The following is a 55,764-nucleotide window of genomic DNA, read 5'->3' as shown; positions in this document are numbered from 1 at the left end:
GCGATGCTGGCGCTTTATCTCGCCATGTCCATCGGCCTGCCGCGTCCGTTCTGGGCGATGCTGACCGCCTACGTGGTGTCCAACCCGCTGTCGGGCGCGGTGCGCTCGAAGGCGGCGTACCGGGTCGGCGGCACCCTTCTGGGCTCGATGGCGACGGTGCTGCTGGTGCCGCGCCTGTCGAACGCGCCGGAACTGCTGGCGCTGGTGATGGCGCTGTGGGTCGGCGTCTGCCTGTATATATCGCTGCACGACCGCACGCCGCGTTCCTATGTCTTCATGCTGGCCGGCTACACCGCCGCCCTGATCGGCTTTCCCGCGGTGGGTGCGCCTGACACCGTGTTCGATGTGGCGCTGGCGCGGGTCGAGGAAATCACGCTGGGCATCGTCTGCGCCACCGTGATCCATAGCGTGGTGCTGCCGCAGAGCATGGCGCCGGCGCTGCTGGCGCGGCTGGACCGGGCGCTGGACGATGCCCGGCGCTGGCTGCGCGATGCGCTGGGCGCAGGCAGCAATGCGCGCGAGCGGCGCAGCCTGGCGGGCGACATCACCGAACTGCGCCTGATGGCAACCCACCTGCCGTTCGACACGTCGAACCTGCGCTGGACCGGCAACACCATCCACGCGCTGCAGGACCGGCTGGCGCTGATGATGCCGCTGCTGGCCGGCATCGAGGACAGGCTGCATGCGCTGCGCGATGCCGATGCCGATGCCAACGGCGATGCCGGGGCGGCGTCGCGCTGGCGGGACCTGCTGGCGCGCATCGTGGCCTGGAACGAGGCCGGCGCCAGCACGAGCGAGGGCGCACCCGGGCGGCTGCACGCCGAGATCGATGCGCTGCGTCCGGCGCTGACCGCAAGCTCGGGCTGGGCCGACCTGCTGCAGGTCAACCTGGCCGGCCGCCTGCATGCGCTTCTGCGGCTGTGCACCGAATGCGCCAGCCTGCGCGCGGCGCTCGACGACAGCCTGCACGGCAGGCAGCCGGCGACGCCGCGGGTGGCGGGATCGCGGCCGCGGGTGCTGCACCGCGATTCCGGCATGGCCCTGCTGTCGGCGGCGGCCGCGGTCATCGCCATTTTGGCTTGCTGCGCCTTCTGGATACTGACCGCCTGGCCGGCCGGTTCGGCCGCGGCCATGATGGCGGCGGTGTTCTGCTGCTTCTTCGCCACGCAGGACGACCCGGTGCCGGGCATACGGCTGTTCTTCAATTACACGCTGGCGTCGATCCCGGTGTCGGCCGTGTACCTGCTGCTGGTGATGCCGGCGGTGCACAGCTTCGAGATGCTGATGCTGGCGGTGGCGCCCTGCTTCCTGCTGCTGGGCATCTACGTGGCGCGGCCGGCCACCACCGGCGCGGCGATGGCGATGCTGTTCGGCGTGGCCGGCATGCTCAGCATGCAGGACACCGGCACCATGGACCTGGTGTCCTTCATCAACAGCATGCTGGCGCAGCTGGCCGGCATTGGCGCCGCCGCGGTGTTTACGCGGCTGCTGCGCTCGGTCAGCGCAGACTGGACGGCGCGCCGGCTGCTGCGTGCCGGCTGGCGCGAGCTGGCGAGCCTGGCGGGCGAACGCCGGGTGCCGTCGGTGGAAGCGGTATCGGCGCGGATGGTGGACCGGATCGGCATGCTGACGCCGCGGCTGGCGATGGCGGCATCGCGCGGCCAGCACGACGCCGCCAGCCTGGACGCGCTGCATGCCTTCGGCGACCTGCGCATTGGCCTGAACATTGCCCAGTTGCGGCGCCTGGCGCCCCGGCTGCGGCAGCAGCAGGCGGCGCTGGCGCAGCTGCTGCAGGACCTGGCCAGCCATTTCCGCGCCGGCCCGCAGCAAGGCGCCGGGGCCGGGCTGCTGCGGCAACTCGATGCGGCGCTGGCCGCTGTCTGCGCCGCTGCTGGCGGCGCAGACGCCGCACGGCAGGACGCGGCGGCTGCGCTGGTGGGCATACGGCGCGGCCTGTTTCCCGACGCAGCCGGCTACCTGGCCGGCGCGGCGGAACCACGCAACCGGATGACGGAGACAAGACAATGACAGGCGAAGTCAGCCTTTATGGCATTTACATTCCATCGCTGCTCTTGATGGCGCTGCTGGCGCTGATGCTCTCGCGCGGCCTTTCCTGGCTGCTGGCGCGTGCCGGCTTTTACCGGCTGGTATGGCATCCGGCGCTGTTCGACCTGGCGATGTTCATCGTCGTGCTGGGCGCGCTGTGCCGTTTTTTAACGCTTTGAAGTCGAGGTAGATATGCAATTTTCCCTTTCAGGCATGGGCCGCGTGCTGGTTACCCTGGTCGCGGTGGGCGCGGCGGTGGTGGCCGGCGCCGGCTTGTGGCAACGCTACGAAGTCCAGCCCTGGACCCGCGATGGCCGCATCAAGGCCAACGTGATCCAGGTTGCGCCCGACGTCACCGGACAGGTCACGCGCATGCTGGTGCATGACAACCAGCAGGTCGCCAGGGGCGAAACCCTGTTCGAGATCGATCGCGCCCGCTTCGAACTGGCGCTGCGCCAGGCCGAGGCCTCGCTGCAGGCGCAGCGCACCGCGCTGGACCAGGCCGAGAACGAGGCGCGCCGCAACCGCCAGCTCGGCAACCTGGTGTCCCAGGAAAACCGCGAACAGGGCCAGGCCAGGGTCAACCAGCTGCGCGCGGCGCTCGACCAGGCGCTGGTGGCGCGCGACGTCGCCCGGCTCAACCTCGAACGCACCCGGGTGGCGGCCAGCAGCGACGGCATCGTCACCAACCTCGACCTGCAGGCCGGCGCCTATGTCAGCGCCGGCCATCCGGTGCTGGCGCTGGTGGACCGCAATTCCTTCTACGCGGAAGGCTATTTCGAGGAAACCAAGCTGCCCGGCATCAGCCTGGGCGACGCGGTCAGCGTGTCGCTGATGGGCACGAAACAGCAGCTCGCCGGCCACGTCGACAGCTTTGCCCAGGGCATCGCCGACCGCGACCGCAACACCGCCGGCAACCTGCTGCCGAACGTAAACCCGACCTTCAACTGGGTGCGGCTGGCGCAGCGCATCCCGGTGCGCATCGCGCTCGACCGCGTGCCCGAGGGCGTGCGGCTGGTGTCGGGGCAGACGGTGACGGTGGAAGTGCATCATCGCCAGGACGCCCGGGTGGCTGCGCGATGAGGGCCACTTTGCCGGGCCGCGCGGCCGCCGCCTCCCTGCTCGTCCTGCTCGCCGCCTGCGGCACGGTCGGCCCCGACTACCGGGTGCCGGAGCAGGCCGCAGTCAACAAGCCGTCCGCCGCCGCGCCCTTTGCCGGCGCCGCCGAGCCGGCCTACAGCCTCGCGCCGCTGCCGCCGCGCTGGTGGCGGCTGTACCGCGACCCGGCGCTGGAGCGCCTGGTCGAACAGGCGCTGGCCGCCAATGCCGACTTGCGGGTGGCCGACGCCAACCTGCGGCGCGCCCGGGCGCTGGAGCAGGAAGTCGGCGCCGCCGGCCGGCCCGCCCTTGGCGTCAGCGCCGCGCCGGCTTACGGCCGGCCGTCGGCCGCGGCGCGCGGCCTGCCGGAAGCGCTGCCGGATGCCGCTTCCTACGATGCCGGCGTGTCGGTGTCCTACCAGGTCGACCTGTTCGGCAAGATCGCCCGCGCCATCGAGGCGGCCGACGCCGACAGCGGCGCGGCAGCCGCCGCCTACGACCTGGCGCGCATCAACGTCGCCGCCGGCACAGTGCGCGCCTATGCCGATGCCTGCGCCTCCGCCGCCCAGCTCCAGGTAGCGAAGCGCTCGCTCGGGCTGCAGCAGGATTTCCTCGACCTGACCGCACAGCGCATCGCCGCCGGCCGCGGCACCGCGCTCGACGCCAGCCGCGCCCGGGCCCAGGCCGAGCAGTTGCGCGCGGCGCTGCCGCCGCTGCAGGCGGCACAGCGCGGCGCGCTGCTGCGCCTGGCCGCGCTGCTGGGCGACACGCCGGACAAGCTGCCCGACAGCGCCGCCCGCTGCACGGTACCGCCGCGCCTGGCCTTCCCGGTGCCGGTGGGCGACGGCGCGGCGCTGCTGCGGCGCCGGCCCGACATCCGCCAGGCGGAACGCGGCCTGGCCGCCGCCAGCGCGCGCATCGGTGTCGCCACCGCCGACCTGTATCCCAGCATCACGCTGGGCCTGTCGGCCGGCAGCACCGGCGCGCTGGCCGGCTTCGACGCCGGCAATGCCTTGCGCTGGAGCCTGGGGCCGCTGATTTCCTGGTCGCTGCCGGTCAATGGCGCGGCCCGCAGCCGCATTGCCCAGGCCGAGGCGTCCAATGAGGCGGCGCTGGCGCGCTTCGATGGCACGGTGCTCAATGCGCTGCGCGAGGCCGAAACGTCACTGACAGTCTATGCACGCGAGCTGGACCGCAATGCGGCGCTGAAGGCGGCGCGCGAGCAGAGCGCGCTGGCGGCAAGCCAGGCCAGCGAACTGTACCGTTACGGCCGCACCGATTTCCTGACCACGCTGGACACCCAGCGCTCGCTGGCCTCGGCCGAAAGCGCGCTCACGGCCAGCGACGCCCAGCTGGCAAGCGACCAGGTTGCATTGTTCCTGGCGCTCGGCGGCGGCTGGGAAAGCGCCGGGCCCGGGGCCGCGGCGGATTCATCCAATTTCACTGAAACAAGGAAGTAGCATCATGCGAAGTCATCCTGCCGGCAGCACGCTGCCGGGCAATCCCCCTCCCGCCAATTCCCGTGGCACGGTGCTGTTTGCCAGCCTGATCGGCACCACCATCGAGTTCTTCGACTTCTACATCTACGCCACCGCCGCGGTGCTGGTGTTTCCGAAGCTGTTCTTTCCGCCCGGCGACGCCACGGCCGCCACGCTGCAGTCGCTGGCCACGTTTGCCATCGCCTTCTTCGCCCGCCCGGTGGGCTCGGCCGTGTTCGGCCATTATGGCGACCGCATCGGCCGCAAGGCCACGCTGGTGGCGGCGCTGCTGACGATGGGCGTCTCCACGGTGGTGATCGGCCTGCTGCCCACCTACGCCAGCATCGGCGCGACCGCGCCGATGCTGCTGGCCTTGTGCCGCTTCGGCCAGGGCCTGGGGCTGGGCGGGGAATGGGGCGGCGCGGTGCTGCTGGCGACCGAGAACGCGCCGCCGGGCAAGCGCGCCTGGTATGGCATGTTCCCGCAGCTGGGCGCGCCGATCGGCTTCTTCCTGTCGGGCGGCATTTTCCTGCTGCTGTCGGAAGTGCTGAGCGATGCCCAGTTCTTCCAGTACGGCTGGCGCATCCCCTTCCTGGCCAGCGCGCTGCTGGTCGGCGTCGGCCTGTTCGTGCGGCTGAGGATCACCGAGACGCCGGCCTTCCAGAAGGTGCTGGAGAAGAACGAGCGGGTCAAGGTGCCGGTGGTGACGGTGTTTCGCGAGCATGGCCTGACGCTGGTGCTGGGCACGGTGATGGCGCTGGCGACCTTCGTGCTGTTCTACCTGATGACGGTGTTCGCGCTGAGCTGGGGCACCAGCGCGCTGGGCTACAGCCGTCCGCAGTTCCTGCAACTGCAGCTGTTCTCGGTGCTGTTCTTCGCGCTGACCATCCCGGCGTCGGCGGTGCTGGCCGACCGCTACGGCCGGCGCGCCGCGATGATCCTGGTGTCGGCCGCCATCATCGTGTTCGGGCTGGCGCTGGCGCCGCTGTTCGGCTCGGGCAGCATGGTCCAGGTCACGCTGTTCATGTCGCTGGGCATGGCGCTGATGGGCATGACCTACGGTCCGCTGGGCACGCTGCTCTCCGAGCTGTTCCCGGCAGAAGTGCGCTACACCGGCTCGTCGCTGACCTTCAATTTCGCCGGCATCCTCGGCGCCTCGCTCGCGCCCTATATCGCGACCTGGCTGGCCAGCCATTATGGCCTGTCCTATGTCGGCTATTACCTCGCGGCGGCGGCGCTGCTGACGCTGCTGGCGCTGCTGGCGACCGGCCGGGCACGCGCCACCAGGTTCGCCTGACCCGCCTGGCGGCCATGGGGCCCGGCGCCTCGGTTAAGATGCATGTCCAACCCACAAGGAGGAGACGACATGCAGACGACCCAAGGCGCCGACGAACGCTATCCGCTGGCCGAGCTGGACAACCTGCCGGAGGACATCCGGGCGCAGATCCTGGAGGTGCAGCAGAAGTCCGGCTTCGTGCCGAACGTGTTCCTGAAGCTGGCGCGGCGGCCGGATGAATACCGCGCCTTCTTCGCCTACCACGATGCGCTGATGCTGCGCGAAGGCGGGCTGACCAAGGGCGAGAAGGAAATGATCGTGGTGGCCACCAGCGCCCAGAGCCAGTGCCTGTATTGCGTGGTGGCGCATGGCGCGCTGCTGCGCATCTTCGAGAAGAGCCCGCTGCTGGCCGACCATCTGGCAACCAACTACCGCAAGGCGCCGATCACGCCGCGCCAGCGGGCCATGCTGGATTTCGCGCTGAAGGTATCGAATGCTTCCCATGCCATCGAGGATGCCGACTTCGCCGCGCTGCACGCCCACGGCTTTGCCGACGAGGACATCTGGGATATCGGCGCGATCGCCGCGTTCTTTGCCTTGTCGAACCGGATGGCGAACCTGTCGGGCATGATGCCCAATCCGGAGTTTCACCTGCTGGGGCGCGTTCCGCGTGAGAAGAAGCCCGGGTAGAGCGGGTTTTGCCTAGAGCGAATTTGGCCAGACTAGCCTCATGCTGCAGGCTCAGTGCGGCGCACCTGCATCCTGCGCCCTTGGCATGCCCCTGGTGCCGTAGGGTGGAATACCCCAAAGGGGCATTCCACCATGGGTGGACCAGCGAAGGTCCCTGAAATGATCTTTGCGGTATGCGACCACGGTGCAATGCCCTTCGGGTATTGCACACTACCAACCCCTGGGCGGCTCTTCCAAAGGCGATCTTGCTTGATCGGTTGATGCCAGTCAGGCTGGAAATGCGTTAGTAGGCATGTGTGGGGGAGTACGGCACCTTGCGAAGGTGGAGGCGGTGCGGCAGCGGGAATGAACGGCTACGGCAGAACAAACCGCAGCGACAGCAGTGCCTTCAGCCGCCTTTGCAGGATGCAATAATCGAAGGGCATTGCAGCACATCACCGAGCCGCAATCACGGCGCATTCAGGTAGGCATTCTCCAGACGCAGGTAAAGCTGCTCCACATTCTTCCTATGCATGCTGTCATACAGCGCCCAGTCCCGATAGGCCGGCAGCGGCGCGGCAGCTGCTGCCTCTCCCAGGCTGACGCGTTGCAGGAAGGCAGCCTCCACCGCCGGCCTGATCGCGGCCAGATAGCCGGCCAGCTCGGGCAGCCTCGCGGGATCGAACACCGGGCCGGCGCCCGGCACGATGCGCGCCGGCGCAATCCGGCCCAGGCTGCGAAGCGCCGCCTGCCACTGGCCGAGATCGGCGTCCTTCAGGTCCGGGATCCGGTCCATCGTCACCATGCCGCCGCCGAACAGCGTGCCGCTCTCGCGGTCCAGCACGGCGATCGCGCCGGGCGCGGAGGTGGGGCCGTAATACAGCAGGTCCAGCGTGCGGCCGCCCGCCGAAATCGTTGCCGGACCGTCGATGAGCCGGCTGGGCCGCGTGACGACGGTGCCTTCCATCTCCGCCTCGCCCAGCGCCTGCACCAGCTGCCTCAGGCAGCGCTGGCAGCGCGCCGCGATGAAGGCATCGGTGTCGCGGTGCGCCAGCACGGGCACGCCCATGTCGCGCAGGACGCCGTTGCCAAACACATGGGCCGGGTTCTGGTGGGTATTGATGGCCAGCACCACCGGCAGCGGCGTGATGCGCCGTACCTGCGCCAGCAGCTGGCGCAGGTAGCGGGCGCTGGTGCCGGTGTCGATCAGCACCACGCCGCTGTCGCCGACCAGGATGCCGATGTTGCCGACCACGCCATGGTTGGACGGCGCCGCCTCCTCCGGCGCGGCAATCACGGCGTACACCCCCGGCGCAAGCTGTTCCGGTTCTGGAACAGCCGCGGCGCCGGCAACGGCGCACAGCGCAGCGCTGGCGAGGACGGCGCAGAGGCGTGGCAACAATCTTGCTAGAGCAACCTTCATCACGTAGCGGGCCTCGCTGCTGTGGAGCGCCGGCGTGGCACATATCGAAAGGGAGACCAGATGAGAAGCACGTTCACGGTAGCCGGCGCAGCGCTCTGCGCTGCAATCCTCGTGCCCGGCGTCGCCGCGGCCAATGACTTCCCGACCACGGCGCGCATGGAATACGTGCTGGAATGCATGAAGGACCATGGCGGCAAATACGAGTTCCTGTACAAATGCTCCTGCGCGGTCGACAGGATCGCCGACAAGCTGAAGTATGACGATTACCTCGAAGCATCGACTGCGCTGCGGCACCAGTCGATGGCGGGCGAGCGCGGCAGCGAGTTCCGCGACCCGCCCAAGGTGCGCGAGATGGCCAAACGCTACAAGGCGATACAGCAGCAGGCCGGCGATGCCTGCCTGATGAAATGAAGCGCGGCACGCGGTGGTCGAGGCGGCGCCGGCTGCTCGCGCTGGCGGCCTCTCTGCTGCTGTCGCCGCTTGCCGGCGGGGCAGCCGATGCGCCGTTGAAGAGCATCGTGATGCTGGACTTCGAACTGATCGACCCGACCCTGGACCGCGCTTCCGATGAAGCCCAGCGGGAGCGCCTGAAAAGGATTTCCGCCTTGCTGCGGCAGCAGTTCATCGACAAGGGCTTTTACCGGGTGCTCGACACCGCCCCGCAGCAGGCCATGATCGACGACCTGAAGTCGCGCTTCATGCTGTATGACTGCAACGGCTGCGACATCGACATCGGCCGGGCGCTGGGCGCGGACCGGGTGATGACGGCCTGGGTGCAGAAGGTCAGCAACCTGATCCTGAACATCAATATCCAGATCAACGACGTCGCCTCGGGCCAGCCGCTGCTGAACAAGTCGGTCGACATACGCGGCAACACCGACACCAGCTGGGAGCGCGGCATCCGCTACATGGTGCGCAGCATGGAGGAGAAGCGGCAGGGCAACCGCTGAGCCGGCGCGCCGGCAGCCTAATTCGCCTTCACCGCCAGGCTGGTCTTGTAGGAAAGATCCTGGGAATCGATTGCCTCCACGGTCAATGTGCCTTCCTTGTGCGGCACGAAATAGAAACGGAAATTCGGGTTTTCACTAATGGAGATGTCGGTTTCGGCGCTCAGGATGCGCTTGCCGTTGTAAGCCACTTCGAGATGCCGGACAAAATGCGGCGGCGTGTAGAGCCGGGTCACCTGGTCCATGGCCAGCCCGGAGAAATTCGGATGCCTGATCATCAGCTGCACCTGCTGCGGCTGGTCCAGGCTGCCCGACTGTTCCAGCGCCAGCTTCATCCTGCCGATGCCGGCCGCCGCTTCGGCCGGGTCCTTGGCGGCCGGGGCCGAGCAGCCGCCGGATGCCTTCACGTAGTTGCTGCTCATGTGCAGGCTGCCGTCATTCATTTCCACGATCACGCGCACATCGGTATATTCCTCGATCCTGACCCGGGTTTCGATGTCTGCCCTTCCCAGGTCGGGCGTCATGGAGAACACCGCCGCCAGCGGCGCCGGGTTCTTGTCGATCACCAGGTAGAGCTTGCTGATATAGCGCTCGGTGCCTTGCGGCACCCGGGTCCTGATGGTGATCGGCACCACCGCCGCATCCTGCGCCCGCGCTGGCGTGACCAGTTCGACGATCTGCGCGGCATCGGTGGCGATGACGCGGTCCTGGAACAGGCCCGGCCTGATCTTGCTCCAGTTGTCGGATGCAAGCGCCGGTTGCAGCATGGTCGCTGCTGCCAGCGCAATCAGTGCGGCGGTGCACGCCTTGCGCAGCGTGCGTGTCGGCCTGGCCGACGCGGCATGGTGGTAGCGCATCAGTTTTCCCATTCAAGTTCGGTATAGGCGGTGGTGACATTGCGGCGGTGGTAGGCGTCGAACAGCAGCCAGCCGGACGCCGGCGCATTCTCGGCCTGCGCAACGGCCTGGGCCAGCGTCCTGCCGGCCTTGATCGCGGCCCTGGTGTCGTTCAGCAGGCCCAGCAGGTAGCGTTCCTGCGGCTCAAGCACGGCAGGCCACTTGCCACTGACCGGGCCGTGTCCCGGTATCGCGATGCGCACCGGCATCGGGCGCAACGTCTGCATCACCGCCAGCCATCCCTTCAGGCTGCCATCGAGCGAAGGCACACGCTCTTCGAACAGCAGGTCGCCCAGCCACAGGGCGGCGGTGTTGCGGTCCAGCACGGTCAGGTCGGCATCGGTATGCGCGGTGGGCCAGGCACGCAGCAGCAGCTCCCTTGCGCCGAGATCGATCGTCATTTCCCCGGTAACGGAACGCCCGGGCAGGATCATTGCCGTGCGCGCCGCCTGCTGCTCGCCAAGCTCGCGCGCCAGCGCCTTGCGGTAATGCGGCCATCTGGCCTGCAGCGCCGCCGCAAGATGCTGATGCCCGATGAAGACCGGCTCGTCGGCAGCGAAGGCGGCATTGCCGAATACATGGTCGGGATGGGCATGGGTGTTGATCACATAACACACCGGCAGCCGGGTGCGCTGCCGTATCGCCTGCCGCAGCCGGTCGCCCACTTCCGCGCTGCCGCCGGTGTCGACCACGGCGACGCAGCGTTCTCCGACGATGAAACCGATGTTGGCGATGTCGCCCTGGTTGCTGCTGCTGGTTTCCTGGTGCAGGCCCTGGTGCACGAAGATGCCCCGCGCCACTTCCCGCATGGGCAGGGCGGTGCCCTCGGCGCTGGCCGGCACGGCCAGGCAGAGCAAGCACGTCATCAGCAGGCAGGCAAGGCTGCGCATGCCCATCGCCACCATCCTTTCCGGAGCCCGTGCCGGCTGTTGCGCGAGGCCTTCGCCGGCGGCGCAAACCCCGACACACCGGCTGCAAGCGCCATGCCAGTCGACCTGCCGCCGTGCGCCCCGCAGGAAGGCCGGCCGTCAACGCATCCGCTACGAAATTGGAACATTGCTTGCCCGCCTTGTTCATTTAGAGGGACAACCGCCCTCTCTCCCGCCGCATGCGGCCGGCCCGACGCATCGGCTGTCCCCTTTCGTCCCCGTCTTGCCGGACTGGCATGCTAACTGCTACTCCATGCCTGCCGGGATGGACGCGATCGGTAGCCAGGCCGGCGACAGTGATCGCAACGTTGATGCACAAGCTTGAATACAACAGGAGGCAGACATGGTTTCAGCTTTACGGTTAAGGCATTTGCTGTTGCTGGCGGGCGCGGTATCGGCCACGGGGAGCGCTGTTGCCGCGGAGGATCTGCAGCAGGCGGCGAAAAGCCCGAAGAACTGGACAATGCAGGCGGGTAACAACGCCAACCATCGCTACAGTTCGCTCGCCCAGATCAACAAGGGCAACGTGAAGAACCTGCAGGTCGCGTGGACATTCTCGACCGGCGTGCTGCGCGGCCATGAAGGCGGCCCGCTGGTGATCGGCGACACGATGTATGTCCACAGCCCCTTCCCCAACAAGGTCTTTGCGCTGAGCCTGGAGGACCAGAGCATCAAGTGGAAATACGAACCGAAGCAGGATGCGGCCGTGATCCCGGTGATGTGCTGCGACACGGTCAACCGCGGCGTGGCCTATGGCGACGGCAAGATCATCCTGCAGCAGGCCGACACGACGCTGGTGGCGCTGGACGCCAAGACCGGCAAGGAAGTGTGGAAGGTAAAGAATGGCGATCCGAAAATCGGCGAGACCAACACCAATGCGCCGCATATCTTCAAGGACAAGGTGATCACCGGCATCAGCGGCGGCGAATTCGGCGTGCGCGGCCGGCTGGTGGCGTATGACCTCGCCACCGGCAAGGAAGTCTGGAAGGGCTACAGCGTCGGCCCCGACAATGAAATGCTGATCGACCCGGACAAGACCATGACCTGGACCGACGGCAAGATGGCCCCGGTCGGCAAGGACTCCTCGATCAAGACCTGGAAGGGCGACCAGTGGAAGATCGGCGGCGGCACCACCTGGGGCTGGTACAGCTACGACCCCGAAACCAACCTGGTCTATTACGGCACCGGCAACCCCAGCACCTGGAACCCGAGCCAGCGCCCGGGCGACAACAAGTGGTCCATGACCATCTTCGCGCGCGACCTCGACACCGGCATGGCCAAGTGGGTGTACCAGATGACGCCGCACGACGAGTGGGACTATGACGGCGTCAATGAAATGATCCTGGCCGACATCAAGGTCAAGGGCAAGCCGCGCAAGGCCCTGGTGCACTTCGACCGCAACGGCTTCGCCTACACCATGGACCGCGTCAGCGGCGAACTGCTGGTGGCCGAGAAATATGACCCGGTGGTTAACTGGGCCAGCCATGTCGACATGAAGACCGGGCGTCCGGTGGTGCAGGCCAAGTACAGCACCGCGCAAAATGGCCCTGACGTGAACACCAAGGGCGTCTGCCCGTCGGCCCTGGGCACCAAGGACCAGCAGCCCGCTTCCTACTCGCCCAAGACCGGCCTGTTCTACGTGCCGACCAACCACGTCTGCATGGACTATGAGCCGTTCCAGGTCGACTACACCGCAGGCCAGCCGTATGTGGGCGCGACGCTGTCGATGTACCCGGCGCCCAACAGCCATGGCGGCATGGGCAATTTCATCGCCTGGGATGCCGGCACCGGCAAGATCGTCTGGTCCAAGCCCGAGAAATTCTCGGTCTGGAGCGGCGCGCTGGCCACCGCCGGCGACGTGAACTTCTACGGCACGCTGGAAGGCTACATCAAGGCCGTGGACAACCAGGGCAAGGAACTGTGGAAGTTCAAGACGCCGTCCGGCATCATCGGCAACGTCACCACCTGGGAATACAAGGGCAAGCAGTATATCGGCGTGCTCTCCGGCATCGGCGGCTGGGCCGGCATCGGCATGGCGGCCGGGCTGGAGAAGGACAATGAAGGCCTGGGCGCAGTCGGCGGCTACCGCGAGCTGTCCAAGTACACCGAGCTGGGCGGCGTGCTGACCGTGTTCACCCTGCCGGGCAAGTCCTAAGGCAAGACGCCGGCCGCACAGGCCGGCGCTTTACAAGAAACGAGGGAAGTCCGGCGCAGTCCGCTGCCGGTCTTCCCCGACAAGGAGATATTGATGAGGTTGCGTATTACGGCAGTCGCAGCAGTGATCGCGGGCCTGGCCGGCCTGCTTGCTTCCCAGGTCCAGGCGCAAGCCGACGGCGCCAAACAGGCTGACGGGGCCAAGCTCTATACCGTGGTCGACGGCAACAAGGTCGACGCCAATACCCTGAAGGGCTGGCGCACCTGGCGCGCCATGGCATGCGAACGCTGCCACGGCGCCAACCAGGAAGGCATGGTCGGGCCTTCGCTGATCGACAGCCTGAAGGTGCTGTCCAAGGACCAGTTCAAGGAAACCGTGCTGAACGGCCGCGTGGACAAGGGCATGCCCAACTTCGGCGGCTCGGAGCAGGTCAAGCAGAACATCGACAATCTCTACGCGTATCTGAAGGGCCGGTCCGACGGCGCGATCAAGCCGGGACGGGTCGAGAGCATGGAGAAATGAGCCATGCGACGCGATGGCGGTAACAGGCTCCCTGCCTTGCCGGCGCGTGCTGCGGCAGGCGTGCTGCTTGCCCTGGCGCTTGGCAGCGCCGCGGCGCAGGCGACCACTCCTTCAGCAGCAGGCGGCATGGACGAGCGGTACGACAGGGACAAGGTGCTGCGCGTCTGCCAGGACCCCAACAACCTGCCGCTGTCCGACAAGGAAGGGCGCGGCTTCGAGAACCGGATTGCCGAACTGCTCGCCGGCAAGCTGGGCTGGAAGCTGGAACATACCTGGTATCCGCAGCGCATGGGCTTCATCCGCAATACCCTGCGCGCCAAGCTGCCCGACAGCGACCAGTACAAGTGCGACCTCGTGACCGGCGTATCCACGGATTTCGAGATGGGCCTGACGACCAGGCCTTATTATCATTCGACGTATGCGCTGGCTTACGTGAAAGGCCGCGGGCTGGACGATGTGGCTACCCCGGAAGACCTCGCCAGGCTGCCGCCCGAGCGCAGGCAGAAGCTGCGCATCGGCGCCTTCGCCAGGACGCCGGCCGTGGACTGGCTGCTCAACAACGGGCTGATCGACCAGATGGTGTCCTACCAGCACCAGACCGGCGACCCCGACCAGTATCCGGGCCAGGTGATTGACCGCGACCTGGCCAGCGGCGCGCTGGATGTGGCGATCGCCTGGGGCCCCATCGTCGGCTACTTCGCGAAAAAGGCCGATGCCGCGCCGATCGCGGTGGTGCCCTTCATGCCGCCGGACAAGAACGGCGTGCGCTTCGACTTCAGCATCGCCATGGCGGTGCGGCATGGCGACAAGGCGCTGCGCGACCGGATCAATGGCCTGATCGCCAGCAGCGGGCCGGAGATCGAGGCCATACTGAAGGAGTATGGCGTGCCGCTCTTGCCGCTGGACCAGAAATAAGCCGCGTTGACAACGGCGCACAGCCGGGAACGATAGGGAGAACGGCCAATGAACACGCATACCTGCTTGATGCCGCGGCCATTGCCGCGGCCTGCCCGCGCGGCGATGGCCGCCTTCCTGGCCACCGCCGCGATGGCGCTTGCGGCCGGCAGCGCGACGGCGCAGGACATCACCGCCGCGGAAAAGCTGCTGTTCCAGACCAGCCACCTGCAGAACGTCGCCGCGCCCAAGGTGCTGCGATACCGGTATGTGCGACAGGATGCCGAGGGCGCCGGCTTCAGCGACGAGGTGCTGATCGACGTCGCCGCGAAAAACGGCGATGGCAGCGCCAGGGTGTCTTCCGAATTCCTGCATGGCGAACGGCAGCTTCCGATTCCGGCCGTGCAGGAAGCGCAGGGCAACCCGGCCCTGCTGGGATTCCTGGAGCGCGACATCGCCGAAATGAAGCGCCTGACCGGCGGCTCCACCAGCTATTTCCGCAAGCGCATCCGCATGGCGCTGGCTGAACATGCCCGCGTCGAGGACGTGACCGTGGATTACGACGGCCGCCAGGTGCGCGGCCGGAAAGTGGTTATCCAGCCCTACCTGGACGACCCGATGGCCGGGAAGATGCCCAAGTTCCTGGGCAAGCAGTATGTGTTCATCCTGAGCGATGCGGTGCCCGGCTCGGTGTACCGGCTGAGCGCGACGGTGCCTGGCGCTGCGCCCGCCGGAAAGGACGGCGCCGGCGCGGCACTGATCGAAGAAACCATGACCTTCAGCGGCACCAAGAGCTAGGCGCCTGCCGCTCATGCTGCTCGTGTCGCGCGTCCTTTTCTGACGAGGCATTGTGAAGATACTGGCCTACGACCACCAGACTGCGCATTACGGAAACGCGCATGGCCTGCTGTCGGCCGCAGGCTTTTCGGCAGACCGCGCGCTGCAGGCCCTGATCGGCGACCTGTGCCGCCTGCCGCGGGTGGAGGTCACGCTGCTGCGCGACGCCGCGCTTCCCGCGCTGCATCTGCCGGCATCGGCCAACGTGATCTCATGCACATCGGACCAGGCCATGGCTGCGCTGGCGGGCTGCCTGTCCGAGGCCGATGCGGCATGGCCGGTGGCGCCCGAGTCAGCCGGCGCGCTGGGGTTGGCATCGGCCGACATCCTGCGCCATGACCGCCTGCTGATCGGCTGCCGTCCCGACGCGGTCGCCATCTTCGCCAGCAAGCACGAGACCGCGCGCCGCCTGCGCGCGGCCGGCCTGCCGGTGGTCGATACCTTCCGGCTGGACGAGGCGCCGGCATCGACGCAGAGCGATGCCGGCGGCGGCTGGGTCGTCAAGCCGGATGACGGCGCCGGCTGCAGCGACACCCGCATCTTTCCGGACCGCGACGCCGCCCGCGCCTGGATCGCCGAGCACGACCCGGCGCGCTATGTAATGCAGCCATATATACACGGCAAGCCGCGCAGCATCTCGATGGTATGCGCAGACGGCCAGGCCTTGCTGATGAGCGTCAATGAACAGCGCATGGCGGTGTTTGACAACCAGCTGCATTACCTCGGCAGCACGGTCAGCGGCGTCGACGGCATGCAGCGCGAAACCAGGGCGCTGGCGGAACAGGTCATGGCCGCAGTGCCCGGCCTGTGGGGTTATGTGGGCATCGACTTCATCATGAGCACGGAAGGCCCGGTCGTGCTGGAAGTCAATCCGCGCATCACGGTCTCCCATGCCGGGATGCGCCAGTCGGTCGGACACAACCCGGCCCGGCTGGTGCTGGAGCTGCTGCGCGATGGCCAGTGCGCGCCGCTGGAAGCCAAGCGCGTACGTCCTGTCAGCATCGATGCGAATGCCTTTCCGGATCACACGCAGGCGATGCGGTGAGGGAGCCTGGCTTGAGGCGTTGGTGTGCCATTGCATGGCTGGATGGGCCACCGAGGGCAACTGCAACGCCAAACTGCCCGGGTTTCGCTTCGCTCAACCCAGGCTACGCTCGCTGAACCGCAACGTCCGCTTCAAAGGCAACTGTCCCTGCCCTCAGTTGAACGTCCGCTTCGGCGCAGTCTTGATATGCGTCGCATACAGCGTCAACCCGGTAAACGCCAGCCCACCCACCAGATTCCCCAGCACAGTCGGAATCTCGTTCCAGATCAGGTAATCAAGCAGCGAGAAGTTACCCCCCATCAGAAGGCCCGATGGAAACAGGAACATGTTGACCACCGAATGCTCGAAGGCCATGCCGAAGAACAGCATGATGGGCATCCACATCGCGATCACCTTGCCGCCAACGGTGGTGGAGATCATCGCGCCGACCACGCCGGTCGATACCATCCAGTTGCACAGCATGCCGCGCACGAACAGCGTGAGCATGCCGGCGGCGCCGAACTGGGCGTAGCCCAGGGTACGCGACTCGCCGATCACGCCGATCGCATGGCCCACCTTGCTCGGCTCGGTCGAGAAGCCGTTGGTGAAGACGATGGCCATCAATACCGCCACCGTGACCGCGCCCAGGAAATTGCCGAGGAAGACGATGCCCCAGTTCTTCAGCACGCCGCCCAGGGTCACGCCGGGCCGCTTGTCTATCAGGGCCAGCGGGGTCAGCACGAACACGCCGGTCAGCAGGTCGAAGCCAAGCAGGTACAGCATGCAGAAGCCCACCGGGAACAGGATGGCGCCGATGATGGGATAGCCGGTCTGCACCGACACGGTGACGGCGAATACGGCGGCCAGCGCAAGGATGGCGCCGGCCATGTAGGCGCGGATCAGCGCATCGCGGGTGGCCATGAAGATTTTCGATTCGCCGGCATCGACCATTTTGGTCACGAATTCCGAGGGCGCCAGGTAAGCCATGATGATTCCTTAAAAGACTGCAGCAGGTACGGGATGTTGATGGGATGAGTCAGTCCGGGTTACAGCGCGACATGCACCACGCGGTCTTCCACCCGCACCGCGTAGGCATTGACCGAGTTCTCGGGCGCTTCCAGGCATTCGCCGCTCTGCAGGTCGAAATGGTGCTTGTAGATCGGCGAGGCAACCACGATGCGCTCGCCCAGGCTGCCGATCAGGCCGCGCGAGAGCACGCTGGCTTGCGCGTTGGGGTCGTAGTTGTCGATGGCGAACAGGGAGCCGGCCTCGCCGGTGACATGGAACACGGCCACATGGCGGTCGTTGACCAGGGCGCAGATGCCGGTATTGGGCGCGATGTCGTCCAGCGTGCAGACGGGACTCCAGTTCAGTGCTTGGGATGGCGTGGACATGCTTGCTCCTTATGCGGCTTCTATGATGGGAATGACAACCTTGCGCTCGTCGGGCCGGGCCGGGCGGATCTGGCCGCGCTCCTCGACGAACACCACGTTCGGGTCGCGCTGGTCGCTGTTGACGAACTGGCGGAAGCGCTTGCGGGTCTCGGGATCGGTCACCGCGTTCTTCCACTCGCACGCATAGGTGTCGACGATGTGCTGCATGTCGGCTTCCAGCTCGGCGGCGATATTGAGCTTGTCCCTGATGACCACGTCCTTCAAATAGTCCAGGCCGCCTTCGAGGTTGTCGCGCCAGACGCTGGTGCGCTGCAGCCGGTCCGCGGTGCGGACGTAAAACATCAGGAAGCGGTCGATGTATTTCACCAGGTCGGCCTTCGACAGGTCGGAGGCGATCAGCTCGGCATGGCGCGGCTTCATGCCGCCGTTGCCGCAGACGTACAGGTTCCATCCCTTGTCGGTGGCGATGATGCCGACGTCCTTGCCCTGCGCCTCGGCGCATTCGCGGGTGCAGCCGGAGACGCCGAACTTGATCTTGTGCGGCGCCCGCAGGCCCTTGTAGCGATTCTCCAGTTCGATCGCCAGGCCCACGCTGTCGTCGACGCCATAGCGGCACCAGGTCGAGCCGACGCAGGACTTCACGGTGCGCAGCGACTTGCCGTAGGCATGGCCGGACTCGAAGCCGGCGGCGATCAGCTCTTCCCAGATCGCCGGCAGCTGGTCCAGCCGCGCGCCGAACATGTCGACCCGCTGGCCGCCGGTGATCTTGGTATAGAGGCCGTATTTCTTCGCCACCTGGCCCACCGCGATCAGGCCATCCGGCGTGACTTCGCCGCCCGGCATGCGCGGCACCACCGAATAGGTGCCGTCCTTCTGGATATTGCCGAGGAAGTAGTCGTTCGAGTCCTGCAGGCCGGCATGCTCCTTCTTCAGCACGAAGTCATTCCAGCAGGAAGCCAGGATATTGGCCGCCACCGGCTTGCAGATGTCGCAGCCCAGGCCCTGGCCGTGGCTGGCCAGCAGCGCATCGAAGGTCCGGATCTTCTCCACACGCACCAGGTGGTACAGCTCCTGGCGCGAATGGGCAAAGTGCTCGCACAGGTGGTTGTTGACGGCCAGTCCCTGCTTCTTCATCTCGGCCTTCATCACCTGGGTCACCAGCGGCACGCAGCCGCCGCAGGCGGTGCCGGCCCTGGTGCAGGACTTGAGTTCGCCGATGCTGGTGGCGCCGGCGGCAACCGCTGCGCACAGGTCGCCCTTGGAGACGTTGTTGCAGGAGCAGATCTGGGCGCTGTCGGGCAGCGCGTCCACGCCCAGGCCGGGCCTTGCCTTGCCATCGCCCTGCGGCAGGATCAGGAATTCGGGATCCTCGGGCAGTTCGATCCGGTTCAGCGCCATCTGCAGCAGCGTGCCGTATTCGGCGGCATCGCCCACCAGCACCGCGCCCAGCAGATGCTTGCCGCATCCGGACACCACGATCTTCTTGTAGACCTGCTTGCGCTCGTCGGTGAACTGGTAGGCGCGGCTGCCGGCGGTGTTGCCCATCGCGTCGCCGATGCTGGCCACGTCCACGCCCATCAGCTTCAGCTTGGTGCTCATGTCGGCGCCGGCGAACTCGGCGGCTTCGCCTGCCAGCTGCCTGGCGGCGATGCGGGCCATCTCGTAGCCGGGCGCGACCAGTCCGAACAGCTGGCCATTCCACAGCGCGCATTCGCCGATGGCGTAGATGTCGGGGTCGGAAGTGCGGCAGCCATTGTCGATCACGATGCCGCCGCGCGGGCCGACTTCCAGGCCGCACTGGCGCGCCAGTTCGTCGCGCGGCCGGATGCCGGCGGAGAACACGATCATGTCGGTTTCCAGATGGCTGCCATCGGCGAACACCATGCGGTGGGCGGCGCTCTCGCCATCGACGATTTCCAGCGTGTTCTTCTGCGTATGCACCGCCACGCCGAGTTCCTCGATGCGTTTCCTGAGCACGCGGCCGCCGAGCTCGTCGACCTGCACCGCCATCAAACGCGGCGCGAACTCCACTACATGGGTCTGCAGCCGCATGTCGCGCAGCGCCTTGGCGCATTCCAGGCCCAGCAGGCCGCCGCCGACCACCACGCCGCTCCTGGCGCGGCTGCCGCATTCCAGCATCGCTTCCAGGTCCTCGATGGTGCGGTACACGAAGCAGTCGCGACGCTCCCTGCCCGGCACCGGCGGCACGAAGGGCGCCGAGCCAGTGGCGATGATGAGCTTGTCATAGTCCAGCACCTCGCCGCTGGCGACGGCGACGGTGCGCGCGGCGCGGTCGATCGCGGTGGCGCGGGTGTTGAGGTTCAGCAGCAGGTTGTCGCGGTCGAAGAAGCCGGGCGACACCAGCGACAGATCGTCCGCCGACTTGCCGGCAAAGAATTCGGACAGATGCACCCGGTCATAGGCCGCGCGCGGCTCCTCGCACAGCACCGTGACTTCGGCATGGCCGATGCCCGACGCATCCAGGCTCTCGAGAAACTTGTGACCCACCATGCCGTGGCCGATAACGACGATTTTCATAGGTTTTCCTTATGCGCTGGAATGAGGGATCAACGCGGCGTCATGCCGGAGGCAGCGCTGGCATTGGTCGGAACCGGAAAGAGAGGGACGGCCATTGGGCCGCTCGGCAGCGCACGGTGCGCGATTTTTGGCGCCATGAAGAGCGTTGCGCCGCAGGCGCTCGCGCGGTCGATTAATTTGAACATCACACACCCGAACCATTAACGCGCGTCGGTCCGCAGCACTAGGCTGCCGGCGACTGCACGGGACACCATTGTCCAAAGAACCCGCCGTTGGGTTCACGCATTCGTGAAGCAAGACTGCTTTGGCCTTGTTTAGCAAACGGTGTGCCAGCGGATTCGGACTGGTTTTGGCCGGCAGGCCGGCTGGAATGCGTTAAAAGAGGGGAGTCCACATTGATGTGCGGCACCGTGGCGGTGCGGGCGCACTGAGGAGGTGCGATGAGCGACCAATGATCAGAATGACATCAGCGCCGCCGGCCGGGCTTCCATACTGGCCACATCCGGCTCACATCATCCGGTGGCACGCTGCCGGAGGGTCTGTGGGCCAGTGCCGGTCGATGTGCGACCGGCCCGGCGCGTTAGGGAATACCGAACAAGGTGGGCCTGCATTTCAGCCCGGGTGGTGGTCAGGCATGCTGCCGCCTGGAAAAGCAGCAAAAGTTACGCACAAATTCCGTGAACAAGGCTGTGGATATCTTTGCCTTGACCATCGCAAGCCGTTGTTTTTATAAAATATTTTCTTTCTGCTCAAAATCTGTCAGGCGCGCCTGTCCACACACTCTTCCCGCGCACCGTCCACAGGAATCGCCTCCGGCTCATGCACAGGAAGTCCACAAGCCTGGCTTGCTTCGCTTCCGGAACCCGCACCACGCCCAGGCAGGATGAAGCGCGTCAGCAGCAGGATCACCAGCGCGGCAATCCAGACCGACCACAGCGTATGCGTCAGAAAATGGGCGCCGCGCATCTGCTGCACCCAGCCCAGGGCCAGCCCGGGAAGCAGGCCCGCAACGAACACCAGCAGCGCCCGCACCGGTTTCGCAGGAAGCCAGAAGGCGCAGACCGACGCCAGCCAGAGCGCGCTCGACGCATGGCCGGCCGGGAAACAGCGCCCGGCGGAAACGCCTTGCGGCAAGGCATCGAAAATCCGCAGATAAGGCGCGAAGCCGCCGTAGCGGCTGAGACTCCACGGGCAGTGATGGATCGAAAAATACTTGGTGACGCTGATGGCCAGGGGAATGGAGACCGAGGACAGCGCCACTACCCAGATGGCGCGCCTGGCGTGGCGGGACAGCAGCGTGTAGCCGAGTACCCGGTCGGCCAGCAGCGCCAGCGGCGACACCATGGCTACCGCGATCATCAATGCCTTGACCAGGTGGTGCATCACGAATTCGAAGAACCAGTCGGCGCGCCAGGGAAATACGGCATTGGCGGGGTCGTAGTAGTAGTCGGCCAGCATCAGGTCCAGCTCGGTGTAGCGGCCGATCAGGACCAGAACCACGGCGGCGCACAGCAGCATGGCCAGGCAGGCAAGGAAGCGGCGCTGGCTCATGTCAGTCTCCCGCCCGGCCACGGCAGGCACCGGTAAGGTCGAGCGATTTGTCATAGACCGAGGTGGTCACCGACATCAGGCCCAGCAGCGAATGGAACAGGTTGTCATGGCTGGCGGGCTGTTGGGCGCGCTGTGCCAGGCAGTCCGGGTCGACGCCGGCGGTTGCCGCGAAGCCGGGCGTCATCCACATCACCATCGGCACTTCGGTCTGTTCCCGCGGCGCGATCGAATACGGCAGCCCGTGCAGGTAGATGCCGTTTTCTCCCAGCGATTCGCCGTGGTCGGAAAGATAGATCATGGCGGCGTCATGGCTGGTCTGCTCGCGCAGGCGCTGTATCGTCTGGCTCAGGAAATGATCGGTGTACAGCACCGCATTGTCATAACTGTTGACGATCTGCTCGCGGCTGCATTTGCCGAGTTCGGCCTGGTCGCAGGTTGGCTCATAGCGCCTGAAGGCGGCCGGATAACGCTGGGAATAGGCCGGCCCGTGGTTGCCGAGCTGATGCAGCACCAGCACCAGGTCGCGCGGATGGTCCTTCAGCAGGCGCGACAGGTCGTTGAGCAGCACTTCATCGTAGCAATGCTCGCCGTCGCAGAATGCCGCGCCGGGCACCTCGCCCGGCCGTTGCATCTCCAGCCCGTCGCACACGCCCTTGCAGCCGGACTGGTTGTCGCGCCAGACGGTCTTGACGCCCGCATGCTCCAGCACGTGCAGCACGGACTGGTGGCCGCGTATGGCCTTTTCGTCATAGCTATGGCGACCGTAAGGCGAGAACATGCACGGCACGGACACCTCGGTATTGGTGCCGCAGGACTTCATCCGGGGAAAGTTGATCACGCCGGCGGCAGCCAGTTCCGGCGTGGTCTGGCGCGCATAGTCGTTCAGGCCCCAGTTGGCGGCGCGCACCGTCTCGCCCACCACCAGCACCAGCAACCGGGGTTTGGCGCCCCGCGCCGCGGCCGCCTGCACTGCATCCTGCCCCAGCGCCGCACGAACCAGCTTGGCTTCCTGCCCTTCGGTCGCCGCCATCCGCACCGAGGAGACCAGCAGGCTGGCCGGGGTGATCAGATAGCGCAATTCCTTCTGGTTGCGCAACAGCGCGGACAAATCCTGGAACGACAGCAAGGTGCTGGCGCCGGCAACCACCAGCATGGAAAGAAGGAACAGCCCGCGCGAGATCAGCGCCTGGCGCAGCGGACGACGGCGCACCCTGGCGCGCAGCAGGAGCAGCGCCGGCGCCAGTCCGAACACGGCCAGCGCGACCAGCATGCCGGGCGACAGCAATTCACGTGCCTCGCGGACATCCGTGTGGAATATGTTGCGCATCATGCTCACGTCGAAATAGACCGTGTAGCGCTCCATGTAGAAGGCCGCCAGCGCCGTGACAAGCAGCAGCACGGCCAGCACCGGCTTGACGGTGCGGCGGGTCAGGAGCAGCCCGAGCAGGAAACCGTGCAGGGCGGTCAGCAGCAGGCCCAGCGCCGCCGCCAGCAGCCAGTTGCGCGCCTGGCTCCAGTCACGGCCATGCGCCCAGGCCAGCCAGAGCCGGTGATTCGAAAACAGCGTGAAAAACACGCTCGTCAGCAGGATGCACCATTCGCTGCTCAACCGCGACCAGCCGGAATCGGGAGAGCGCAGGGGGGAAACGCCCTCGGGCGCGGACCGGGATGGCGCAAGGCGCCTCCCAAAAGGAAATCTGGACACCGTTGATCTGCAGAAAAATTAAAGGCCGCAGCATAGAAGAACGGCTGTTAAGACGGCGTTAAGCCGGTGTTGCAGATCTGCCGGACCAGCCAGGCGGCCGCCAGGTCAGCGCCAGGTCAGCTTTGTTGCGCCGGCGGCAGTTTCAGCACGAAGCGGCTGCCGCCTTCCGGCGCACGCTCGTAGCGGATGGTCCATCCGAGATGGTCAGCCACCCGCTTCACGATCGACAGCCCCATCCCGTTGCCGTGGGCCGATTCCGCGCCGCCGTGCACGAAGCGCTCGAACAGCCTGGCCACCACCTGGTCAGGCAAGCCCGGGCCGGTGTCGCTGATCACGATGGCGTCCGGCTGCAATGCCACCAGCACCTCTCCCTGCTCGGTATGCTGGCAGGCATTGCGCACCAGGTTGCCGACGGCGATCGCCGCCAGCTCGGGGCGCGCCCTGAGACTGACCTGGGCCTGCTCCTCGAAACGGCAAGTCACCGGCTTGCCGTCCAGCAAAGACTGATAGCGCTCGATTTCCTGCCGGATCAGCGGCCCGAGCATTACCGCCGGCATGCCGAGTTTCTCCGGCGCCCGTGACAGCCACAGCAGCGCGCTGACCCGCTCGGCGGTGTCGCGCGCCACGCGCTGCAGGCGACGGGCGATTTCCTGCTGCTTCGGACGGTCCTCCAGCTGGACTTCGAGCAGTTCGGCCGCGCCCAGCATGATGGTCAGCGGCGTGCGCAGTTCATGGCTGACATCGCCGGCAAACAGCCGCTCGCGTTCCAGGAAGCGCTGCAGCTCGTCGGTGCGCCGCGTCAGTGCCCGCGCCAGCACCCCGATCTCGTCCATCGCCGCGAGGGACGGCAACGGCGCCGGCTGCCCGTTGCCGACCGCCTCGGCCAGCGTCGTCAGCGGAGCCACCATGCGGCGCGCGGTGCCATAGCCTAGCACCACCGCCAGCAGCATGCTGGAAATGAAGCCGATCGCGAGCGCGGAATAAATGACGAATTCGGTATGTTCGAACTCATCCAGTTCCTGCACCACTGCAAAGCGCTCGCTCCCTTCGACCTTGATCAGCGCCTGCACCGGCTGGCGGTTGATCACCAGTTCATGCAGACCGCGCGGCTTGCCGAGCAGCTCCCTGGGAATGTTCTCGTTGACATAGAAGCGCATGTCCGGCGGCGGCTCGGCCGGCTCATGCCGCAGCTGGCGGCCGATCAGGGTGTCGGCAATCCGTTCCATCCTGCCGCCGATGACCTGCGACTCGATCACCTCCACCGCCACGTAGGACGCCAGCAGGTAAAAGCCCGCCAGCACGATCGCCAGCAGCACGAAGGCGCGGGCAATCCGGTGCTTCAGCGTGTATTCAGCCTTCATCGCGGCCCACCAGCCGATAACCCGCGCCGGGGCGCGTGAGCAGCATCGGCCGCCCGAATGGCTTGTCCAGCGCCTGCCGCAACGCATGGATATGGGTGCGCAGCGCATCGCTCTCGGGCGGATGGTCGCCCCAGACCTCACGCTCCAGCGCTTCCCGGCTCAGCAGTTTCGGCGCATGCCGCAGCAGCGCCATCAGGATCTTGTAGCCGGTCGGGGTCAGGGCCAGCGGCTTGCCGGCCCGCGTGGCCTGCCCGGTGCCGGTATCGAGTTCCAGGTCGTCGAAGCGCAGTACATACTGCACCAGCTCGTTGCGCGCCCGGCGCAGCAGCGCCTTCAGGCGCGCATCGAGTTCGCGCAGCGAATAGGGCTTGACGAGGTAGTCGTCGGCGCCGGCCTGGAAGCCGCTCAGCTTGTCCTGTTCCGTGTCGCGCGCGGTCAGCATCAGCACCGGAGTGGCGACGCGATACTGCTCCCTCAGGCGGCGGCACAGCTCCAGTCCGTCCATGCCAGGCAGGGTCAGGTCGAGGATGATCGCGTCATAGGCATGGCGCGACGCGCTTTGCAGCCCGGCATCGCCATTGCGCGCAATGTCCAGTGTGTGCCCGAGCGGCTCGAAATAGGCGAACAGGTTGGCTACGATATCCGGATTGTCTTCGACGATCAGCAGATTCATGCGTCGCTTTCCGTGCCTGGCCGGCGCGGCGCCAGCATGCGCGCCTCTGTCCCTGCCCTGGCCCCTGCCCCGATCGATTCATGCATTTCCATTTGTCCTACAACACCATGTCCGTTTGCCTGATTGACCCCGGCCTGCGCCCCGCCGATAGTGCGGCATGCCTACACCACCAAGGAGACAGCCATGTCGGACCTGAACAATTCCAATCCCACCCCGCCGCCAGAATCCCAGGCCAAGCTGGACAAGGCAGCCGAGGAAAGCAAGAAGCTCGACTCGCCACAGCGTACCAATGATTCCACCATCGACCCGGAGAAACCGGTGGACGATATCCTGAAGGGATTTCACGGCGGCTGAACCGGGCGGCCGGCTCCGGCGGCCGGGCGCATAGCGTAGCCTATCGGGCAGGATGGCGCTACCCGCCAGGCGGGCAGCGCCAACCGGCCGCATGCCCTTGCCACGTATCCGGTCAATGCCGGGGCGTGGCCGCCTGCGGCTCTCCCAGCGCGATATCGAGCATCATCTCGCCCGCCAGAGCGCCGAGCTCGGCCTTCAGCGTGTCCAGCGTCAGGCCGGCCGGCAGCAGCAGGTGGGCGCCGACCTTGAATGTCTGCTTGCCCGAGATACCGCTGCGCAGCAGTTCGGTATGCATGCTTTCGATGCTCACGCCGCGCTCGGCCAGGATGCGCGTGAGCGAGCTGACGATGCCTATCCTGTCCTCGCCGACCAGCTCCAGCTCCACCCCGCGCAGCCCGGCGGCGACCGTGGCGGCATCGCTCCTGGCAATGACGACCTGCAGGCCGCTTGCCGCCAGCGCCCGCAAGGCCTCGGCCAGCGCGTCGGCGCGCTCGCGCGGCACTTCAAGATGCACCGTGCCGGCAAACTCGCCGCCGAAGCGGGTCATGCGGCTGGCGGCCCAGTTGGCGTCGAAGCGCTGCGCGCGGTCGGCCAGCAGGCTGACGATGCCGTGCCGGTCCGGCCCGGTGACGGACACGATCAGCGACGTGATGGCCGGCGAGGCATCCTCGGTCAGCACCACCGACTTGCGCAGCATCGGCGCTCTGGTGGCGTAGCGGGTGTCCTGCTGCTCGGCCGGTATGCTGCCGGTCAGGCGCGCCTGCTGCACCACCCGGCTCAGCAGCGCCAGGCCCATCGGCGCCAGGCTGCGTTCCCACAGCTCGCGCGCGGTTTCCCCCTTTTCGACGAAGCACCAGTCCTGCGCCGCAATCGCGCCGGCATCCCAGCCGTCGGCCAGGTGATAGATCGAGCCGCCTGCGATCGGATCGCCTTCCAGGATGGTCCACTCCACGGCGGCAATGCCGCGGTGCCGCGGCAGCAGTGACGGATGGTAGCCGATGCCGCCCAGGCGCGAACGGGCCAGCGCCTCGTCGCTGACGCGGGCATGGGTATCGGCGGCGATGATCAGGTCGGTGCCGTCCGCTATCGCATGCCCTGGCACGATCTTCGGGTTCTCCAGCACATGGACCTCCAGCCCGGCAGCCCGCGCCGCCAGCGCCAGCCTGTCGTCGGCGGCCGGCGCAACCACGCTGGTGAAGTTGATGCCCTCGTCCTTGCGCAGCGCCTCGAATACCGAGGCGCCAAAGAACCGTGATCCAACCAAAGCGCATTTCATTGTCTGAGTCCTTTCTCGATGGCGGCGCGGCCAGTCGCACCGCCGCGCTTGCCGCGTCATTTATACAATGCATAGCAAAGCGCAATGACGATCCTATCAAGGAATCGCACCGGCAACCCGCGCGTTGTCAGCCCGGGGCCCGCTGCTCCATCTGGTCGCGCATGCTGCCGAAGGGATCGTCGATTACATAGCGCCAGGAACCGTCTGGCTGCCTGCGCACCACTTCCAGCGTGTGCAGCGCGCTCCTGACCGGCCGGCCATCGGGCCGTGTGCCTTCCAGTCTGGCCTTCATGCGGGTAGTGGCAATGCTGCCGTCACCGCTGACGGTGGTGACGATGCGCTCGATATGGAAGGTGGGCTTGAGCGCGATCAGCGCGGCATTGCTGGCGCGAATCGCCTCATGCCCGACCACTGCCTCGCCGGATTTCGCAAACAGCGCCGCGCCGGGCTCGTACAGCGCCACGCTGGCATCGATGTCGCCCGCCTGCAGTGCGGCGAGCAGCAGGCGGTCGCAGTCTTCCGGTTGTCGCGCCGTTCCCTGCTGGCTGGCGCCGCTGGTCTTGTTTTCACTCATGGGTTTCTCCGTTCTGGCAATGGCAATGGCAATGGCTGTTTGACTGTCGCTTTTGCCTATAATTTCCGCCCGGGCGGATGAAGGGATACGGATGTCGACGATGGCGGCAAAGGAGGGTGAACGCGATGCGGCGCAACGGCTGGCGCTGCAGTCGGGCGGGCAGGCCGTGGCCTTTGTCGACTACTACCTGTTCGGCCGGGTGGCCATCGTGACGCATACCGAAGTCGATCCCGCCCATGAAGGCAGAGGTCATGGATCTGCGATGGCACGGCAGGCGCTGGATTATTTCCGCGAGCAGCAATGGCATGTCGTGCCGGTATGCGGCTTCTTCGCCGAGCAGATCCGGCGCCGGCCCGAATACCTGGACCTGCTCACGCCCGACTGCCGGCGCATCTTCGGTTTGTAGGCAGCACCTGAAAGGCATGGCGGGCACGGGGCCGGCGCTGACTGCGCAGCTTGCGCCCCGGCGCCGGAGCCGCTTGCCGGGCGCATTGCTGCAATGTCAGGGCAAATAGCGCCGCCTACTGCAGCCGGCAAGTCGTCAGGCGGTGCGGTGTTCACAGGAGTTCTCACCATGACCTGATTCCTGACGAGACGCTCACACCGACATATCGAGGCGACTCTCGGCCTGGTACAGCGCGCGCAGCGCCTGCAAGGCCTGGCGATGCAGTTGCAAGCGAAGAGATACAGGTCACCGCTGGCCACGCCAGGCCGGCGCCGTACATGAGTGCAGACTGAGGCACGATTGCACGGTATTGCGCTCCCCGACTGCTGAGCATTACCGCTGATGGCAGCTGCAGTGAGTTTTTGTTCAAGACGCCTGACGCCATTTCCACTGCAGCGACGATAGCCTGTACCCATGCTGTTCCGGCCAATCCTGGCAAGAGACGAAAACGGCAATTCGACTCCCCTCTGCCGACGTACAATTGCCGGGCGCACCGCTGATGACAGGCCGACAATATGGCCAGGGCGGCCTGGCGCTTACAACCATTACGGAGACAATCATGAAACTTGCCAAACTCGCTGGCGCAGGAATGACGGCGCTCGTCATGAGCCTGAGCGCCCATGCTGCCTATCCCGATAAACAGGTGCAGTACATCATCCCGTTCACGGCCGGCGGTGAATCCGACTACGTGGCGCGTCTGCAATCGGAAGTCTTCAGGAGCAAATACAAGCAGTCCATGGTCGTGGTCAATCGTCCTGGCGCCGGCGGCGGCCTGGTGTGGGCACAGCTTAACAGCCTGCCGGCCGACGGCTATACGATTGCCGGCGTCAACCTGCCGCATATCGTGCTGCAGCCGCTGGAAGGATCGGTTAGCTACAAGACCGAGGACATCACGCCGGTCTACTTCTACCATTTCACGCCCGACGCCATCGTGGTGCCGGCCAGCAGCCCGATCAAATCGTATGAAGACCTGATCAAGGCAGCCAAGGAAAAGCCAGGCATGGTGAGCTTTGCGGGCTCGGGCAGCATGTCGGCCAACCACATGGCGCATGAACGGCTAGACAAGCTGGCCGGCATCAAGACGACCTATGTCCCTTTCAAGGGCACCGGCGACCTGATCGCCTCGGTGATGGGCGGCCATGTGAATGCCGCCATGACGTATTTGCCCATGGCGGTGCAGCAAAAGGGCAATATGCGGCTGCTCGCAGTGGCGTCGGAAAAGCGCCACCCGGCCTTCCCGGATGCGCCGACGTTCAAGGAACTGGGCCTGAACTGGGTCGACGGCGCTTACCGCGGCATTGCCGTGCCCAAGGGCACGCCGCGGGAAGTGCAGCAGCAGGTATCGAACATGATGGGTGAACTCAACCGCGACCCGGAAAGCCGCAAGAAACTGGTGGACGGCGGCTATGACCTGGTCGACGTCGGCCTGGAAGAGATGCCCGACTTCCTTGCCAGGCGCAGCAAGCAGTATCTGGAAGATGCGAAGAATGCAGGCTTGCTGAAATAGCAGGCTGCGCAATGAATAGAGCACGGCGTCAGCAATGAAGGCGCCGCTTTCTCCCTGCTGAGCACGCGGCACTGCAATTCGTGGCAGCGCCGCGTGAACCGATCGCCTGATTGCTGGATGCCCCGATGCCCCGATGCCCTAATGCCCTGATGGCGACGGCCAACGAAGCCCGGCCGTGGTCGCGCGATGAGCCTGTTACGGCAGACGCAAGAAGCCGCAAGCATGCCGTCTCGGCTCGGCTCGACGCGCCATCGGCGCGCATGAAGTCACATTCCTGCCAGCTTGCCGGATTGCTGCATGCGGGTTGGTGAAGGCCGCCCCTTCCGATTGGCATCGCCCGCAAACGCACATCCGCTGCGCCAAAACCATACTGAACAGTTGCGCAATGTCGGGTTACCTGGTGCCCGATTTGGCATGATGCCCGGCAGCGCTCTACGCAGTGCGACAACGGTGCCATGGTCTGATCCCGAACAAGTTCATGCCTTGCGCTACTGAATCTATCCGGTTCGCAACGCCGAACCTTCACCGGGGGAATGCAGCGTAATGGACACCATCATCGACGTCGTCAACAAGATCTTCTGGAGCTACCTGCTGATCTACGGCCTGCTTGCGTTAGGCCTGTATTTCACGGTGCGCCTTTTCTTCGTTCAATTCGCGCTGTTTCCCGAGATGCTGCGCAACGTGATTGGCAGGAAGGGGAAGGACAGCGCCGGCATCACGCCATTCCAGGCGCTCTGCACCAGCCTGGCTTCACGGGTTGGCACGGGCAATATCGCCGGCGTCGCGGTTGCCCTCTACCTCGGCGGGCCGGGTGCGATCTTCTGGATGTGGATGGTGGCCACGCTCGGCATGGCGACCGCCTACGCGGAGTCGACGCTGGCCCAGCTCTACAAGACCAGAAACGAGGATGGCGACTATCGTGGCGGACCGGCCTTCTACATGGCCCATGGACTGAAGGCGCCGTGGGCCGGCGCGCTCTTTTCGGTATGCCTCATCCTGGCCTTTGGCCTGGTGTTCAACGCGGTGCAGGCCAATTCGATTGCCGAATCCATGGAAGGCGCTTTCGGCTTTTCGCGTCTCTGGGTCGGCATCGGGCTGGCGCTGGCAACCGGGTTCGTGATCTTTGGCGGCATCCGCCAGGTGGCGCGGGTGTCGGAAGTCGTAGTGCCTTTCATGGCCCTGGCCTATCTGCTGGTGACGCTGTACGTGATTGTCGTCCACATCAACGAAGTGCCCCGGGTGTTCGGCATGATCATTGGCAGCGCCTTTGGCCTGGACGCCGCGGCTGGCGGCGTCGCCGGCGCGATGCTCAACGGCGTCAAGCGCGGCCTGTTCTCCAACGAGGCCGGCATGGGCTCGGCGCCCAACATCGCAGCGGTTGCCACGCCCGACCCGCATCATCCCTCTTCCCAGGGACTGGTGCAGGCGCTGGGCGTGTTCATCGACACGCTGCTGATCTGCAGCGCCACTGCCTTCCTGATCCTGCTCTCGGGCACGCTGGCGCCCGGTTCCGGCCTGACTGGCACGCCGCTGACCCAGGCCGCAATGCGCATGCACATCGGCGCCGCCGGCGACGATTTCGTCGCCATTGCGATCTTCTTCTTCGCCTTCACTTCCATCATCGGGAATTACAGCTATGCCGAAAATGCCATGACCTTCCTGCGTGCAGGCGGCCGCACCGGCATTACGCTGTTGCGGCTTGGTGTGCTGGCCATGGTCGTGTGGGGTGCTCTGGAAAGCGTGACCACTGTGTTCAATGCGGCCGATGCGTCGATGGGCCTGATGGCCACGGTCAACATGATTGCCATCGTGCTGCTGTCGGGCACCGTGGCCAAGCTGACGCACGACTACCGGCGGCAGCGCAAGGCGGGCGTGAAGCCAGTGTTCGACATCGCCCATTTTCCGGAACTGGCGAGCAAGGTCGACAAGACTATCTGGTCGCGCCCTGCCGAACCGAAAATCTAGCTGCCTGCCCTGACGATTACTGCCGACACGACATGGGTATCGTTGAACACTGCGCGAGCCGCGTCGCCCGGCCTGACAGGATGAATGCCGGTGGCGGCCCCGGTCGACACCCAGTCGCCTTCGTTCAGGCTGCGCCCGCGCGCGGCCAGATGCCGGGCCAGGAACAGCACCGCGGCCAGCGGGCCGCCCGGCACCCTGGCGGCACCGCCCTCGCCTGCCCTGGCGCCATTGATCTCGGTGACTGCGGTGGCGGATGACGGCTCGGTCAGCACGGTCATCGGCAAACGCGGGCCGAGCACCAGTCCGCTGTTGTTGCCGAAGTCGCTGATCACCGCGCCTGGCCCGAGCGCGCTCAGGGTCGCCAGGGGGCTGGCGGCGATCTCGAATGCGGCGTACACCCCTTCCACATAAGGCAGCAGGCTGGCCGGATCGGCGTCAGCCGGCAGTGGCGGCACGGTCCTGGCGATACGAACCGCGAATTCCGCCTCCACCGCCGCATAACCATTCTCGATCACCGGCACCTCCGCGGCGGTGTCCCCGCCTTGCCGGACGGTGCGCGAAAACACCGGGCCGGCAAGGCGCTCGGCCGGGTATTTCTCGCGGAAGGCCGGCTGCACCGCGGCCACCTTCCATCCGGCGACCCGGTCATCCCAGGCCCCGATCGCGATTTCCTGGATTGCATAGGCGCTCTCCAGGCTGGCCGGCAGTTCATCGGCCGGATAGGCGTCTAGCGCGGTGCTTGCCTGCCTGGCCTGGCGGAAGGCGGCGGCTATCTGTTCTGGTGTCATGTTCATCCTGTAGGGCTTATTGGATCTCGCGCAGGCGCTTTTCCTGGCGGCGGGTCAGCAGTTCGATATCGGCGATGTCCTGGGCAGACAGTTTCGGGCCGGGCTTGCGCACCGCCGACGAGGCAATCACGCCGCGCTGCGCCAGGATGTGCTTGCGCACCGCCAGCCCGACGCCGGTCTGCTGTTCATAGCGCGCCAGCGGCAGGTAGGCGTCAAAGAGGTCATGCGCCCGCTCGACATTGCCGGCGGCATGGGCGCGGCAGACGTCCACCATCATTTCCGGGTAAGCGAAGCCGGTCATGGCGCCATCCGCGCCGCGGCTCAGCTCTTCCGGCAGGAACAGGCCGCCGCCATTGCCGGCCAGGATGGACAGGCGGCGCACCTCGCCGCGGTCGCTGGCGGCGCGAATCGCGCTCAGCTTGGCCAGGCCCGGACTGTCCTCGTGCTTGAGCATCACGCAGCTCGGCGAATTCTTCATGATGCGCAGCACCACCGGCGTGGCCATCTGCACCCCGGTCGATACCGGATGGTCCTGCAATACCCAAGGCACCTGGGCGCCCAGGGTTTCGGTCACCATGTCGAAATAGGCAATGATCTGGTCGTCGGTGCGCAGGGTCGATGCCGGCGCCACCATGACGCCGGCCGCGCCCATGTCCATCACGCTCTTGGCCAGCTCGCCCATGGGCGCAAACCCGGGCGCGGAAGCGCCGACGATGACCGGCACGCGGCCCCGGACCCGGTCCAGCACCCGCCTGGCGAATGTCCGCGATTCCTCGGCGGTCAGCTTGCTGGCCTCGCCCATGATGCCGAGGATGGTCAGGCCGTCGACGCCGCTCTCCAGGCAGAAGTCGACCATGCGGTCGGTGCTGTCGAGGTCGAGCGCGCCGTTATCCGAGAACGGCGTGACGGTGATCAGATAGACGCCTTTGGCGGATTCATCAAACACGGGCATGGCTGCTCCTTGAGTCATTGTGTCGTCGGGATGGACAGGCTTATTTGGCGAATACCTGGCTCATGTCGCCGAACGCCTTGAATTCCAGCGCATTGCCCGACGGATCGAGGAAGAACATGGTGGCCTGCTCGCCGGTCTGGCCCTTGAAGCGGATATGCGGCTCGATGATGAAGCGTATGCCGGCGGCCTCGAGGCGGTCGGCCAGCGACTGCCATTGTTCCATGGACAGGATGGCGCCGAAATGGCGCACCGGCACGTCGTCGCCATCCACCGCGTTGCGCGCGCTGGCGCCGGTTTCCTCAGGCGCCAGGTGGGCGACCACCTGGTGGCCATAGAAATCGAAGTCGACCCAGGCGTCCGAGCTGCGGCCTTCCGGGCAGCCCAGCAGTTCGCCGTAGAAGCCGCGCGCCGCCGCGAGGTCGTGTACGGGGAAGGCGAGATGGAACAGTGGCACAGGCGTGGCTTGCATGATGATCCTTAATGGTTGGCGAGGCGGTTGGCAGGGCATTCCGAAACGAAGACGATTATATAAAGGCTGCGCGCGAAACAGAAATGAGTCTTGCCAAGGCTGAGCATGCGTTATTCTCATGCTTGCTTTCAAAAATGCCGAGGATGTTCACATGCTGCGTTACCTGCGCACGTTCCTGGTGGCCGCTGAAACCGCCTCGTTTTCGGCAGCCGGAGAGCGCCTGGGCCTGACGCAGTCCGCCGTCAGCCTGCAGATGCGCAAGCTGGAGGAAGACCTCGGCTGCCAGCTGTTCGAACGCACCGGCAAGTCGGTGAAGCTGGGGCCGGAAGGCCGCCGCATCCTGGCCGACGCGGCCCGCATGCTGGAACTCTACGAAGGCATGCGCGGACAGCCGGGCGGCACTGGCGAACCGGCGCGGCTGGAGGTCGGCGCCATATCGACCGTGCAGGCCACGCTGCTGCCCAGGGCGCTGCAGCAGTTTCGCAGGCATCATCCGGCCGTGCATATCAACATCGTTCCCGGCATGTCGGTGCAGCTGCTGTCGCAGGTCGACACGCGGGAACTCGACCTGGCGGTGATGATCCGTCCCCGGCTGGGCATACCGGCAGACCTGAAATGGCTGACGGTAATGCGCGAGCGCTACATCGGCATTGCGCCGCCCGGCATGCCGGGCGACCTGAAGAGCCTGCCGGCGCGCCTGCCTTTCATCCGCTACAACCGGCATTCCCATGGCGGCCAGCTGGTGGACCAGTTCCTGAGAGCGCAGCGGATATGGGTCACGGAAGGCATGGAGCTGGATGAGCCGGCGGTCATCCTGCAGATGGTGCGTGAGGGTCTGGGCTGGGCAGTGGTGCCTGGCGACCTGATCCAGGCGACAAGCGACGGCAGCGTCAGCCACTTTGACTTGCCGGGGCCTGCGCTGCTGCGCGAGGTCGGCGTGCTGGTAAGGCGCCCGGCATTGCAGCGGCCGGCGATTGCCATGCTGGTGACCTGCCTGCGGGAACGTGCCGACCAGCTATCGGGCTAGCCAGGCGCTTCCATGGCCGGCACGGTTCTGGTGACCGGCGAACTGGGCAGATAGGGCGAGCGCGTGGTGGCGGCATCCACCATCGTGCGGAAGGCTGATGGCGCATCCGGCGCGCCATCGCAAACGGTGCTGGCATGGCGCGCGCGGCCCAGCGGCAGGGAGTAGCGCAGCTGGACCCGGTTGTCGCTGTACTCCGCGCCCCGGATCTGCAGGAAACCCAGCCGGAACGCGCCCTTCTCGTACGCCAGGTCGGTCTTGCTCAAGCCGTGGCCGCCGGTATAGCGGCCATGCAGCCGGCTGCAGTCGGCGAAGGTATGGAAGTAATCCAGGCTGCCCGACGCCTGCCTGTCGCGGGCATAGGCTGCCAGTGGATTGTCATAGGCCGTGCTCTCCGTCTGGTAGCTCAGCTCGACCCGGGTGCGAAGCATGGGGCGTGCGGCCAGTTTCAGCATGGTGCCGGCCAGCGTGCCCATTTCCAGCCCGTCGGATGCCGTGCTGCGGCGATCCGCGCCGGCCGTGCGCGAAACGAAGACGGTCACGCCGGCTTCGGGCAGCATCCTGCTCTTGCCCCACTGCTTGCGGAAGGTCGACAGATAGCTGGTCTGGAGCACGGTCCTGGCGTCGCCGTTCTGCGCATAGGCGGCATCGGAGGCGCGCAGCTGCGACATGGACAGCAGGATGCGCGCATCGGGACGTGTCGCATACACTGCATTGAGCACCAGCTCGGATGCCTTGTTGCGCACGGTATAGGCGCCGCCCATGGCCAGCCGGTTCGATACCAGCCAGCCCTTTTCCAGCGAGAGCGAAGGCAGATCATCCCGGTAGTTATCCAGGCGCATGCCGACCATGCCATCGGCAGCGCCCTCGCGCAGGGCGATGCTTTCAGGCGCCACATGGAGCGCATCGGCCTGCTCGGCACGTTCTTCGCCAGGCAGCGACGGCAGTTCGGCCGCCAGGTCCGCGCCGCCCATGACCAGCCTGTCCTGGCCGGCGTGGCACAGCACGGGCAGGAGCATCAGCGAGACCGCGCGCCATGCGCGGCCAGCGATGTGCAGGCGCAGAGGCGCATTGGCGACCGGACGGAGGGGTGCGGACAGGACTTGGCGGGATGAATTCGGCATTGTGGTTATTCTGGCCTGGCCGACGGCTTGTTTGTTATATGCAGATCAACTTGGATTGCATGCGCTCCGGAAAGTTCACTCAGGAAATTTCCTTGGCTGACTAGCAAAGCGCATCCGATGCCTTGTTCAACGTTGTTCAACGTTCCTTCAAACCAGCTCATGACGGCGCAGTGAGCTGGCTGGCCGGATATGTTTCTCGATCAGCGCCAGCATCGCCTGCGCAGCCAGTGACAAGGCCTGATCACGCCGCTTCACGATCAGAATCGGGCGCATCGGTTCGCCGGCTTCCAGCGGGACAGCCACCAGCCCCATCTGCCGGAACTGGAACAGGGTCAGTTCCGGCACCAGGCTGATGCCCAGTCCCTGTTCCACCAGGCCGGCCACGGTGGCCAGATGCTCGACCTCGAAGCCCGCATGCGCGGCATCGACGCCGCGCAGCAGCAGGTCGACATGCTGGCGCACGCTGGACGACTTGGCGAGATGGATGATGGAATGCCCGGCGAGATCGGCGACCCGGACTTTGCGCTTCCCTGCCAGCGCATGGTCGGCCCGGCAGACCAGATAGAAGGGATCGCTGCACAGCAGCTTGGTCTCGAACTCGGCGAAGCTGGCGCCGGGCGCGGTCAGCACCAGATCCACCCTGCCCTGCCGCAGCAGCGCCAGGCACTGGTCGGACAAGGTGTCCTGCAGGGTCACCGTGACGCCCGGGTAAAGCGCCCTGTACTGCGCAATGACCGCGGGCAGTCCCTTGGCGGCCAGCGAGGGCAGCGCGGCGATGGATACCCGTCCGCGACGGCGCGCCACGTACTCGGCCATGTCGTCGAAGGCGGCATCGATTTCCCCGATCAGGTTGCGCGCCACCTGGGCGAACAGCTCGCCTTCCGGCGTCAGCGTCACCTTGCGGGTACTGCGTTCGAACAGCCTGGCGCCGACCGCGGCTTCGAGCTTCTTGATCATCACGCTGAATGCGGACTGGGACGTATGGCAGCGCTCGGCGGCGCGGGTGAAATGCTTCAGTTCGTCCAGCGCGACGAATGCCTGCAGCAGGCGGGTGGAAATATTGGCCTTCATGAATTGATCTCGAAATACGATGAATTGATCGTATCTTTCCATTTTACTCAATGAAAAACAGGCGCCACAATCTGCGCCATGTTCAATGCAGTTGCCGGCAGCGTCGCTGGCGCGATTGGGGGCGATATGAAACGCATCAGGATTGGCGGCGGCGCCGGTTATTCGGGAGACCGCATCGAGCCAGCCGTCGAACTGGCGGAAAAGGGCGACATCGACTACCTGGTCTTCGAATGCCTGGCCGAACGCACGATCGCGCTGGCGCAGCGCGCCAGGCTGGCTGACCCCGATGCCGGCTACGATCCGCTGCTTGACGAGCGCATGCGGGCCGTGCTGCCGCTGTGCGCGGCCAAAGGCATACGCATCGTCACCAACATGGGCGCGGCCAATCCGCTGGCCGCCGCCGCCCGCATCCGCGAGATTGCCCGGTCGTTGCAGTTGCCGGGCCTGCGGGTCGCCGCCGTGCAGGGCGACGACGTCACCGAAGTCCTCCGCCGCGGCAGTTACCTCGATGACGCCGGCCTGCCGCTGGACCGGCTGGGAGAACGGCTGCTGTCGGCCAATGCCTACCTGGGGGCGCAACCGCTGGTGGAAGCGCTGTCGCAGGGCGCCGACATCGTCGTCACCGGGCGCGCCGCCGACCCTGCCCTGGTGCTGGCGCCGCTGATCCATGAGTTCGGCTGGGCCATGGACGACTGGCAGCGGCTGGGACAAGGCACCCTGGTCGGCCATCTGCTGGAATGCGCCGGGCAGATTACCGGCGGCTATTTCGCCGACCCCGGCTACAAGGATGTGCCCGGACTGGCACGCCTGGGCTTTCCGATCGGCGAAGTCGACGAGGAAGGGAACGTCGTCATCAGCAAGGTGGCAGGCAGCGGCGGGCGGGTCAGCGCTGCCACCTGCAAGGAACAGATGCTGTACGAGATCCACGACCCGGCCGCCTATTTGACGCCGGACGTGGTTGCCGACTTTTCCAATGTGCGCATGGAAGAGATCGGCATCGACCAGGTGCGCATCAGCGGCGCGACCGGCCGCCCCCGCCCGCCGACGCTGAAAGTATCGGTCGGCTATGTGGACAGCTATATCGGCGAGGGACAGATGTCCTATGCCGGGCCGGGCGCGCTGGCACGTGCGGAACTGGCGTTGGCGATCGTTGAGGAACGGCTGGAGCTGACCGGCGTGCAGGCCAGCGAAATGCGTTATGAGCTGCTCGGCGTGAATGCGATGCATGGCGGCCAGTCCGGCCAGATGCCGGTCGAGCCCTATGAAGTGCGCATCCGCGTCGCCGGCCGCACCGACAGCATGCGGGAGGCAATGCGCATCGCCAATGAAGTGGAAACCCTGTACACCTGCGGCCCGGCGGCGGGCGGCGGCGCGACGAAATCGGCACGCGACGTGGTCGCGGTAGTGTCTGCCCTGTTGCCGCGCGAGGCCGTGGTTGCCACCGTCCATATGGAGGAAAGCTGAGATGCTGCTGCGCGACATCGCCCATTCCCGGGCCGGGGACAAGGGCAATATTTCCAATATCTCGGTGATTGCCTATGACCCGGCGGATTATCCGCTGCTGGAGCGCTGGCTCACTGCCGAGCGGGTGCGACAGCATCTGCACGCCATCGTGCATGGAGAAGTGCGGCGCTACGCCCTGCCCGGCCTGGGCGCACTGAACTTTGTACTGCATGATGCGCTGGCTGGCGGCGTGACCCGCTCGCTGGCCCTGGACGCCCATGGCAAGACCCTGAGTTCAGCGCTGCTGACGCTGGAGATTCCGGAAGCGCAACGCCGCGGCACCCCTTGATCCGGCCGGCCCCGCGAACTAAGGGCGTAAGGGCGCCCGTTAGGCCTGCTATCCCCATCCCGATACATCCCTATCCAAAGAGGAGACAAGACATGACCATCACCCATCTGCACCGCTTCATCCTGTCCGCGAGTTGCCTGCTTACCGCCGCCGGCGCGTATGCACAGGGGACGTTCCCGGAAAAGCCGATCCGCTTCGTGGTGCCCTTCGCAGCCGGTACCGCGACCGATCAGCTGGCGCGCGCGGTCGGCCAGGCCATCAGCGTGGAAACCAGGCAGCAGGTCATTGTCGACAACAAGCCGGGCGCCAACGGATTCATCGGCGCCACCGAAGCGGCACGCGCGGCGCCGGACGGCTACACCGTGTTCATCACAACCAACACCACCCATGCGGCGGCGGAGCACCTGTTCAGGAAACTGCCCTACGACCCGGTCAAGGACTTCGCCCCGGTCACTGCGCTGGGCAAGGGCGGACAGATGATGGTGGTCAGCATGGATTTTCCGGCGACCAGCGTAAAGGAGTTCATAGCCCAGGCGAAGAAGGCGCCGGGCAAGATCACCTTCGGCAGCGGCAGCTCGTCCAGCCGGATCGCCGGGGAGCTGTTCCAGCAGCTGGCGGGCGTGGAATTGCTGCATGTGCCTTACAAGAGCAACACCTTCGCCATTACCGACCTGCTGGGCGGCCAGATCCAGATGATGATTACCGACACCGCGACCGGAATGCCGCATATCCGCAGCGGCAAGCTGCGGCCGCTGGGTTATTCGGCCAAGACCCGGTCGCCCCTGGCACCGGAGGTGCCCACCATCGAGGAAGCCGGAGTAAAGGGTTATGACATTGGCTACTGGTTCGCTGCCTACGCACCCGCCCGGACGCCCCAGCCGGTCGTGGCCAGGCTGAATGAATTGCTGTCCCGTGCGGCAAAAAGCCCTGCCGCCAGCAGCGCCTTCTATGCCACGAGCGGCACCGAGGTATTTGTCACTTCGCCGGATGAACTCGCGAAATTCCAGGCCGCGGAATCGCAGAAATGGGGAGAAATCATACGCAAGGCCGGCATCGAGAAGGAATGAGCCGGTCTGGAAACAGTGCTGGTTTTGGCAATGCCATGCGCTCTTTTTACGTTTAGCGTCACGCGGTAGCGAACGTTCATCGTGCACAGTCCCCTGCATCAAAGAGCAGATGGATTGAGGTGTACTGTCAATGATGGACACCCTCGTGTCAGGCGTCCTGCAGATGTCATGTCTGAAGGTATCAGCAAACACTGCGGGCGACAGGCAACCAAGGTGTGAACAGCGCCGCTGGCGGTTATAAAAGATCCCGATATATTCCTGAATCACAGCCTTGGCATGGGCACGCGTTTCGTAGCGTTGATGGTGTGTCAAATCATTTTTGAGGCTGTCCCAGATGCTTTCCATCGGAGCGTTATCGAAGCAATTTCCCTTACGGGACATTGACGCCTGCATGCCAAGCCGGTCCGGCAGCTCGCGATAGTCAGAGTAAAGCCAGCCTTCTCCGGAAGGTACATAAGTGATGTAGACCAGCCATCGCTGGCTTGGAGCCGTCGGTTTGAATTGCTGCTCCAGCAGATTAGGCGCCACCGCCAACTCATGCTGGGAATTGGTCGTGGCTTTGAACTTGCGCTTTTGCTTGCAGCGCAAGCCCAATTCCCGCCGCAGCCCCCGATCCGGTCCGGTCCCGCGAGGACTCCGTGGGCGGCGAGTTCCGGCTGCATCCGGCACGCGCCATGGGTTTCACGGATCTGCCGGTGGACTGCCTTAATGGCGATCTTCAGCCGTTCGTCGGTTTGCCGGCGTCGCGACGGCTTGCGGGCGAGCCAGGCATAAAATCCGCTGGGCGAGACTTCAAACACGCGGCATAGCAGTGCAACCGGGTAGTCGAGCCGCATCGTCTCCAATGCGCTACCGGGCAGCGGCTCCCGGGAGGAGATGCCGTTGTCGTTGTCCCACGCATGCCAGCCCTGACCCAGTTTGCCAGCGCTCCCTTGGGCACCGACAGCCGTTGCGCCGCTGCTTCCGGGGATAGTCCCTGCTCCGGTACGACCTTGTCCGCTTCGGCCCGAAACTCGGGCGTATAGGTCCCCGCATCTGTTCTCGTCAGGCGTTCTTCCATTGATGCAGTTCATCAAACGGTAGTGTCCGCAAGATTCAGCCTACCTCACCGGCGGCCAACCTTGCCGACGTGGACAACCTCGTTGGTACAATTTGACGTCAGCAGTCCTCGGTTGTTTTTGGCGTGAGATACCTCTGACAACGCGCTTCGGCACGAGACCGCTTACCTTCTTTCATGAAATATCCGGGCTAGGCAGCGAGGTTGCACACCGCTTGTTCCTTTTCCTATTGCACCGGCACATGACTGGTGCGAAACAGATTGATCTCTATAATGGCGCGGGCGTACCATCCGGCATGCCTTGAGCGGGTTCGCTTCAACCAGGCGCCGGCCGGCAAGCCAGCGCCACCCCATGGTTCGCCACCTGTCCAGAATTCACCAGCCAGGGCCAGCAAGCGGCAAACACCGCATGGCGCCTGTCCGGCACGCTGCCCCGCGCAGCATCCTCATCGGAGATAACGATTTATGGCTGCACCCAATGACAACATCAGCATGGCCCTGTACTGCGACTTCGAAAACGTCGCGCTCGGCGTGCGCGATGCCAAGTACGACAAATTCAACATTCGGCCGGTGCTGGAACGGCTGCTGCTCAAGGGCAGCATCGTGGTCAAGAAGGCCTATTGCGACTGGGACCGCTACAAGGAATTCAAGCCGCAGATGCATGAGGCATCCTTCGAGCTGATCGAGATACCGCATGTGCGCATGTCCGGCAAGAACTCGGCCGACATCCGCTTGGTCGTCGATGCACTCGACCTCTGCTACACCAAGTCGCATGTGAACACCTTCGTCATCATCAGCGGCGACTCCGACTTTTCGCCGCTGGTGTCCAAGCTGCGGGAAAACGCCAAGTACGTGATCGGCGTCGGCGTCAAGGATTCCACCTCCGACCTGCTGGTGGCCAACTGCGACGAGTTCATCTTCATCGACGACCTGGTCCGTGAAAGCCGGCGTGCCGCCGCCAGCCGCGAAACCCGCCAGTCGCCGGCCGCCGGCCGTCGCCCGGCCCCGGTGGAGGACGAGCACAAGCCCAAGGAAAGCCTGGAAGTGCGCAAGAACCGCGCGGTCGACCTGGCCTCGGAGACCTTCGAGGCGCTGATGGCCGAGCGCGGCGACAATGGCAAGATCTGGGCATCCGCGCTGAAACAGGCGATCAAGCGCAGAAAGCCCGACTTCAATGAGGTGTACTTCGGCTTTCGCACCTTCGGCAATCTGCTGGAAGAACTGCAGTCGCGCGGCATGCTGGAGATCGGCCGCGATGACAAGTCGGGTTCCTATGTGTACCGCAGCAGCCGGGCGCTGGCCGAGGCCGCGAACCTGATCCCGCTCGGGACCGTTGAGGCGCCAGTCGCCGAGAAGCCGGAAGCCGCAGGCCGTGGCCGCCGCAATGAACGCGATCAGCGCCATCGCTCCCAGCGCGAGGAGTCGGCGGAAGCCGCAGCGCCGGCGCCGGTGGTGGCCTGGTACGAGCCTGGTGCGCAGCTGGAACCTGAAGCGGCACAGGTGCCGGAAGAGCAGTCTCCGGCTGCGTCCCCGAACGCGCTGGAGGAAACAGCCGAGGCGCCGTCCACGTCCGCCGGACCGGACCAGGTCGCCGGCGAGGAAGGCCAGGAACAGGGCCGTCGGCGCGGCGCCCGCAAGTCCGCGCGCGGCCGGCAAGGCGCAAACCAGGCTGAAGCCGCAAACGCCATTCCAGCGCCAGCCGCCGAACCCGAAGCCCTGCCACAGCCAGCACTGGCTGCCGATGCCATTGATTCGTCCGCATCCCTGGCCATGACGGAAACTGTGTCAAGCCCAGGCATAGATCTGCCGGTCAGCAATGCGCAGCGCCGCGCCATGCGCAACAGCCGGATGCCGGCCCGCGCCCGGAAAGCGGCCGAAGTCCAGCCTGTCGCCACGGACGCTGCGCCGGCAACGGCAGGCAGCGCCTTGCCGCCCGCGGAGGTCGCCGAGAGCGACCGCGGCGACGGCACGCGCCGCGGCGGGCGCCGGACCAGGTCAGGCGCCGAAGCCAGGCCGGCAACGGCCAGCGATGCCACGCCGCGTCTGGACACGCCGCAGGTGCAGGAAGAGCCCGACGCGCCGCAGCCGGCGCCGGCAAAGAAGCGCAGCAGCCGTTCCACCCGGGCCCGCAAGCCGAAAGCGGACGCAGCGGCGGAATAAATCGGGCGGCGGCGCGGCGACCGGGAACAATGCAACATCGAACCGGTCGAAGCGTTCTTTCAGCGGGGTTGCCATGCCACAGACCGTGTCGTTCAAGGGCTATACCGTGTCAGGCAGCGCCCGTCCCGCCCAGGGCCGCTGGCAAGCCTCGTTCATCATTGAAAAGGACAGCCGGCTGATACAGAAAGCTGCCTTCATGCTGTCGGCCTGCGCCGTATCGGCGGCTGAACAGGCCGCCATCCTGCGCGGACTGCAGCGCGTCAATGAGTGGGAAGACGAGTAGGAGCCCGCACCGTATGCGTCCTGCCGTCGCGCGCAGTCATGCCGCCGTTCAGCGCGCCGTGCCGGAGCCGGAACCCGAAGTACCTCCCGAACCAGCGCTGGTCGTGCCGCCCAGCTTGCCGCTGCCATTGTCCGCGCCGACCGTAGCCGATGTCGAACCGCCGGACGTCGAACCCGTAGCCGTGCCGGTGCTGTTGCCCGGCCCGCCCGAAGCGCTGGAGTTGGCATCGCCCTTGTTGCAGGCGGTGATCGACAAAGCCATTGCGGTAATGGCGAGCAGCCGCGCACCCGTGCCGGAAAGTGCTTGCATAAAATCTCCTTGAAATGGTCATGGATCAGCAGGCGCCCGGCCTGCTGCATGCCGGGCTTGGCTCTGCACGTTGCGGGAAGATCAGTCCTGTGCGCCGGCACCGCCGGCGCCCCGGTCCGGCGCCTGCCTTGGCGCGGCGCCGGCATGGTAGACCGTCTTGATATTGACGAATTCCTGGATGCCGAACCAGGACAGCTCGCGCCCATAGCCTGACTGCTTGACGCCGCCAAACGGCAGGCGGGGGTCGGATTTGACCAGTGCATTCACGAACACGCTGCCTGCCTGCAGTTCACGCGCAATTCGGTCGGCACGCGGCTTGTCGGCAGTGAAGACCGCTGCGCCGAGGCCAAAAACAGACTGGTTTGCCAGAGTCACCGCATGCTGCTCGTCGTCCGCTTCGATCAATGCCGCCACCGGGCCGAAGATCTCGTCATCGAAGGCAGTAATGCCCGGCCGCACGCCGGACAGCACGGTGGGCGGATAGTAGGCGCCGGGCCCGTCCGGCACCACGCCGCCGGTCAGCAGCCGGGCGCCCTGCTGCACGCTCTGCATCACCTGCTCATGCACCTGGTCGCGCAGGTCGGCACGCGCCATCGGCCCGATGTCGGTTGCCTCGTCCATCGGATCGCCGAAGCGGATCCCCTGGAATTTTTCCAGATAGCGCTGCTCGAACTGTTTGAACAGCGGCTTGACGACAATGAAGCGCTTCGCGGCAATGCAACTTTGCCCGGCATTGATCAGACGACTTTTCACGCAGATTTCCACCGCCAGGTCGAGATCGGCATCTTCCAGCACCAGATAGGCGTCGCTGCCGCCCAGTTCCAGTACGGTTTTCTTCAGTTCAGACCCGGCAATGCCGGCCACCGACCTGCCGGCTGGCGTACTCCCCGTCAGGGTTACCGCGCTGATGAGCGGATGCCGTATCAGCCGCTCCACCCGCTTGCTTTCGACGAGCAGCACGGTAAAGGCATGCTCGGGAAAACCGGCGTCCCGGAAAATATCCTGAATGGCCAGTGCGCAGCCTGACACATTGGACGCATGCTTGAGCACACCGACATTGCCGGCCATTAAAGCCGGCGCGGCAAACCGGAATACCTGCCAGAACGGGAAATTCCAGGGCATCACCGCCAGCACCACGCCCAGCGGATCATAGGCAACGTAACTTTCCTCCGCATCGCTTTCGATGACTTGCTTCTGCAGGAACCGGTACGCATTTTCGGCATAAAAATCACAACAATCGGCACATTTCTGCACTTCGGCAACGCCGTCGCGTAAAACCTTGCCCATTTCCTGCGCCATCAAAAGAGCCAGTGTATTTTTCCGATCGCGTAAAAGTGCAGCAGCACCACGCAGCAATTTGGCCCGGTCAGTAAAAGAACTTTTATGCCATTTCTGAAATGTGTCGGCAGCCCCCTGCAAGCACTGGTCAATCACCTCGTCGCTCTGCGTTTCGAAGGATTTGATTTTCAGCCCGGTATGCGGGTTAATGCTTTCCATTTTGCATCCCTTTGCTTGGTCAATAATTGTGGCGAATGGTGAGTTAGCGCGGCGAGTTGAAAATGGAATTTCCGGAATCGGGCAGTCATATTCTCCCCTCAGCATCCTCTTCGCCAAGCCCCTTGAATACGACCATTGCGGGATAAAGACGTTCACCCAAAAAAATTGATCACTTTTCTATAACAATTTTCTCGGTTTTAAATATCTGGCTCCAAGACTGTTATCGAAAAATGAAAATGGCACCACCACCGGAATTTGCGCGGGACCCAAACAGATTACTGATGCCGCAAGCGCACCAGCATGGGGCATCTTCCATTGGAAGCATGGAAGCTTTCAGGACCAATGCCTTTAAAAGCGTTACTGAAAATAATTCGGTAACAAATGATTTATTAGCAACTTTTTAAAGGGTTAGTGTTTGGAACATAAAAACCTTTTCGCTCCGGATTCAGCAGATGTTAGAAGGTGATTAATATCAAACCCGATGTTTTCACAGTTGAAATATTCGCTTAATTAATATAGGATTCGGTCGCCATCAATATACGGCACTGCTCAACCAATTACAGGGATCAATATGGCTACTTACAAAGAAATACAAGCGAAGATCGAAGACCTGCAAAAACAGGCCGCTGCGCAGCGCGAAAGCGAATTGGGTGCAGCGGTTCAGCGCATCAAGGAAATGATGTCGGAATACGGTATTACGGTGGCTGATCTCCAGTCTTCAAAAAAGGGCGGTTCGAAGAAATCCAGCGTGGTGCAATTTCGTAATAGCGAAACCGGCGATACCTGGAGCGGCCGCGGAAGAATGCCGAACTGGCTTTCGGGCAAAGACAAGGAACAATTCCGCGTCTGATGCAATCCAGGACCCGGCTGACGTCGCGGTCCGCCGGCACAAATTCACTCCTGCGATTCAGCCAGGAAGTATTTGTGTCGGCAAATGCCTCCCACCTCGAATGGCAGGCGGGTGCCGAACCCGAAGCAGACAACATGCTTGTCCTCTCTCCTTGCTCTTCCCGAAATCATTTCAATATTGCAATTGCTGACGGAGTCAGGTAAGCGGCCGCATAGGTCGTTATACTTCAGGGATTCATTTTGGGGAAACGCATGAAGAAGCAACTGCTCATCACACTGCTGGCCGGTCTCACTGTGGCAACACAAGCCGCGCCGTTGGCGCCGGCACAGCAACAGGCGCAGGCGGCCAATCTCTCCGCGCAGATTCTCACCCGCCATCACTATCGGGCAGTGCCGCTGGATGATGCGATGTCCCAGAAGATCTTTGATCGTTATCTGAAGATGCTGGACCCGGAACATCTGTTCTTCCTGCAGACCGACCTGGCGCAATTTTCCTCGTTGCGCTCCCGGCTGGACGATGCGATCTTCCAGGAAGACCTGCGGGTACCGTTCGATATATTTAATCTCTATCAGCAACGCGTGACCGAGCGGCTCGGTTATGCCCGTGAGCTGCTGAAGCAGGATTTCGATTTCTCCCAGAACGAAACCTACCAGTACCAGCGCGACAAGGAACCCTGGCCTGCGACCCAGGATGAAATGCGCGACCTGTGGCGCAAGCGGGTCAAGAGCGACTGGCTGCGCCTGAAGCTGGCCGGCAAGGATGACAAGTTCATCCGATCCACACTCGACAAGCGTTACGCAAGCAATATCGCCCGCGTGGAGAAATACAAGGCCGACGACGTGTTCCAGGTCTTCATGGATTCCTATGCCACCTCGATCGAGCCGCATACCGACTACATGAGTCCGACCGCATCGGCCGACTTCGATATCGCCATGAGCCTCTCGCTGGTCGGCATTGGCGCGGTGCTGCAGGAGCGGGAGGAATACACCACCATCCGCGACCTTGTTCCTGGCGGCCCGGCGGCGCTGTCGAGCAAGCTCAAGGTCGGCGACCGCATCGTCGCAGTCGGCCAGGGCGCCGATGGCGCGATGACGGACATCGTTGGCTGGAGGGTCAACGACGTGGTCGGCCTGATCCGCGGCGCCAAGGACACCACCGTGCGGCTCGATGTGCTGCCGGCGGACGCCGGTCCGGACGCCAAGGCCCGCCGCATTGCCCTGGTTCGCAACAAGATCAGCCTGGAGCGCCAGGCCGCGAAGAAGTCGGTGATCCAGGTCAGGGAGGGATCGGCCACGCGCCAGGTCGGCGTCATCACCTTGCCGATGTTCTACCAGGACATCGAAGCCCGGCGACGCGGCGACAAGGAATTCAAGAGCGCCGCACGCGACGTTGCTCGCCTGCTCGACGAACTGAAGAAGGACAAGATAGACAGCGTGCTGATCGACCTGCGCAACAACGGCGGCGGCTCGCTCGATGAAGCCATCGAGCTGACCAGCCTCTTCACCGGTGTTGGCCCGGTACTGCAGGAGCGCAACTCGCGCGGCGACATCAAGGTCGACAGCGCCAAGGCGCCGCGCGCGGTCTGGAACGGCACCATGGGCGTGCTGATCAACCGCGGCTCGGCATCCGCCTCGGAGATTTTCGCCGCCGCGATCCAGGACTACGGACGTGGCGTGGTCATCGGCGAACCCAGCTTCGGCAAAGGCACGGTGCAGACCGTGGTCAATCTCGACCAGATGGCGCGCAATGAAAAGCCGCAGTTCGGCGAGCTGAAAATGACGATCGCCCAGTTCTTCCGCATCAATGGCGGCACCACCCAGCTGCGCGGCGTCGTGCCCGACATCAAGTTCCCGACCGTCTCCGACACTGAGCAATTCGGCGAGTCCAGCTATGACAACGCGTTGCCATGGACCCAGATCAAGCCAGCCGGCTTCACCCCTTTGGGCGACCTGTCCCGGCTCCTGCCGGTGCTGGAAAGCCGCCACGCCAACCGGATCGCCAAGGACAAGGACTTCCAGTACCTGCTGGAAGACCTGCGCGAAGTGCAGGAACAGCGCAGCAAGCGTCAGCTATCCCTGAACGAAGCGGAGCGCCGCCGCGAGCGTGAGTTGCGCGAGGCACGGCTGAAGCAGCGCGAAGAAGGCAAGGATACCGAAGCCGCATCCAAGGGCGGCAAGGCCGGCCGCCAGGCTGCTGCCAGAAAGATCGTCCCGCAGGATGCCGGCCTGCAGGCCGGCGAACGCAGCCTCAGCGAAGAACTGGCGGACGAAAAGGCGCAGAAGGAAGCCAAGGATGTATGGCTCAATGAAGCCGCGCACATCGTCGGCGACACCGCCACGCTGATCAAGGCGGAACCGAAACTGGCCGCGCGTGGCACGCCTTCCGGTAATTCTCCAGGGATTACCGAGGCGGGCAAGCGCTGATCACGCAGCAGTTTGCCATCAATCATCCAGGCCGATACGCCCGAGCACAGCGGTGCCGGAAACTGCACATATTCCAGCACCGTCTGGGCAACTGCCTGTACCGGACCATGTTACTGGCGGAAAACGGTTTGCCCGAGCAGTTCTGACAGGTTCAGGGAAACGCCGGCGTAAAGGCTGCGCCTGCCGAACTCCACCAGCCGCCCGCAGACGTCGGAACAGCCCCGCGCACGATAGCCCACCGCCACTTTGATATAGCGCAGCACAGGATGATGGCGCAGGGCATCCACGCCGCTGGCCTTGGGTACCAGCAGATAGGTCTGGCTGGAATAGTCGCCGAACGGCTCGAAACGGCGGCCGCTCACTCTGGATGTCCAATCAGGCCCGGCGGCGATGCCGCGTGCATCTGTCGGCCGCTGCAAATATGCATCGGCCGACCAAAAAATTTTGCTGTCATTATGGCTAGTTCTGCCAAAGAGGCGCATGATAGGACGTTCGTGGAAAAGTAAAATCCTGAAGTCGAAATAGTAAAATGAAGAACGGTTCCGGAAGTGAAAAGCAGGACATGAGCGCGTCTCCGAATTCTCTTGAAAATCTGCTGCTGCAGAGTTGCATACAGCCGGCGACAACGCAGTCGGCAATCGAGGACCCGGGTGGCTTGCAGGCGCAAATCAATCTCGTTCTTCAATTCATGCAGGCCTGCATCGCCCAAGCCAGACTCGAAAACGGCCTTCATGCGCCGGAAGTCCAGCAGGTCCTGGCGCATTTCCACGCAGTGCATCCGCTACTGCAGCAAGTGCCTGCCATGCTTGACCTGCTGTTGAAAGCCGGCATCGAGATCAACGGCAATCCCTTCCTCGACGAAGACACGACATTGCACGCGCTGCGTCAATTTCTTCGTTCCGGGAGCATCAAGCCAGTGTTGTCGCGAGTCGTCTATGATCTTGAGCCAGACCAGGTGGAAATTGTCGAGGACTTGCTGGATATCGATCCGGAACATGACTTGGCGGAAGACGCCATCAACGGCGGCTTCTTTCCTGCGGCCGAAATCCACAAGACCGGTTCCTTCCCGCTTTCGGAACTGGTCGGCCCGCGCGGCCAGGCGGACGGCTGCAAGGAATGGGACTGGGTATGTAACAACAGCGGCCTGACGCGGCACACTTCCGGCGACAGGCGCATTGCGGGATTCGTGCTCGACATGAACTGCACACTGCCCGAAATCCCGGCCAGGCTGCGCCCGATGCTGGCGGAAGCCCGGCGCAAGGGCTTGGGCTACCTGATCTTTTATTAAAGGCGCCTGGTATTTTCAGCGCTGCCGGGAACTGCAAAAGAATGCGTTTGTTCAACGCAGCTTGTTCGAAACAATATCGGGGCCATTGAAACGCAACTAGTCACCGCACGTCGTCTCTCATAGCCACAGCCAGCCCGGGCGCGGCTAACTCGCCCGGCCGCCAACATGGACAAGGAGATTTGAGATGGCAAGAATTCAGCAATCGGTAGATATCAACGTGCCGGCGCATGTTGCATATAACCAACTTACGCAGTTCGAAGACTATCCCCGCTTCATGCAGGAAGTGGAGTCGGCGCAGCAGGTCGACAACACCCATGTCCGCTGGACTACCCGGATCGGTCAGCAGACGCGCGACTGGAACTCGGAAATCATCGAGCAGCAGCCTGACCAATCCATTGCATGGCGCAACCTGGACGGCCCGGTCAATACGGGTCGGGTTGACGTGCAGGCACTGGGCGAGAACGGCGCCCGCGTGACCTTCACCTTGGAAGCCAATGCCGCGCACGCCGGCACCGAAGGCGACCATGCGATGGCGAAGCAGGTGCAGGAAGATTTGCAGCGTCTGAAAAAGCTGATGGAAACCCAAGGCCAGGAAACTGGCGCCTGGCGCGGCGAGGTGTATGGCGGCCAGGTTACCGGTAACGAGCGCCACCCGACCCCTGGCGCAGCAGGCTCAGGCGATCTGTCGGAAAACGCGTTCTCAAAAGACACCGGCGGGCCTAATGCCGGTGGCCGCTTCAATGTCGCGGCAGAGGTGAATCTCGACCAGCAATCCAATGCCGTCCGCCATGCGGGTAAGCTGCCGCACCAAAGCACGGAAGGATATGGTGACATGCGCACGAATGAGGCAATGAGGAATGCGCTGCAGGGCAACGGAGAGCCGGATGCGGAGGATAAGGAGAAACTGGACGATTCAATCAGACGCGCCGTACCGCCATCCAACTGATCACGCACCGGGAGCGGCGTGAAACAGCGCCGCGTTGACAAAGTAGCGGCGCGCTGGGCGACCCGGGCGCCTCATGCATTACGGAAGATTTATGCTCGCACGAGTCCCGGCGTGGCGACTGACCTGCTGGCGTCATTTGCGGCAATACGTAGGGAAGACTTCATGTTGTTGCACAATTTTTTTTCACGGCTCAGTCTGGCCATCAGTTCCTGCATTGCAACCGCCATACGCTGATTTGCAGCCAGCTGTGGCTGTCTGAGGCTTGCCTGGCGGAGCTCGCTGTTCCAGAGCAATTCAACATGTTCATTTGTCAGGCCGGCCTTATGGGCCAGCCACGGTAATACTTTTGGCGTTTTCATTTTCTACCTGCAAGTGCTGTTTCCGGCGTGACCTGCACACGGCATGACGACGACATTTGCATATATCGCGCCACGATCGCGGCTGCCCTTTCTGTTTAACGGTGTGGGCCATGTTTGATCCACGTTTCGTCTTCTACAGGGAATATAGTGGCACCAGCCGCAAAGACACCATTTTCATTGCGGATACTGGCTATCCATCGCGTGAATGGATGAGGTCGTACCTCGCGGCTGCGGGGGAATGCAGGAGCTGGAGCGCTGGCAGAAAGGTTCGCTAAGGTGCACCAACAATAGCCCTGCCGACTGCCTTCATTCAGTCACTGAAGGTCATTGCGCCGCACCGGCGCCGGAGGCTCTTTTGCTGGAGGCAGCGGCGGACGATCCGGCTCCCTGACAGGTGGATGATCTGAACGATTCGGGCGTGGACCGGGTATCGGAATACCTTCTGGAATAAACGGTTCGTCCGGTGCCTTATGAAGATTCCTGGTCACTCTCGCTGCCTGCAATCTCATGCTCGCTCCTGCTGGCTAGGGTTATCACTTTGGGAAATAAAGCGGAAAGAATAAGAGCGCAGCCAGACCCAATGCACCCAGACAGGTCATGATTGTCACCACAAAGCGCGCGATCCTGTCAGACTTTTCAGGCCATCCGGCCTTGCCGAAAACCAGCGGTTTGATCGGTGTAGGGTTCATCTGCAATCAAGGGCGTACAGGTTACCGTCCCGGCCAAGCCCAAGGAACAAACTGTTGTGGAACGGATCGCGGATCGTGCCACGCGTTGCTTGGACCGTCAGAAATCCGATATTGTTCGCAGGCGCAACCCTTGCATCGGAAAGAGAAAGGGGAACCTTTTTTCAACCAGTCGCATCGTCGCGCCATATCCACCAGACAGGTGTTCTTGCCAATGACCAGCGCGTTGGAGTTTTGAACCTGATTAGTCCGCCCTGAAGAATTCTAGTTTTCAATAAGCGGGCACTTGCGATGAGCAAGCCCTGAGTTTATTGATGATGAGTCGGATGTTATGCCCGGCACCGCACAATACGGCATTGAGGGCATCGCCAAGGGCACCTTTGAGCCAGTTACGGCCCAGTTTGCCATCGCTCTTCATATGCCCAATCGTCGGTTCGATGGCGCTACGGCGCCGAATCATGGCTTTGAGCCCACGTGTTACACCACGTCTCTGCCCGGAGCGCCAGATCTTTACATGGTCAACCTCGACACCCTTGTAGCAGCGGTCGACGAACACCATTTCCGGTGCGACGTCCGACAGGATGGCCGCCTGCTCCAGGGCTTCGTGCAGGGTGTGGCCGTCGTATGGGTTGCCCGGCATGGAGCGTGCCCCAACCACCAGGCCCTCTTTCAAGGTCGTCACGATCGACACCTTGACGCCGAACTCGTAGCGCATGCGCGCCTTGCCCTTGCTGATGCACTCGACTTCTGGGGCATGCAACGCATATAGCTTGTTCTTGTCCTTGGGCCGTTGCTGCAGGATGCGGCGGGTACGGCCAAGCAGTTCATCAAGCCATTCCCGAGCTTCAGGTGACACACGCTGCAGCTGCCGCTCGATGTCACGCTGCACGCGCCCCACGCGGGAGCGCAACGCCCGTAAGGCGCGGCGCATGCGCTTGAACTGGCGGGCATGGGCGTACTGCGCGACCTGACGGACCAGACGCGGCGCCAGGCGATTGTAATTCTGGCGCAGCGACAGGCCGTACTGCCGGGCCGCTTTAACGAGCAAGACACGACTCTTCTCCAGCAGCGCGGAATCGGTCGGCGGCGCAATTGCCTTGGCCATGACAGTCGTATCGACGATGACGCGTTTGATGCTGGCCGGCTTGACCACGCTGGCGCGCTTGGCCGCCTCGATGCTCTGCCCGAGCAGGTCCTCCATACCGACTTCGCCCAGCCGCTGGCGCCAGCGTGACAGGCTAGACGGGTCGATGGGTGGCGCGGTCTGCAGATGCGTCTCGCCGGTGAACACCTGATCGCGGTAGGAATGCCGGTTACCTGGCACCCCCCGCACGGATCCCGGCGTGCGCAATTCACGCACCGGGCTCCTACCTTGGGTGTTTGACGGCAAAGCGACGCTCCGGCCATGGATGAAGGATTTTCGCTGGCGGCAACCAGTCATTGCCGATTCGCTCCATGCGCTCCCACGTCATGCCGTCTTTCTGACTTCGTCGTTGCAGCGTGCGGCGCCAGAGCTTTATGACATTGTGACGAAAGGACTGTAATGCATGGATGTTCATCGGCACTGCATGGTAGGCAAAGTACCCTCGCACCACCTGAGCGAGCCACGTCCCCTGAACCGGGATGGAATCGTGCATTCGCTTACGCAGTTGCTCCTTGATGTCCCTGAGTTTCGCCCGCATACGGTCTGCCCTGCTTTTACGACGCAGCATATAGGTGCCGCGTCGTGCTTTACTGCAGACATGGGTAAATCCCAGGAAGGTAAAGGTCTCCGGTTTGCCAAGACCACGCTGCTGTCTTCGTTCAGCCGCATAGCGGCCAAACTCCAGCAGTCGGGTCTTGTCCGGGTGGAGTGTGAGTGCAAATTGCGCTAACCGCTCACGCATCGCGTCCCAGAACCGCCGACCGTCCGCTTCGTACTGATAGCCTACGACAATGTCATCGGCATACCGCACGATGATGACCTTGCCTTTGGCTTCCCGCCGACGCCAACGATCTGCCCAGAGATCGAAGACGTAGTGCAGGTACACATTCGCGAGCAGTGGCGAAGCCACTGCCCCTTGCGGCGTACCCAGTTCATTAACGCTCAGTTCCCCGTCGTTCAGGACGCCCGCCTTGAGCCACTTCTGCACAAGACGGATGATGCGTGTATCGCCGATCCGGTGCTCCATGAAATGCACCAACCATTCCTGGTTAACCGCGTCAAAGAAGCCCTGGATATCGGCGTCGAGTATCCAGTTCACTGGCGTGGTCGTGATCCCTGTTGCCAGGGCATCGAGCGCATCATGCTGACTGCGCCCGGGTCGAAATCCGTACGAGAACCCGAGGAAATCTGCCTCGTAGACCGCGTTGAGGATTTCCACGACGGCACGCTGGACGATTTTATCCTCCAGCGCGGTCACGCCCAATGGGCGCTGCTTGCCGTCAGACTTCAGGATGAACCTTCGTCTGACCGGCAGCGCCCGGTATGCGCCGCTGTGTATCCGGCCATGCAGGTCCTGAAGATGCGCTTCCAGATTGCCGTCATAGTCCGTTCACGTCTGTCCATCAACACCCGGGGCGGCCCTGCGCCGCAGCGCATAGAAGGCCTTTTCCAGGAATTCGACAGTGACGTGGTGCAGTAGCGCAGTGAACCGTTCCTTCTTCCGCAACTTTGCTGCTTGCCGTACGCGTTCCAGCTTCTGGGACACGCTTCCCCGGTTCTGCGCCCGGCGCGTGCGTTGCTGTCCCGCGTGTCCCTCGGTCCCCGCCCTTGGCTCCGCCTGCTCCGCAGCCAGCAAGCCGGCCTTGTTCGCAAGCTTCTTCGCTACTATGGCGGAGTCTGACTTCTCTCGTCCGTACATCATCGGCTTCGGCTCCTCGCCTTCCCGATGCGGACCTGTCCGGTACGGCAACAGGCCAGCCGAGAGATCTCCCGGTTCCCGCGCAAGGCGCTTACATGCATGCCAGGGTCTTCGACCACGCCGGACCGTCGGGCACTGACGATAGCGCGCCCGCACGTATTGCCTTCCGCATACTGGAGTACGTCGGCATCCGGGAAATAAACCATTTCGTGGCTCCATGGCTGGCCTACATGCACCCCTACCGACGCTTCGCAGCCGCCCTCGCGGGCGACCACGCACGGCTCGGGGCCGATGTGGTTCGCTAAACCTTCATCGCAGTGGACTTTCACCACCTGCATCTTGCCGGTCTCCCGGCGCACCCAGTATGGGTTCTCCACCCAGCCCCAGACGACTTCTTCATCTGACAGATCGAAGGTGTGCTGCAAGTACAGCAGGCCGGCGACCAAGCGCGGCCGTAAGGGCGGGCGACGATGTTTGGGCCCCATGGCCTCATAGGCGACCTGGGCGATGGCGTTCCAGTCAATCAGCTTGGCCAGCACGATAAGCGGATGCTGCAGGTTGAGGTGTTCCAGCAATGGAAACTCTTGCCGTTGTGCCGGTGCTGGCTTTCCGGAATGATGACGCGGGTCCATTTCGGCCTCATCAAAATTTGCAGGAAAATGAATATGACACCAGCCGAACCTTGCAAATTCCACGGCCTCATTTCGAGCCTCACCCCGCGGGCAGACTCGGCCAAAACGATTTTTCAGCGCGGACTGACTAATGTCTCGCATGGTAGGACCGGCTTTCGTACCCATCAAAAGGTTCCTGACCCCGGCCTCGACAAGCGTGGGGACATCCGGCAGATCGGGATTGCGCCTGGAACCTGTAATGGCCAGCACCCGTAGGCAGCCGCTCTTGTGTCCAGTCACCAGACCAGTTGCAATCGCGCAGACCGCCTGTATATTATTGCTCATCAAATGCAGGGTTGCCGCAGCGGTGCCTTTGTAATACCAACACCCGATCCACAACGTCCCGGATGAGGGCAACGGATTTCTTCGTCTGGCAAGAGCGTCGCCGGGAATTTGGCCGTTCCAACGCCCCAAAGCAAAAACCCCCGGCGCCTTCTGGCGCCGGGGGTTTTCTAATAACAGCCTGACGATGACCTACTTTCACACTGGTTGCAGCACTATCATCGGCGCAAAGTCGTTTCACGGTCCTGTTCGGGATGGGAAGGGGTGGTACCAACTCGCTATGGTC

Annotated in this window: 51 protein-coding genes, 1 rRNA gene and 5 pseudogenes (1 of these 57 only partly in view); 27 read left to right on the top strand and 30 right to left on the bottom strand. The window is 64.3% G+C overall.

The genetic code is table 11. The features are described 5' to 3' along the window. From IGW04_RS08145 to IGW04_RS08120, 6 genes are all read left to right on the top strand, one after another. Positions 1 to 2,028 carry the 3' portion of an FUSC family protein gene (locus tag IGW04_RS08145; protein WP_194712564.1) on the top strand. It extends 54 nt beyond the left edge of the window, so only the last 2,028 of its 2,082 coding nucleotides appear in the window; the start codon falls outside the window, past its left edge; its stop codon occupies positions 2,026 to 2,028. Further along, positions 2,025 to 2,225, top strand: a complete 201-nt coding sequence (locus IGW04_RS08140; protein WP_194712563.1) for a DUF1656 domain-containing protein — start codon at positions 2,025 to 2,027, stop codon at positions 2,223 to 2,225. The genes IGW04_RS08145 and IGW04_RS08140 overlap by 4 nt, the downstream gene beginning before the upstream one ends. A gap of 13 nt (positions 2,226 to 2,238) precedes the next feature. Continuing rightward, entirely contained in the window at positions 2,239 to 3,129 is an 891-nt protein-coding gene (locus IGW04_RS08135) for an efflux RND transporter periplasmic adaptor subunit (RefSeq protein WP_194712562.1), read from the top strand. Next, positions 3,126 to 4,604, top strand: a complete 1,479-nt coding sequence (locus IGW04_RS08130) for an efflux transporter outer membrane subunit (RefSeq protein ID WP_194712561.1) — start codon at positions 3,126 to 3,128, stop codon at positions 4,602 to 4,604. The genes IGW04_RS08135 and IGW04_RS08130 overlap by 4 nt, the downstream gene beginning before the upstream one ends. Before the next feature lie 4 nt (positions 4,605 to 4,608). Continuing rightward, complete coding sequence (locus tag IGW04_RS08125; RefSeq protein WP_194712560.1) at positions 4,609 to 5,919, top strand: MFS transporter; 1,311 nt, start codon at positions 4,609 to 4,611, stop codon at positions 5,917 to 5,919. Positions 5,920 to 5,988: 69 nt separating this feature from the next. After that, positions 5,989 to 6,588: a peroxidase-related enzyme gene (locus IGW04_RS08120; RefSeq protein WP_194712559.1), complete on the top strand. Its 600-nt coding sequence runs from the start codon at positions 5,989 to 5,991 to the stop codon at positions 6,586 to 6,588. Between the two features lie 448 nt (positions 6,589 to 7,036). On the opposite strand, the gene IGW04_RS08115 is transcribed toward IGW04_RS08120, so the two are convergent. Further along, a complete protein-coding gene (locus tag IGW04_RS08115) occupies positions 7,037 to 7,966 on the bottom strand; it encodes an MBL fold metallo-hydrolase (protein ID WP_194712558.1) in 930 nt (309 codons plus the stop codon). Positions 7,967 to 8,050: 84 nt separating this feature from the next. Between IGW04_RS08115 and IGW04_RS08110 the strand changes: the two genes are divergently transcribed. Together IGW04_RS08110 and IGW04_RS08105 are read left to right on the top strand one after the other, a co-directional pair. Further along, a complete protein-coding gene (locus IGW04_RS08110; protein ID WP_228526937.1) occupies positions 8,051 to 8,401 on the top strand; it encodes a hypothetical protein in 351 nt (116 codons plus the stop codon). Further along, on the top strand, positions 8,398 to 8,940 hold the full coding sequence (locus IGW04_RS08105; RefSeq protein WP_194712557.1) for a DUF3280 domain-containing protein: 543 nt from the start codon (positions 8,398 to 8,400) through the stop codon (positions 8,938 to 8,940). Before IGW04_RS08110 ends, IGW04_RS08105 begins: the two co-directional genes overlap by 4 nt. A gap of 17 nt (positions 8,941 to 8,957) precedes the next feature. On the opposite strand, the gene IGW04_RS08100 is transcribed toward IGW04_RS08105, so the two are convergent. Together IGW04_RS08100 and IGW04_RS08095 are read right to left on the bottom strand one after the other, a co-directional pair. Then, positions 8,958 to 9,806, bottom strand: a complete 849-nt coding sequence (locus IGW04_RS08100; protein ID WP_228526936.1) for a quinoprotein dehydrogenase-associated SoxYZ-like carrier — start codon at positions 9,804 to 9,806, stop codon at positions 8,958 to 8,960. Beyond that, positions 9,794 to 10,723, bottom strand: coding sequence for a quinoprotein relay system zinc metallohydrolase 2 (locus tag IGW04_RS08095; protein ID WP_228526935.1), 930 nt, complete (start codon positions 10,721 to 10,723; stop codon positions 9,794 to 9,796). Before IGW04_RS08095 ends, IGW04_RS08100 begins: the two co-directional genes overlap by 13 nt. Positions 10,724 to 11,105: 382 nt before the next feature. On the opposite strand from IGW04_RS08095, the gene thdT reads away from it, so the two are divergent. From thdT to IGW04_RS08070, 5 genes are all read left to right on the top strand, one after another. Beyond that, the gene (gene thdT / locus IGW04_RS08090) at positions 11,106 to 12,917 is read left to right on the top strand and encodes a thiol dehydrotransferase (RefSeq protein ID WP_194712555.1); all 1,812 of its coding nucleotides are present in this window, start codon (positions 11,106 to 11,108) and stop codon (positions 12,915 to 12,917) included. A 93-nt stretch (positions 12,918 to 13,010) separates the two neighbouring features. After that, positions 13,011 to 13,439, top strand: a complete 429-nt coding sequence (locus tag IGW04_RS08085; protein ID WP_194712554.1) for a c-type cytochrome — start codon at positions 13,011 to 13,013, stop codon at positions 13,437 to 13,439. Positions 13,440 to 13,442: 3 nt separating this feature from the next. Then, positions 13,443 to 14,354 carry a quinoprotein dehydrogenase-associated putative ABC transporter substrate-binding protein gene (locus IGW04_RS08080; RefSeq protein WP_194712553.1) on the top strand — a complete coding sequence of 304 codons (912 nt, stop codon included), beginning with the start codon at positions 13,443 to 13,445 and terminating at the stop codon, positions 14,352 to 14,354. A gap of 48 nt (positions 14,355 to 14,402) precedes the next feature. Next, positions 14,403 to 15,131 (top strand): hypothetical protein, encoded by a 729-nt coding sequence (locus IGW04_RS08075; protein ID WP_194712552.1) that lies wholly within the window; start codon positions 14,403 to 14,405, stop codon positions 15,129 to 15,131. A gap of 52 nt (positions 15,132 to 15,183) precedes the next feature. Then, complete coding sequence (locus IGW04_RS08070) at positions 15,184 to 16,215, top strand: ATP-grasp domain-containing protein (RefSeq protein WP_194712551.1); 1,032 nt, start codon at positions 15,184 to 15,186, stop codon at positions 16,213 to 16,215. A gap of 153 nt (positions 16,216 to 16,368) precedes the next feature. On the opposite strand, the gene IGW04_RS08065 is transcribed toward IGW04_RS08070, so the two are convergent. The 7 genes from IGW04_RS08065 to IGW04_RS08035 all read right to left on the bottom strand — a co-directional run bounded on the left by IGW04_RS08065 (position 16,369) and on the right by IGW04_RS08035 (position 25,416). Beyond that, positions 16,369 to 17,181 carry a formate/nitrite transporter family protein gene (locus tag IGW04_RS08065; RefSeq protein WP_194712550.1) on the bottom strand — a complete coding sequence of 271 codons (813 nt, stop codon included), beginning with the start codon at positions 17,179 to 17,181 and terminating at the stop codon, positions 16,369 to 16,371. A 59-nt stretch (positions 17,182 to 17,240) separates the two neighbouring features. Continuing rightward, positions 17,241 to 17,588, bottom strand: a complete 348-nt coding sequence (gene nirD / locus IGW04_RS08060; RefSeq protein WP_194712549.1) for a nitrite reductase small subunit NirD — start codon at positions 17,586 to 17,588, stop codon at positions 17,241 to 17,243. Positions 17,589 to 17,597: 9 nt separating this feature from the next. Continuing rightward, positions 17,598 to 20,126, bottom strand: coding sequence for a nitrite reductase large subunit NirB (gene nirB, locus IGW04_RS08055; protein ID WP_194712548.1), 2,529 nt, complete (start codon positions 20,124 to 20,126; stop codon positions 17,598 to 17,600). A gap of 759 nt (positions 20,127 to 20,885) precedes the next feature. Continuing rightward, positions 20,886 to 21,677: a phosphatase PAP2 family protein gene (locus IGW04_RS08050; protein WP_194712547.1), complete on the bottom strand. Its 792-nt coding sequence runs from the start codon at positions 21,675 to 21,677 to the stop codon at positions 20,886 to 20,888. A 1-nt stretch (position 21,678) separates the two neighbouring features. Continuing rightward, complete coding sequence (locus IGW04_RS08045) at positions 21,679 to 23,286, bottom strand: phosphoethanolamine transferase (protein ID WP_228526934.1); 1,608 nt, start codon at positions 23,284 to 23,286, stop codon at positions 21,679 to 21,681. Between the two features lie 212 nt (positions 23,287 to 23,498). Continuing rightward, positions 23,499 to 24,743, bottom strand: coding sequence for a sensor histidine kinase (locus IGW04_RS08040; protein WP_194712545.1), 1,245 nt, complete (start codon positions 24,741 to 24,743; stop codon positions 23,499 to 23,501). Further along, the gene (locus tag IGW04_RS08035) at positions 24,733 to 25,416 is read right to left on the bottom strand and encodes a response regulator transcription factor (protein ID WP_194712544.1); all 684 of its coding nucleotides are present in this window, start codon (positions 25,414 to 25,416) and stop codon (positions 24,733 to 24,735) included. Before IGW04_RS08035 ends, IGW04_RS08040 begins: the two co-directional genes overlap by 11 nt. 183 nt (positions 25,417 to 25,599) lie before the next feature. Between IGW04_RS08035 and IGW04_RS08030 the strand changes: the two genes are divergently transcribed. After that, on the top strand, positions 25,600 to 25,770 hold the full coding sequence (locus IGW04_RS08030; protein ID WP_194712543.1) for a hypothetical protein: 171 nt from the start codon (positions 25,600 to 25,602) through the stop codon (positions 25,768 to 25,770). 112 nt (positions 25,771 to 25,882) lie between these two features. Here the strand turns inward: IGW04_RS08030 and IGW04_RS08025 are convergent, their stop codons facing one another. Together IGW04_RS08025 and IGW04_RS08020 are read right to left on the bottom strand one after the other, a co-directional pair. After that, positions 25,883 to 27,046, bottom strand: coding sequence for an ACT domain-containing protein (locus IGW04_RS08025; protein WP_194712542.1), 1,164 nt, complete (start codon positions 27,044 to 27,046; stop codon positions 25,883 to 25,885). 127 nt (positions 27,047 to 27,173) lie between these two features. Further along, positions 27,174 to 27,620 (bottom strand): YybH family protein, encoded by a 447-nt coding sequence (locus IGW04_RS08020; RefSeq protein ID WP_194712541.1) that lies wholly within the window; start codon positions 27,618 to 27,620, stop codon positions 27,174 to 27,176. Positions 27,621 to 27,720: 100 nt separating this feature from the next. Between IGW04_RS08020 and IGW04_RS08015 the strand changes: the two genes are divergently transcribed. The 3 genes from IGW04_RS08015 to IGW04_RS08005 all read left to right on the top strand — a co-directional run bounded on the left by IGW04_RS08015 (position 27,721) and on the right by IGW04_RS08005 (position 31,537). Then, on the top strand, positions 27,721 to 28,026 hold the full coding sequence (locus IGW04_RS08015) for a GNAT family N-acetyltransferase (protein ID WP_194712540.1): 306 nt from the start codon (positions 27,721 to 27,723) through the stop codon (positions 28,024 to 28,026). Between the two features lie 598 nt (positions 28,027 to 28,624). Further along, positions 28,625 to 29,572, top strand: a complete 948-nt coding sequence (locus tag IGW04_RS08010) for a Bug family tripartite tricarboxylate transporter substrate binding protein (protein WP_194712539.1) — start codon at positions 28,625 to 28,627, stop codon at positions 29,570 to 29,572. 543 nt (positions 29,573 to 30,115) lie between these two features. Then, entirely contained in the window at positions 30,116 to 31,537 is a 1,422-nt protein-coding gene (locus IGW04_RS08005) for an alanine/glycine:cation symporter family protein (protein ID WP_194712538.1), read from the top strand. Here the strand turns inward: IGW04_RS08005 and IGW04_RS08000 are convergent. Genes IGW04_RS08000 through IGW04_RS07990 form a run of 3 tightly spaced genes read right to left on the bottom strand, consistent with a single transcriptional unit; the run spans position 31,534 to position 33,746 of the window. After that, positions 31,534 to 32,325: a 2-keto-4-pentenoate hydratase gene (locus tag IGW04_RS08000; RefSeq protein ID WP_194712537.1), complete on the bottom strand. Its 792-nt coding sequence runs from the start codon at positions 32,323 to 32,325 to the stop codon at positions 31,534 to 31,536. The two genes, IGW04_RS08005 and IGW04_RS08000, sit on opposite strands and share 4 nt — an antisense overlap. A gap of 16 nt (positions 32,326 to 32,341) precedes the next feature. After that, positions 32,342 to 33,277: a dihydrodipicolinate synthase family protein gene (locus IGW04_RS07995; protein ID WP_194712536.1), complete on the bottom strand. Its 936-nt coding sequence runs from the start codon at positions 33,275 to 33,277 to the stop codon at positions 32,342 to 32,344. A 40-nt stretch (positions 33,278 to 33,317) separates the two neighbouring features. Continuing rightward, positions 33,318 to 33,746 (bottom strand): VOC family protein, encoded by a 429-nt coding sequence (locus IGW04_RS07990; RefSeq protein ID WP_194712535.1) that lies wholly within the window; start codon positions 33,744 to 33,746, stop codon positions 33,318 to 33,320. A 151-nt stretch (positions 33,747 to 33,897) separates the two neighbouring features. Here IGW04_RS07990 and IGW04_RS07985 point away from each other — a divergent pair, with 151 nt between their 5' ends. Then, positions 33,898 to 34,773: a LysR family transcriptional regulator gene (locus IGW04_RS07985; RefSeq protein WP_194712534.1), complete on the top strand. Its 876-nt coding sequence runs from the start codon at positions 33,898 to 33,900 to the stop codon at positions 34,771 to 34,773. On the opposite strand, the gene IGW04_RS07980 is transcribed toward IGW04_RS07985, so the two are convergent. Together IGW04_RS07980 and IGW04_RS07975 are read right to left on the bottom strand one after the other, a co-directional pair. Continuing rightward, on the bottom strand, positions 34,770 to 35,894 hold the full coding sequence (locus tag IGW04_RS07980; protein ID WP_194712533.1) for a hypothetical protein: 1,125 nt from the start codon (positions 35,892 to 35,894) through the stop codon (positions 34,770 to 34,772). The genes IGW04_RS07985 and IGW04_RS07980 overlap by 4 nt on opposite strands. Positions 35,895 to 36,041: 147 nt before the next feature. Further along, complete coding sequence (locus tag IGW04_RS07975; protein ID WP_194712532.1) at positions 36,042 to 36,965, bottom strand: LysR family transcriptional regulator; 924 nt, start codon at positions 36,963 to 36,965, stop codon at positions 36,042 to 36,044. Between the two features lie 126 nt (positions 36,966 to 37,091). Between IGW04_RS07975 and IGW04_RS07970 the strand changes: the two genes are divergently transcribed. The 3 genes from IGW04_RS07970 to IGW04_RS07960 all read left to right on the top strand — a co-directional run bounded on the left by IGW04_RS07970 (position 37,092) and on the right by IGW04_RS07960 (position 39,824). Further along, positions 37,092 to 38,429, top strand: coding sequence for an acyclic terpene utilization AtuA family protein (locus IGW04_RS07970; protein ID WP_194712644.1), 1,338 nt, complete (start codon positions 37,092 to 37,094; stop codon positions 38,427 to 38,429). Position 38,430: 1 nt separating this feature from the next. Next, entirely contained in the window at positions 38,431 to 38,757 is a 327-nt protein-coding gene (locus tag IGW04_RS07965) for an AtuA-related protein (protein WP_194712531.1), read from the top strand. Positions 38,758 to 38,849: 92 nt separating this feature from the next. After that, the gene (locus tag IGW04_RS07960; RefSeq protein WP_194712530.1) at positions 38,850 to 39,824 is read left to right on the top strand and encodes a Bug family tripartite tricarboxylate transporter substrate binding protein; all 975 of its coding nucleotides are present in this window, start codon (positions 38,850 to 38,852) and stop codon (positions 39,822 to 39,824) included. Between the two features lie 186 nt (positions 39,825 to 40,010). Here the strand turns inward: IGW04_RS07960 and IGW04_RS07955 are convergent. After that, positions 40,011 to 40,884, bottom strand: a pseudogene (locus tag IGW04_RS07955) (IS3 family transposase); the annotation flags it as partial. A 462-nt stretch (positions 40,885 to 41,346) separates the two neighbouring features. Between IGW04_RS07955 and IGW04_RS07950 the strand changes: the two are divergent. After that, entirely contained in the window at positions 41,347 to 43,041 is a 1,695-nt protein-coding gene (locus IGW04_RS07950; RefSeq protein WP_194712529.1) for an NYN domain-containing protein, read from the top strand. Between the two features lie 73 nt (positions 43,042 to 43,114). Then, positions 43,115 to 43,324 carry a hypothetical protein gene (locus tag IGW04_RS07945; RefSeq protein WP_194712528.1) on the top strand — a complete coding sequence of 70 codons (210 nt, stop codon included), beginning with the start codon at positions 43,115 to 43,117 and terminating at the stop codon, positions 43,322 to 43,324. A 48-nt stretch (positions 43,325 to 43,372) separates the two neighbouring features. On the opposite strand, the gene IGW04_RS07940 is transcribed toward IGW04_RS07945, so the two are convergent. After that, on the bottom strand, positions 43,373 to 43,633 hold the full coding sequence (locus IGW04_RS07940; RefSeq protein WP_194712527.1) for a hypothetical protein: 261 nt from the start codon (positions 43,631 to 43,633) through the stop codon (positions 43,373 to 43,375). A gap of 81 nt (positions 43,634 to 43,714) precedes the next feature. Further along, the gene (locus tag IGW04_RS07935) at positions 43,715 to 45,286 is read right to left on the bottom strand and encodes an NAD-dependent succinate-semialdehyde dehydrogenase (protein ID WP_323744832.1); all 1,572 of its coding nucleotides are present in this window, start codon (positions 45,284 to 45,286) and stop codon (positions 43,715 to 43,717) included. 415 nt (positions 45,287 to 45,701) lie between these two features. Here IGW04_RS07935 and IGW04_RS07930 point away from each other — a divergent pair, with 415 nt between their 5' ends. After that, positions 45,702 to 45,980 (top strand): H-NS histone family protein, encoded by a 279-nt coding sequence (locus IGW04_RS07930; RefSeq protein ID WP_194712526.1) that lies wholly within the window; start codon positions 45,702 to 45,704, stop codon positions 45,978 to 45,980. A gap of 251 nt (positions 45,981 to 46,231) precedes the next feature. Further along, positions 46,232 to 48,403, top strand: a complete 2,172-nt coding sequence (locus IGW04_RS07925) for a carboxy terminal-processing peptidase (RefSeq protein WP_194712525.1) — start codon at positions 46,232 to 46,234, stop codon at positions 48,401 to 48,403. A gap of 110 nt (positions 48,404 to 48,513) precedes the next feature. Here the strand turns inward: IGW04_RS07925 and IGW04_RS07920 are convergent, their stop codons facing one another. Both IGW04_RS07920 and IGW04_RS07915 read right to left on the bottom strand, forming a co-directional pair. After that, positions 48,514 to 48,765, bottom strand: a complete 252-nt coding sequence (locus tag IGW04_RS07920; RefSeq protein ID WP_194712524.1) for a hypothetical protein — start codon at positions 48,763 to 48,765, stop codon at positions 48,514 to 48,516. Next, positions 48,762 to 49,166, bottom strand: a complete 405-nt coding sequence (locus tag IGW04_RS07915) for a hypothetical protein (RefSeq protein WP_194712523.1) — start codon at positions 49,164 to 49,166, stop codon at positions 48,762 to 48,764. Before IGW04_RS07915 ends, IGW04_RS07920 begins: the two co-directional genes overlap by 4 nt. 39 nt (positions 49,167 to 49,205) lie before the next feature. On the opposite strand from IGW04_RS07915, the gene IGW04_RS07910 reads away from it, so the two are divergent. Beyond that, complete coding sequence (locus tag IGW04_RS07910; RefSeq protein ID WP_194712522.1) at positions 49,206 to 49,691, top strand: hypothetical protein; 486 nt, start codon at positions 49,206 to 49,208, stop codon at positions 49,689 to 49,691. Positions 49,692 to 49,875: 184 nt separating this feature from the next. Continuing rightward, entirely contained in the window at positions 49,876 to 50,637 is a 762-nt protein-coding gene (locus tag IGW04_RS07905) for an SRPBCC family protein (RefSeq protein WP_194712521.1), read from the top strand. Between the two features lie 89 nt (positions 50,638 to 50,726). On the opposite strand, the gene IGW04_RS07900 is transcribed toward IGW04_RS07905, so the two are convergent. From IGW04_RS07900 to rrf, 8 genes and pseudogenes are all read right to left on the bottom strand, one after another. Beyond that, the gene (locus IGW04_RS07900; protein ID WP_194712520.1) at positions 50,727 to 50,996 is read right to left on the bottom strand and encodes a hypothetical protein; all 270 of its coding nucleotides are present in this window, start codon (positions 50,994 to 50,996) and stop codon (positions 50,727 to 50,729) included. Between the two features lie 533 nt (positions 50,997 to 51,529). Beyond that, a complete protein-coding gene (locus tag IGW04_RS07895; RefSeq protein WP_194712519.1) occupies positions 51,530 to 51,685 on the bottom strand; it encodes a hypothetical protein in 156 nt (51 codons plus the stop codon). Positions 51,686 to 51,953: 268 nt separating this feature from the next. Next, a pseudogene (locus IGW04_RS07890) lies at positions 51,954 to 52,976 on the bottom strand (IS5 family transposase); the annotation flags it as partial. A gap of 73 nt (positions 52,977 to 53,049) precedes the next feature. Continuing rightward, a pseudogene (gene ltrA / locus IGW04_RS07885) lies at positions 53,050 to 54,201 on the bottom strand (group II intron reverse transcriptase/maturase); the annotation flags it as partial. 15 nt (positions 54,202 to 54,216) lie between these two features. After that, complete coding sequence (locus IGW04_RS26295) at positions 54,217 to 54,528, bottom strand: hypothetical protein (RefSeq protein WP_456093972.1); 312 nt, start codon at positions 54,526 to 54,528, stop codon at positions 54,217 to 54,219. Between the two features lie 356 nt (positions 54,529 to 54,884). Next, positions 54,885 to 55,157 (bottom strand): annotated as a pseudogene (locus IGW04_RS25640) (transposase); the annotation flags it as partial. A gap of 174 nt (positions 55,158 to 55,331) precedes the next feature. After that, a pseudogene (locus IGW04_RS25635) lies at positions 55,332 to 55,535 on the bottom strand (tripartite tricarboxylate transporter substrate-binding protein); the annotation flags it as partial. A 122-nt stretch (positions 55,536 to 55,657) separates the two neighbouring features. Next, positions 55,658 to 55,764, bottom strand: a 5S ribosomal RNA gene (gene rrf, locus IGW04_RS07875); the annotation flags it as partial.

The sequence above is a fragment of the Noviherbaspirillum soli genome, from assembly GCF_015352955.1.
Lineage (GTDB): Bacteria > Pseudomonadota > Gammaproteobacteria > Burkholderiales > Burkholderiaceae_D > Noviherbaspirillum_A > Noviherbaspirillum_A soli.
The sequence above is the reverse complement of the archived record's forward strand: the minus strand, read 5'-3'. Positions and strand labels throughout refer to the sequence as shown.

Excerpts from the sequence above, each read along its gene's own strand:
- IGW04_RS08140 (WP_194712563.1), top strand. The coding sequence starts at position 2,025 with ATGACAGGCGAAGTCAGCCTTTATGGCATTTACATTCCATCGCTGCTC.
- IGW04_RS08135 (WP_194712562.1), top strand. The coding sequence starts at position 2,239 with ATGCAATTTTCCCTTTCAGGCATGGGCCGCGTGCTGGTTACCCTGGTC.
- IGW04_RS08130 (WP_194712561.1), top strand. The coding sequence starts at position 3,126 with ATGAGGGCCACTTTGCCGGGCCGCGCGGCCGCCGCCTCCCTGCTCGTC.
- IGW04_RS08125 (WP_194712560.1), top strand. The coding sequence starts at position 4,609 with ATGCGAAGTCATCCTGCCGGCAGCACGCTGCCGGGCAATCCCCCTCCC.
- IGW04_RS08120 (WP_194712559.1), top strand. The coding sequence starts at position 5,989 with ATGCAGACGACCCAAGGCGCCGACGAACGCTATCCGCTGGCCGAGCTG.
- IGW04_RS08110 (WP_228526937.1), top strand. The coding sequence starts at position 8,051 with ATGAGAAGCACGTTCACGGTAGCCGGCGCAGCGCTCTGCGCTGCAATC.
- IGW04_RS08105 (WP_194712557.1), top strand. The coding sequence starts at position 8,398 with ATGAAGCGCGGCACGCGGTGGTCGAGGCGGCGCCGGCTGCTCGCGCTG.
- IGW04_RS08100 (WP_228526936.1), bottom strand. The coding sequence starts at position 9,806 with ATGGGAAAACTGATGCGCTACCACCATGCCGCGTCGGCCAGGCCGACA.
- IGW04_RS08095 (WP_228526935.1), bottom strand. The coding sequence starts at position 10,723 with ATGCGCAGCCTTGCCTGCCTGCTGATGACGTGCTTGCTCTGCCTGGCC.
- thdT (WP_194712555.1), top strand. The coding sequence starts at position 11,106 with ATGGTTTCAGCTTTACGGTTAAGGCATTTGCTGTTGCTGGCGGGCGCG.
- IGW04_RS08085 (WP_194712554.1), top strand. The coding sequence starts at position 13,011 with ATGAGGTTGCGTATTACGGCAGTCGCAGCAGTGATCGCGGGCCTGGCC.
- IGW04_RS08080 (WP_194712553.1), top strand. The coding sequence starts at position 13,443 with ATGCGACGCGATGGCGGTAACAGGCTCCCTGCCTTGCCGGCGCGTGCT.
- IGW04_RS08075 (WP_194712552.1), top strand. The coding sequence starts at position 14,403 with ATGAACACGCATACCTGCTTGATGCCGCGGCCATTGCCGCGGCCTGCC.
- IGW04_RS08065 (WP_194712550.1), bottom strand. The coding sequence starts at position 17,181 with ATGGCTTACCTGGCGCCCTCGGAATTCGTGACCAAAATGGTCGATGCC.
- nirD (WP_194712549.1), bottom strand. The coding sequence starts at position 17,588 with ATGTCCACGCCATCCCAAGCACTGAACTGGAGTCCCGTCTGCACGCTG.
- nirB (WP_194712548.1), bottom strand. The coding sequence starts at position 20,126 with ATGAAAATCGTCGTTATCGGCCACGGCATGGTGGGTCACAAGTTTCTC.
- IGW04_RS08050 (WP_194712547.1), bottom strand. The coding sequence starts at position 21,677 with ATGAGCCAGCGCCGCTTCCTTGCCTGCCTGGCCATGCTGCTGTGCGCC.
- IGW04_RS08040 (WP_194712545.1), bottom strand. The coding sequence starts at position 24,743 with ATGAAGGCTGAATACACGCTGAAGCACCGGATTGCCCGCGCCTTCGTG.
- IGW04_RS08035 (WP_194712544.1), bottom strand. The coding sequence starts at position 25,416 with ATGAATCTGCTGATCGTCGAAGACAATCCGGATATCGTAGCCAACCTG.
- IGW04_RS08030 (WP_194712543.1), top strand. The coding sequence starts at position 25,600 with ATGTCGGACCTGAACAATTCCAATCCCACCCCGCCGCCAGAATCCCAG.
- IGW04_RS08025 (WP_194712542.1), bottom strand. The coding sequence starts at position 27,046 with ATGAAATGCGCTTTGGTTGGATCACGGTTCTTTGGCGCCTCGGTATTC.
- IGW04_RS08020 (WP_194712541.1), bottom strand. The coding sequence starts at position 27,620 with ATGAGTGAAAACAAGACCAGCGGCGCCAGCCAGCAGGGAACGGCGCGA.
- IGW04_RS08015 (WP_194712540.1), top strand. The coding sequence starts at position 27,721 with ATGGCGGCAAAGGAGGGTGAACGCGATGCGGCGCAACGGCTGGCGCTG.
- IGW04_RS08010 (WP_194712539.1), top strand. The coding sequence starts at position 28,625 with ATGAAACTTGCCAAACTCGCTGGCGCAGGAATGACGGCGCTCGTCATG.
- IGW04_RS08005 (WP_194712538.1), top strand. The coding sequence starts at position 30,116 with ATGGACACCATCATCGACGTCGTCAACAAGATCTTCTGGAGCTACCTG.
- IGW04_RS08000 (WP_194712537.1), bottom strand. The coding sequence starts at position 32,325 with ATGACACCAGAACAGATAGCCGCCGCCTTCCGCCAGGCCAGGCAGGCA.
- IGW04_RS07995 (WP_194712536.1), bottom strand. The coding sequence starts at position 33,277 with ATGCCCGTGTTTGATGAATCCGCCAAAGGCGTCTATCTGATCACCGTC.
- IGW04_RS07990 (WP_194712535.1), bottom strand. The coding sequence starts at position 33,746 with ATGCAAGCCACGCCTGTGCCACTGTTCCATCTCGCCTTCCCCGTACAC.
- IGW04_RS07985 (WP_194712534.1), top strand. The coding sequence starts at position 33,898 with ATGCTGCGTTACCTGCGCACGTTCCTGGTGGCCGCTGAAACCGCCTCG.
- IGW04_RS07980 (WP_194712533.1), bottom strand. The coding sequence starts at position 35,894 with ATGCCGAATTCATCCCGCCAAGTCCTGTCCGCACCCCTCCGTCCGGTC.
- IGW04_RS07975 (WP_194712532.1), bottom strand. The coding sequence starts at position 36,965 with ATGAAGGCCAATATTTCCACCCGCCTGCTGCAGGCATTCGTCGCGCTG.
- IGW04_RS07970 (WP_194712644.1), top strand. The coding sequence starts at position 37,092 with ATGAAACGCATCAGGATTGGCGGCGGCGCCGGTTATTCGGGAGACCGC.
- IGW04_RS07965 (WP_194712531.1), top strand. The coding sequence starts at position 38,431 with ATGCTGCTGCGCGACATCGCCCATTCCCGGGCCGGGGACAAGGGCAAT.
- IGW04_RS07960 (WP_194712530.1), top strand. The coding sequence starts at position 38,850 with ATGACCATCACCCATCTGCACCGCTTCATCCTGTCCGCGAGTTGCCTG.
- IGW04_RS07950 (WP_194712529.1), top strand. The coding sequence starts at position 41,347 with ATGGCTGCACCCAATGACAACATCAGCATGGCCCTGTACTGCGACTTC.
- IGW04_RS07945 (WP_194712528.1), top strand. The coding sequence starts at position 43,115 with ATGCCACAGACCGTGTCGTTCAAGGGCTATACCGTGTCAGGCAGCGCC.
- IGW04_RS07940 (WP_194712527.1), bottom strand. The coding sequence starts at position 43,633 with ATGCAAGCACTTTCCGGCACGGGTGCGCGGCTGCTCGCCATTACCGCA.
- IGW04_RS07930 (WP_194712526.1), top strand. The coding sequence starts at position 45,702 with ATGGCTACTTACAAAGAAATACAAGCGAAGATCGAAGACCTGCAAAAA.
- IGW04_RS07925 (WP_194712525.1), top strand. The coding sequence starts at position 46,232 with ATGAAGAAGCAACTGCTCATCACACTGCTGGCCGGTCTCACTGTGGCA.
- IGW04_RS07915 (WP_194712523.1), bottom strand. The coding sequence starts at position 49,166 with ATGCGCCAGGACCTGCTGGACTTCCGGCGCATGAAGGCCGTTTTCGAG.
- IGW04_RS07910 (WP_194712522.1), top strand. The coding sequence starts at position 49,206 with ATGCTTGACCTGCTGTTGAAAGCCGGCATCGAGATCAACGGCAATCCC.
- IGW04_RS07905 (WP_194712521.1), top strand. The coding sequence starts at position 49,876 with ATGGCAAGAATTCAGCAATCGGTAGATATCAACGTGCCGGCGCATGTT.
- IGW04_RS07900 (WP_194712520.1), bottom strand. The coding sequence starts at position 50,996 with ATGAAAACGCCAAAAGTATTACCGTGGCTGGCCCATAAGGCCGGCCTG.
- IGW04_RS07895 (WP_194712519.1), bottom strand. The coding sequence starts at position 51,685 with ATGAACCCTACACCGATCAAACCGCTGGTTTTCGGCAAGGCCGGATGG.
- IGW04_RS26295 (WP_456093972.1), bottom strand. The coding sequence starts at position 54,528 with ATGATGTACGGACGAGAGAAGTCAGACTCCGCCATAGTAGCGAAGAAG.